We start from the raw sequence: 54,835 nt of genomic DNA on the forward strand, positions 1-54,835 counted from the left end.
ACCCACCGAGGCATCCAACCTATAGTTATTCACAGTTGGCTCCTAGCGGAACCAGCTCCAGCCCCTGGTCAATGTTCGATTGGCACCGCTGATCACGATTGCACTGGCGCTAACACGTGAAGGCGTCGAAGCTGTTCTGGTCGAGCTTGTCAGCCGGAATACACCGCGCAGCCGTACTCGATGGCGGTCTGCTGGTCGACCGCATCGCACTGCGCCTGCGTGAGCCGTTCACCCACGGGCTGCGGCGGCTGCGTGCGCCCGCTGCAGTAGGTCGGCAGACCGCTCCGCACTTCGCGCAGCAGTATTCGTGGCGCATGGCAACTCGCTCCCGGGTCGCCATCCATGCTCGGCCACACTGGCGCTCCACGGTGCCTGTTTTAACCTGGAGCACCGCGGTGCGAGTCAGATTGACCGTAGTGAGCCTGGACTTGAGCGTAATGAGTGCCATGAGCTCCAAGTAAAACGAGTCCCAGCACCAAGAAGGAGTCTCGAAAGAAGAAAACCCGCATTCAACAAGCAAGACTCGTTCTTCAATGAACAAGAAGACAGCTTGGAGATACGATACCGTCTCAACTAACTAGGAGAGATCAGTGGCAATGGGAACAGGCGACGCAACAAAGCTGGCAGCAGAAATAGTTCAAGCAGCTCTTTCGTCAAGAAGCATTGAGTTGAAAGGCCCCTCCGCGGGAACAGCAACCACAACAGCAGCCTCAAACGGCGAAAGAGATGCCTCCTACCTGAGCGCATTGCTTCAAGGGCTGGTCAAAACGCTCACGAAAATCTGATACGAGAAATCAGCCTCTGCGGGCGGCTTGTAGAGCTAGTTTGAGACAGGACCTTAGCCCTACCAAAGTCCCATTCTCCAAAAATTCGCATTCGCACGAGTGCGGAGTTTTGGCAGCAGCTCATCGGATCTAGTGAAAGCGGACCATAACGACTGCAGGCCCTCCCACCACTGCGCTCACTGAATTCAAGGTCGCTCATCGGCACAAAGCACCTCCAACCCATTGCGAAATGCTCGGATGTTGGTGTAAACGAACACAATGTCCTCGACTAAATCGACGCCGAGCAAGCCGAGCTTTCCGACGCTCTCTTCATAGAACAGATCCTTTGGTCGCTCGAAGGGGCGCAAGAATGCGGCAGCACCGTCTCGTTGCTGTCCCTTCGCCCACTTATCGAAGTGATCAATGAGGATCTTCTTGGTATGCGCTTGAGTGGTCAGTTCGCCAGCGAGACCGGAGGCAAGCGCGGATCCGTCCTTGAATCGGCGGTACTTCTCGGCAAGAAATTGAGTTAAGACGAGCGCAATGAGAGCGCCAGACGCCCCAATCCACGCTGAAGCCGTGCTATCTGCCATGTAACTCCTCCTCGTTTTGAGGCAGTCAGCATAGGCGATCAGTCGGGCCGCCTACATGGCGCCCAATTCAAAGGGAAAGCGCGCGGTGTATCGAAGTGCCGTTGTACGAGGCACAACAAGCGCAGCGGCCTGTGTAAATCCCAGATAGGGCGTCGATTGCATAATGGAGTTTCGATACGTCAAGAAGGCGGAGCGAAGCGGCTCAGCCGTTGCGGATCTCCGTGCCAGCCTCGACCTCTTCGCCGAACTTCGAGGCTATGTAAGCGCGCATAGCTGCGGCCAATACGGTTTCACCTTCATAAGAATCAGCCGTGCCGCTTTTTGAAGGCGCCGATGCCCGAACTACTTGTCTTTCAGATAGGCATCGATGCGGTGAATCACGTCGCGCTTACGTAGCGCGCGGTCGATCGCACCTTCGAACTGGAACCAACTTGCCTGATTCCCCAGATGCGAAACCGCCGCACCTCCTAGTGCAATGCCACCAGAAATGAATGGATCGTGTAGAGGTCGAAAAATTGACCCCAGCCAATTGAGAAATCCACTCGTCATTTTTGAGATGGCTTCGGTCTCTATTGCATCACGCATTAAACGGGCCACCTCGACTTCGGTAACTCCCTGCGAAGATCCATCAATAGTCCTGGCAACACTCAAAAACGACCGGCAGTACCCTCGGAGATCCGAGTTGCTCTTGACGTCCAACAGGTCGTCAATCGTTTTCGATGTGAACGCCAAGCCAGTAACTTTGTTGTATGAAGAAACGAATTCAATCTCTTGAACATCCAAGAAACTTGTGTGCAAAGAGGCCTTTTAAATGGCCAGCATCCGCTCTATGAGCATGCGATGCTGCGAGGAGCAGAGAATTGCGCAGTTCTCATTTTTTGCGACCGCCATTTCGAACATAGCGCTCGCAACGACCGAATTCCAAGCTTCAAACGCGTAGCCCGTGTTTTGAAGAATCTTCATGACACCTTGATCCTGACGAAAGATCGTCAGCCAGGGATCACCATGCTCCTTCATCGCATGGAAGCGCTCCCAGTTGGCATTCAATGCCAGTTCATGTATGTAGCCTGCGTTCGACCGCTCGGTTCGAGGGTGCGGCCAGAAGGTGTCCGCAGGGCACAGCCACACTTCGTCATAGAGAAGAAGAAATGTGATTGAAATGTCAATCAGCGAACGATAGTTTGGACCATAGAGTGCTTGATAGTACGGATGATTTTTCAATCGGGTATGGGTAGACTCTTTTCCAATTTGATCCGAAAAAAAACCAAGAAGCGCTCCTGCATAGGGTTGGCCCAGAACGATGGTGTTCACAACTTTCCTCAATCGCGTTGTTGAGGAAACGACTTTACATGTAAAAACCCGCCGAGCTTGCGCTGAGGCGGGTCATCAGCCTGAAGAAATAGCTCCGCCATCAATGGGCTGAGCTGCTCTTATTGTTCCCGGCTCACCCGAGATTTGTACAGGCGAAGCGCTTTTGAGCCAAAAGCACCGATTCCGCAAAGACTTTTTACTTTACTGCTTCTGCGACGGCAATCTTCAGATCCAGATACCAAGCGATCTGCTTCATCGCCTCCGGTCCCGCCATCGCTTGGTGCTTCTCCATGTGGGCCACGAGCCAGTCGGCAACCTCGGCGTGCCCCTTGAAGACCGTGCTCAACGACGTGCGACCAGTGCCCTTGCAGGGCTTGCACTTCACGCCCAAAGTCGTGCTGCCGGGGATGACCGTGGCTCCATGACCACCGCAGTTGTCGCAAGTCGGATTCCGATGCCATGCGACGCAGCCCTGAGCAAGGTCGTAGGCCCGCACGCGGTTGAGTTTGACCTTCATCGCCCTCGCCTGCCTCCAAGCGTCGTCGGCCGGGATCTCGACCAGTTCACGCGCAGCATTGCTGTCAGCCGGGAAGAGCCGCTGCAGCGCCACGGCCAGCGGGAATTGCCGCGAAGCCAGCCCCATCGCTCCAAGCACGTCCGAGTCTGAGCGAGTCGTGCGCTCGTTGATCTCCAGGTTCGTCGATCGAACCGCACTGGCGTAGCGCTCGATGACATTCATGCGCGGCCTTTCACGGTGTCTTCGATACGTGCCGCAAGGACGCGGCGACTGCCATCCACCGAAGGGCGCCCAGTGGCATCGGCGAGCCGGCGAAGCAGCCGGTCAAGCTGTGCGTCGGCGACCTTGCCGTCCTGCTTCAGCAACAGCGCAAAACTCGCAATCACCTCGGCCGTCGCAATGCGGTGGGTGTTCATGGCATCGTGGAAAAAGTCCGACGCCTTCAAGTACCGCTCGAATTCACGCATGCTCATTGGGGAGCCTTCTGGTTTGTGGTTTGAAAACTTCGATTGCTCACCCGCGCGTCCGGGCATAGGGTCCAGTGCTCTCGACGTAGTTGCCGGTCAACCGCAGGTATTGCAGCTTCACCAAGCCCACGCGACCAACCGACTTCTTCCGAATCTTCTGGACGTGGATCTCGACGAAGTCGGTTTGGGTCGTCTGGTCGCGCCAGACAGTGACGCAGTTGTCCGCCTTGTTGCGCCAGTGAGCCGAGCCGGCCACGTCGTAGGGGGTGGGCACTGGATAGCCGCCATCGGTCTTCTTTTCCAACTTGGTCGGGTGCGCCACGATCCACAGGTGAACGCCATGCGAGCGTGCGAACGCTCGGAACTTCGACAAACTCTGGCTGATGTATTCCGTCTCGCTCATGCCACCAGGGCGGGTGTGATCGATCTCGTTCACGGGTCCACCAGGACGCCCTGCACTCCACCAGCAGCGCGGCGTGGACTGCCTGTATGCCTTTCCGACCCGAGACAACAATGCCTACACGGCGCGCGGATTTAAAACGCTTTGGCAGCGGTGCGTCATTCTCGCAATTGAAAAGAAGGTGTTGGTCGAAAGCGACAGATTCACATTCCACGACCTGCGCGCTTACTACGCGACGATGTACAAACAGGTACACGGGCTGTTGCCCGATTTGCACACCAATCCGGCCACCACCGCTAAGGTGTACGACCGCAACAAGGAGGTGCGCCGCACATCGCTATGACTCCCCACAGCGTCGAAAGCATCATGGCCGGCGCGGCCGAGTCACCGTTCTGGTCCCAGGTCGATATGTCCAGCGGCCCTGAAGCCTGCTGGCCGTGGAAAGGCCCAGTAGATTCGGGCGGCTACGGCTATGTGGGCCGGGAGCGCGCACCGGACAGCCTGGGAGCGCTTCAATCGCGAATCACTGAAACCTGGCGAGGTGGTGATGCACACGTGCGACAACCCGCCGTGCTGCCACCCCTGGCCACGTAATTGCAGCTCGCCAGCGCGACAACAATGCGGACCGTGCTACGAAGGATCGCGGCGCAAAAGGTGGGGGAAATGGACGGGCCGTTCTGACGGAAAAGGGGGTCCTAGAAATATTCAACTCAATTGGCTCGTATGCGGCAATTGGAGAGAAATTCAATGTCAGCAAATGGAGCGTTCGCGACATTAAGAGCGGAAAGAACTGGGCTTGGCTGACATCCTCATATTCCCACGGTGGGAATAAAGAGACAGGGCAGTAGCGCAGTCGCTATCTTTGCGATAGCAGCACAGCGAGGCTGTGAAAGGGAAATTTTGGGGTGGCTGATGGGACTCGAACCCACGACGACCAGAATCACAATCTGGGACTCTACCAGCTGAGCTACAGCCACCGCAGAGCCTTTGATTGTAGCGTTAAAAAACACGCTTTTGGCGACCTCGATCCATCAAGAGGCCTGAAAGTCACATTTTTTCAACCTGCCACCAGCGGTCCCGGCGCGGTGGCGCCGTCCCGAGCCTTGATCGAACCGTCCGCCCTTTCGCAAGTTCCGATCAACAGCCCGCTGGCAATGGCATGTTCGCGCAGCGCATCGAAGATCTCGTCGCGACCGGGCGCCTCGGAAAACTCTGGTGCACTGTCCAGTGCAAATAGTTGGAACGCGTAGCGATGCACCCCGTGACCGGGAGGCGGGTCGGGCGGCAGCCAGGAAGCCTGCAATGCGGAATTGCGCCCGACATGCAAGCCAAGGCCCTCGTTGCCCTGGCTCGGAATCGCCCCCTCGGCCAGCGAATCGCTCTTCGCGATCAAGCCCACCACGATGGCGTGCACCAGCGGGTTCGGCGTCGGCGAGTCGGCGTCTTCAACAATCAGCAGCAACGACACCGTGCCGCCAGGCAATCCAGCCCACTGCAGCGGCGGCGAAAGGCCCTCGCCATCGGCGGTGTAGCGCGAGGGCATCGGCGCATGGTCTGCAAAAGCCACGCTGGTGAGTGCGATCGAAGCCATGCCCTGGCGCATGCCGAGGGTGTTGAAAACGATGTGATCCAGACCGGCACGCACGCCCTGCAGTGCATGGCCGATGACTTCAGGCAGTTTTTCGAGCATGCGCCGGTATACCCCTGCGTTGCACGCCATCCTGTAGGACGCCATGCGCCCTCTTCGTCACGATGCCGGGCAAAAATTCCCGGTCACATCTTCGATCTGCTTCAGTGACGCTTGTGTCTATATAGCTCCGCTATCATGGCCGCGGCCCGCGCAGACGGGCTTGGCACTTCGCCACTTCCACTTCTTCACCAAAGGAATTTCTTCATGAGCATCGTCTGGACTATTCTGATCGGTTTCGTCGTGGGTCTGGTGGCGCGCGCCGTCAAGCCGGGCGACGACTCCGCAGGCTTTATCGTGACCACCGTGATCGGCATTGCAGGTTCGCTGATCGTGACCTACATCGGCCAAGCACTGGGCTGGTACACCGCCGGCCAGGGCGCTGGTTTCATCGCATCCGTGCTGGGCGCGATCGTGCTGCTGATCCTCTACGGCCTCATCAAACGCAAGAGCTGATGCGCCCCATGTGGTCGCCCGCCACGCACGGGCGGCCACGGTTTGATTTGCCATGCATGACCTGAAGCGCCGTGCCATGAGGCAGAGAAGCTGATGCCCCGCAAACCGCGCGCCAGGCATCATGTCTATGTGGTCGAACTCGACGACCGCGTCTGGAACAACGGCCGCTTCAGGCGCGCCAATCCCGACTACCAGCTTGGCAAGCCCTTCGTCTACGTCGGCATGACTGGGTTGGACCCCGATATCCGTTTCGACAAGCACAAGGCCGGCATCCAGGCCAACAGCTTCGTACAGGAATTCGGCTTGCGGCTGCTGCCCGCTCTCTACGATCGATATAACCCCATGCCCTACGAGGATGCGCGCTCGATGGAAGTCGAGCTCGGCATCATGCTGCGCAAGGCCGGCTACGGCGTCTGGCAGGCCTGAGCCGCGACGCGCCGCTCAGGAGTAGGTGATCCAGTCTTCATACGCCGGACCGTCCAGGTGCGGCAGCGTGTTGTAGGTCACCAGCATGTGCCGCTTGGGCGTGAAAGCGAACTCCGTCACCGACGTGTTGCGGATGCGCAGGTTCAGTTCGATCGTCGTCTCGGCGCTCGTTCCCAACACGTGGCCGACCGCCGTGCTGATCGGGCCGCCACTCGACACCACCAGCACCTTCGCGCCGTGATGCCGATCGCGCACGTGGTCGAGCGCGGTCGTCACGCCCGCCAGAAAGTCGACATAACTCGGCATCTCGACCGGCTGGGTCTTGCCCTGCATCCAGGCACCCAGCCCTTCGCGCAGCAGGCGAAAGTGATGGCGATACAGCTCGGGCGAATCGGGTTTCTCGAGCTTGCCTTGGTGGATCGTGGCAATGACGGCTTCGGCGTCGTACTCGTTGAGGCCAGGCCACGGCAGCACATCGTCGCGCTCGAGCCCCAGGCCCTTGGCGATGCCCTCCCAGGTCTGGCGATGGCGCTTCAGGGTGCCGGTGATGACGGCGTCGAATTTCATGCCGCGCTCGCGCCAGTATTCGCCAAGGCGAACAGACTGCCGGTGTCCGAGTTCGCTCAGGTTGTCATAGTCGGCAGCACCAAAACTGGCCTGCCCGTGGCGCACGAGGTAGAGGGTTCCCATGCCCTGGATTCTGGCAAGAAGCGTGGGCACCGCTTGTCCCTCGTGCGACCAACCCGATCCACGCCGCGCCGCGCATAAAAAAGCCCGAGCCATCGGCTCGGGCTGTGACTCGCGAAGAGCTTTCTATCAGCGGCCTGGTGCGGCCGGCAGCGTGTCCGCTGGCTTGGGCACCAGGATCTCTGCCTTGAAACGATCCTTCAGCATGGTGTAGTAAGCGGCATCCTCGGCCGCAGCCACGGACTGGCCGACCTGCATGTTCTCTTGTTGCGCGACTTCAGGCGTCGGCGGCGTGCGCGGAACGACCTTGAGCACACGCACCACGGCATAACCCTGCGCGCCCAGATCCACGCCCACGACCGCGGGCAGCTTGGCGGCGTCGGCACGCAGCGCGGCGTCGATCACCGGCAGCGGCTGGGACTGCGCTTCGCGACGCGAGACCGTGATCGGCGCACCGAAGGTCGCGCCATCGGCCTTGGCAGTCCATGCCGCGAGCTTGGCTTCACCCTCGGTCTTGGCCAGCACCGCTGCGCGCTCGTTGACGAGCTGCGCGCGAATCTTGTCCTTGACCTCGGCCAGTGGCACCGGATGCGCTGGCGTGTACTGGGTCACGCGGCCCGATGCGAGCTGGCTGGAGCCGACTTCGATGGCTTCGGTGTTCTGCTTGCGATCGAGCGAGTCGGAGGCGAACAGCGCACTCAAGAAGTTGCGGCTGGCCAGCGGGCCCGTGGCGCCAGGCGCAGGCGTGCGCGCCACGTTGCTGGCCGTCTGGATCGTGAGCTTCAGCTTGTCAGCCGCAGGCTTGAGACTGTCAGGCGACTGATACACCGCATCGGTGAAGATTTCGGCGGCCTTCGCGAATTCCTGCGTGGCCTGTTGGCCGCGGACTTCGTTCTCGATGGTGGCGCGCACCTGTTCGAAGGGCGGCACCACCGCCGGCTTGATGTCGATCAGATGAATGATGTGATAGCCGAACTCGGTTTCGACGATGCCGCTGATCTCGCCCTTCTTGAGCGCGAACATCGCGTCTTCGAAAGGCTTGACCATCGCGCCGCGGGTGACGAAGTCAAGATCACCGCCCTTCTCCGCCGAACCCGGGTCCTGCGAATTCTTGCGTGCCACATCGGCAAAAGTGTTCGGCGCCTTCTTCACTTCGGCCAGCAGTTCCTCCGCCTTGGCCTTGGCCTTTGCGCGGTCGCCGGCGGACATGCTCGTCGGCGCGGTGATCAGGATGTGGCTCGCGCGCCGCTCTTCCTTGGTGCCGAAGCGCGAAGTGTTCTGCTCGTAGTAGGACTTGAGATCGGCCTCGCTCACGACGATGTTCTTCTTGGCCGCTTCCAGGTCGAGCACGAGGTACTCGATGCTGGCCTGCTCCGGAGCCTGGAACTGCGCCACGTGGTCCTTGTAGTAAGTCTCGATGTCCGCATCGCTCACCGTGACCTTCGACGCAAAGCTGTCGGGGCTGAAGCGGGCCACCTGGATCTGGCGGCTGTCGTAGAAGGCGTTGATCGTGGTCGCAGCCAGCGCCGGCGGCGTGAAGGTCGTGCCCGAAATGCCCAGCAGCACCTGCTGCGTTGCCATGTCCGAACGCACCGCAGCTTCGTACTGCTGGGGCGTGCGGCCCGTCACGCGCTGGAAGGTCTCGGTGTCGAAACTGCCATCCGGCTTGCGAAACGCGGCCAGACCCGGGTCTTGCGCGAAGATGCGCGACAGGCGCTCTTCGGACACCGTCATGTTCGCCTTGGCGGCCGCAGCGGCCAGCACGCGGTCGCGCACCATGCGCTCCAGCGTGGCATAGCGCAGAGCGTCGGATTCAAGCACCGTCGGATCGACGTTCGGCGATTGCTGGCGAATGCGGTCGGTCTCGATGCGATGCTGCGCATCCCACTCGGGCTTCGTGATGTCGTGGCCTTCGATGCGGGCCACCTTCTCGTCGCGGCCGGACCCCTGGTAGCGCTCGACACCGAAGAGCACGAACGAGGGAATGATCAGCAAGAACAAGAAAATCATGACGATCTTGTTGTACTTGCGGAAGAAATCAAACATGCTTGAACACTCTTTTTCGACGGATGTCGGACGGCAATAAAAAAGGCGAACTGGTGTTCGCCTTTGCATCTGGTGGTGGTGGGTGCTGAGGGGCTCGAACCCCCGACCTACGCCTTGTAAGGGCGCCGCTCTACCAACTGAGCTAAGCACCCCACCGGAAATACTCTCCGAGTCTAACGTCTTAGTTCAGCGCGTCTTTCAGCGCCTTGCCTGGACGGAACTTCGGGATCTTGGCGGCCTTGATTTTAATCGCCTCGCCGGTGCGCGGATTCCGGCCGGTGCGGGCGGCGCGTTTACCTACTGCGAAAGTACCGAAACCGACGAGCGAAACGGAGCCGCCCTTTTTGAGCGTGGTGCGAATGGCGCCAATGGTGGACTCGAGCGCGCGGGTCGCTGCAGCTTTGGAAATATCGGCGTTTTTTGCGATGTGCTCAATCAGTTCGGTCTTGTTCACAAGGGCCCCTTGTAGAAAAAAAGTTGGTCGGCTTCCGTCAGCTGCGACCTGGCCGCAAACGGTGCGACTCAAGAGCGTGGCAGGCCTGACGCCTCGGCAGCGCGCTGCCAGCGAGGATTACAACCACTGGTCTGCAGGGTGTCAATAAGACACGAGGCCATGCAGATCAGCGGAGCGCGCGATTTTAGGGGCGTTTGACGAAGGACCTTTTCAAAGCGCCTCGGCGATCGCTTTGCCCAGGTCGCTGGTGCTTGCGTTCCCACCGATGTCCGGGGTGCGCGGTGCGCCGCTTTGGGGCGCGAGCACCTTCTCGATGGTGGAAAGGATGGCGTCATGCGCCTGTTTGTGGCCCAGGAACTCCAGCATCATCGCGCCGCACCAGATCTGCCCGATCGGGTTCGCGATGCCCTTGCCGGCGATGTCGGGGGCCGAGCCGTGCACCGGCTCGAACAGCGAAGGCGTGGTGCGCTCGGGGTTGAGGTTGGCGCTGGGCGCGATGCCGATGGTGCCGGTGCAGGCCGGGCCCAGGTCGGACAGGATGTCGCCGAACAGGTTGCTGGCCACCACCACGTCGAAGAAGTCGGGCCGCTGCACGAAGTGCGCGGTGAGGATGTCGATGTGGAACTTGTCGAGCTTCACGCCCGGGTAGTTCTTGCCCATCTCGGCCACGCGCTCGTCCCAGTAGGGCATGGTGATCGAGATGCCGTTCGACTTGGTGGCGCTGGTCAGATGCTTCTTCGGCCGCGACTGCGCCAGCTCGAAAGCGAACTTCAGCACACGGTCGACGCCCACGCGCGACATCACCGTTTCCTGCACCACGATCTCGCGCGGCGTGCCTTCATACATGCGCCCGCCGATGCTCGAGTACTCGCCTTCGGTGTTCTCGCGCACGATGTACATGTCGATCTCGCCGGGCTCGCGCGGGGTTCCGTCGCGCCGCACCACGGGCGCGATGATGCCGGGCATCAGGCGCGCGGGACGCAGGTTGATGTACTGGTCGAACTCGCGGCGAAACAACAGCAGCGAGCCCCACAGCGAGATGTGATCCGGAATTTTCTCGGGCCAGCCGACCGCGCCGAAGAAGATGGCGTCATGGCCGCCGATCTGGTCCTTCCAGTTGTCGGGCAGCATCTTGCCGTGCTTCTCGCAGTAGTCCCAGCTCGAAAAATCGAAGTGATCGAACTTCAGGTCAATACCGAATTTGCGCGAGGCAGCCTCCAGCACGCGCAGGCCCTCGGGCATGGTTTCCTTGCCGATGCCGTCGCCGGCGATGACTGCAATTCTCTGGGTGCTCATGGTGTGGCTCCTGGGTGACCTGGGTGTGTGGGAGAAGATGAAAAGAATGCGAGCGCCTCGGCGAGCAGTTCGCCCGGGGCTTCTTCGGGAACATAGTGGCCGCAGGGCAAGGCCTGGCCCGACACGTCAGCAGCGCGCTCGCGCCACAGCGCCAGCACATCGAAAGCCTTGCCGACCGCGCCGTGCTCGCCCCACAGCACGCGCAGCGGCTGCGCAAGACGTTGACCGGCGGCAATGTCGATACGGTCGTGCGCCAGATCGATGGTGGCGGAGGCACGGTAGTCCTCGCAGATCGATTCGGCCGTGCCCGCAATGGCGGCGCAGCGCTCGTACTCGGCCAGCACTTCGGTCGCGAAAGGCGCCAGGCCCGCATGCCGCCCGCCCATCACGCTGCGCACATAGCGCACCGGGTCCGAAGCAATCAGCGCCTCGGGCAACGGCGGCGGCTGGATCAAGAAGAACCAGTGCCAATAAGCCTTGGCAAATGCCTCCGACGTGTTCTCGTACATCGCGAGCGTGGGCGCGATGTCGAGCAGCAGCATCCGCTCGACGGCAGCGGGGTGGTCCGCCGCCAGCCGGTGCGCCACGCGCGCGCCACGGTCATGGGCCAGCACGCCGAAGCGCTCGAAGCCGTGGTGCCGCATCGCGGCGAGCGCATCGAGCGCCATTTCACGCTTGCTGTAGACGAGGTGATCCGCATCGGCAGCCGGCCGACCCGAATCTCCATAGCCACGCAGATCCACCGCAACCACGGTGAACCGTTCGGCCAGCGCCGGCGCCACGCGGTGCCAGATCGCATGCGTTTGCGGATGCCCATGCAACAGCAGCAAGGGCGCACCGCGACCGCCGATGCGACCGTGTATGCGCACGCCGTTGCGCTCGATGTCGAAGGTCGGAAAGGTGAGAAAGGAAGCAGTCACGCGGCGATTGTGCGTTGCACCCCTGCGATCATCAAGCAACAATCAGCCAATTCATACTTTCCAATCCGGCATGAATTCTCCGTCGATGGACCGTGGCGATCTGGCGCTGGTGCTGGCCATTCGCGACCAGGGCAGCCTTGCGGGCGCGGCCGCCACGCTCGATGTCGTGCCCTCGGTCATCACCAAGCGCCTGGGCGCACTCGAAGCGCGCCTGGGGCAGCGCCTGTTCGATCGCACCACGCGGCGGCTCAGCGTCACCGCCGAGGGCGAGGCGGTCTGCCTGCATGCCCGCACGCTGCTCGACGGCTTTGCCGCGCTCGAAAGCGAACTCGGCGAACGCCAGAACGCACTGGTCGGCACGATCCGCCTGGCGGCCACTTTCGGCTTCGGCCGACGCTGGCTCGGGCCGGCGCTCGCGGCGTTCCAGTCGCACCATCCTGCCCTGCAGATCGAACTGGTGCTGACCGAGCAGTTGCCCGATCTCGGCGCCGAAGGCTACGACGGTGCGCTGTGGCTCTGGGCGGTGCAGCAGCACCGTGCGGCCGACTGGGTCACTCGGCGCATCGCGCGCAACCAGCGCGTGCTGGCCGCCGCGCCGGACTACCTGGAGCGACGCGGCACGCCGGCCACGGTCGATGCACTGGCTTCGCACGATTGCCTCGTCGCGCGCGAGAACGGCGATGCCAGCCAGCACCAGTACGCGCTGTGGACGCTCCGCCACGCGCGCGACGGCAGCACGGCACGCGTGCGGGTCCAAGGTCCGCTGACCAGCAATTCAGGAGAGATGGTGCGCGACTGGTGCCTGGCGGGCCACGGGATCATGCTGCGCAGCCTGTGGGACATCGCCCCGCAACTGGCCAGCGGCGAACTGGTGCGCGTGCTGCCGCAGTACGCGATGCCCGACGCCGACATCCATTGGGTCGCGCCCTGGCGCCCGAGAACGCCGCGCCGCGTGCGGCTGCTGGTCGATCACCTGGCGGAGCAGTTTCGCGGCGAGCCCTGGAAGCCGGGCAAGGCCGCCTCGCGCTGAAGAGCGCGGGCCCGCTCAGCGCTCGCCGCGCACCACGAGGCTCACACCAGCGGCGGTCAGCGCAATGCCCAGCACCGTCGTGAGCGTGATCGGCTCAGCGAACAGCAGCCACGCCATGACCGCCGTGCAGGGCGGCACCAGGTACAGCAGGCTGGTGACGGCGGTAGCGGTGCCCCGCTGGATCAACATATAGAGCAGCGAACTGCCGCCCAGCGACAGCGCCAGCACCGACCAGGCCATCGCGCCGCCCGAATGCAGGTTCCACTCGATGCCTTGCGATTCCATCGCCGCGAAGGGCAAGGTGACGAGCAGCGCCGCCGCCATCTGCACCGCGCTCGCGCTGCGCACGTCGCAAGGCGCGACGAAGCGCTTCTGGTACAGCGTGCCTGCCGTGATCGAAAGAAGCGCCATCACCGCGAGCCCCATGGTCAGCACATTGACCTCGGTGCCCTGCCCCAGCTTGCGCGACACCACGAGAACCAGCCCCGCGAAGCCCAGCGCCAGCCCGATCCACTGCCGCCTCGAGATGCGCCCGCCGTTGAAAGACAGCCAGACGGCAGTGAGCACCGGCTGCACCCCGACCAGCAGCGCCACGAGCCCGGCGCCCATGCCCGCGTGCACCGCCGCCCAAACACCACCCAGATAACCGGCCTGCATCAGCATGCCGGTGACGGCCAGGTGCCCCCACTGCGCGCGCTCCTTCGGCCAGGCGACCCGCGCCAGCACGACCCACACGCCGAAGCAGGCGAGCGACAGCGCGTAACGAACAGCCAGGAACTTGAGGGGCGGCGCATAGGGCATGCCATAGCGCGCAACGATGAAACCCGTGCTCCAGATCAGCACGAAGACGCCCGGCATCGCCCGCAGCCAGCCCGTGGTGCGGGCCGAGGCGGCCACGGTCATTTGGTCCGGGCCCGGATCTCGGGAATGGCTTTCTGCAGGTAATAGACCATCGACCAGATCGTCAGCACGGCCGAGATCCAGATCAGCCACTGGCCCCAAAGCCCGGTATCGATCACCTTGAAGAGGAATCCGTCATAGAGCAGGAAGGGAATGGCGACCATCTGCACGGTCGTCTTGACCTTGCCGATCATGTGGACCGCCACGCTCTTGCTGGCGCCGATCTGCGCCATCCATTCGCGCAGTGCAGAAATGGCGATCTCTCGGCCGATGATGATCAGCGCCACGAACACGTCGGCGCGCTGCAGGTGCACCAGCACCAGCAGCGAGGCGCACACCAGGAACTTGTCGGCCACCGGATCGAGGAAGGCGCCGAAGGCAGAAGTCTGGTTGAGCTTGCGCGCCAGGTAGCCGTCGAGCCAGTCGGTGGCAGCGAAGACGATGAACATGACCGTGGCGATCAGGTTGCGCATCGGCTCGGCAATGGGCAGGTAGAACACGCCGACGATCAAAGGGATCGCGACGATGCGCGTCCAGGTCATGATGGTCGGTAAGGTCCAGAACATCGCTTGATTGTGTCACGGCAGGAGTACCCCCCAGGCTTGCTCATTTCGAGCAGCCACGGGGATTCCCCTCAGTGCAGGGCCTTGTAGATTTCTTCCGCCAGATCGGTGGCGATGCCTTCCACCGAAGCGATGTCGTCCACGCTCGCCGCCGCCACGCCGCGAATTCCGCCGAAGCGCTGAAGCAGCCGCGCGCGGCGCTTCGGCCCGATGCCCGGAATGTCTTCGAGCTGGCTGCCGCCCACACGCACCTTGGCGCGCTTGGCGCGCATGCCGGTGATGGCGAAGCGGTGCGCCTCGTCGCGGATCTGCGCGACCAGCATCAGCGCGGCCGAGTCCTTGCCCAGGTAGACCTTCTCGCGGCCGTCGGCAAACACCAGTTCTTCGAGTCCGACCTTGCGGCCCTCGCCCTTTTCGACGCCGACGATCAGCGACAGCGACAGGCCCAGTTCGCTGAACACCTCGCGTGCCATCGACACCTGCCCCTTGCCGCCGTCCACCAGCACCAGGTCGGGCATGCGCGCGGCCTTGGTCTTGGGTGGCGCGTCGCTGCCGATGCCTTCGGCGTCGCCTGCGGGCGGCGCATCGGTCTCGGTGGCCATGACCTCGGCCAGCTTGCCGTAGCGGCGCAGCAGCACCTGGCGCATGGCCGCGTAGTCGTCGCCGGGCGTGATGCCCTCGATGTTGTAGCGGCGGTATTCGCGGTTCTGCATCGCGTGGTGTTCGAACACCACGCACGAAGCCTGCGTCGCCTCGCCCGCAGTGTGCGAAATGTCGAAGCACTCCACGCGAAAGTTGTCGAGGTCATCGGGTGCCAGTTCGAGCGCATCGGCCAGTGCACGGGTGCGCGCCTGCTGCGAGCCTTCTTCGGCCAGCAAGCGGGCCAGTTGCAGGGCCGCATTCGTCTCTGCCATTTCGAGCCAGTGGCGGCGCTGCTCGTGCGGCTGGAACACGGCCGTCACGCGCGAACCGGCCTGCAGGGAAATCGCCTCGATCAGCTCGCGGCTCACCAGATGGCTCAGCACCAGCGTGGACGGCACCGGCACGTCGATGTAGTGCTGGGCGATAAAGGCTTCTAGCACCTGCACCTCGATCGGGTCGGCCACGGCGGGACTGGCGCCCTCTTCCTCCTCGTCGTCCAGCTCGCCATGATGGATCTGCGCCGCGTCGTCCACATGCACGGGAAAGTACGGGCGGTCGCCCAGGTGCCGCCCGCCGCGCACCATCGCCAGGTTCACGCACGCCTTGCCGCCCTGCACCTTGACCGCGAGGATGTCGACGTCCTTGTCCGAGGCAATCTCGATCGACTGCTGGTGCAGCACGCGCGAGATGGCCGACATCTGGTTGCGCAGCTCGGCCGCCTGCTCGAACTCGAGTTTTTCGGCGTGCGTGGTCATGCGCTGTTCCAGCTTCGACAGCACGAGCTGCGTGTCGCCCATCAGGAAGGCTTCGGCGCTGGCCACGTCCTGCGCATACGCCTCGGGCTCGATGTAGCCGACGCACGGCCCGCTGCAGCGCTTGATCTGATAGAGCAGGCAGGGCCGCGTGCGATTGGCATACACCGTGTCTTCGCAGGTGCGCAGGCGAAACACTTTCTGCAGCAGCAGGATCGATTCCTTGACCGCCCACGCGCTCGGGTACGGACCGAAGTAGCGGTGCTTCTTGTCGACCGCGCCACGGTAGTAAGCCAGGCGCGGAAATGCGTGCGAGGCGATCTTCAGGTAGGGGTAGCTCTTGTCGTCGCGAAACAGGATGTTGTAGCGCGGCTTGAGCGTCTTGATCAGGTTGTTTTCAAGCAGCAGCGCCTCGGCCTCGGAGCGCACCACGGTGGTTTCCATGCGCACGATCTTCGAGATCATGTGGCCGATGCGGGTGCCTCCGTGGCTCTTCTGGAAATAGTTGGCCACCCGCTTCTTGAGGTTGCGCGCCTTGCCCACGTAGAGCACCGCGCCGGCTGCGTCGAAATAGCGGTAGACGCCCGGCAGTTGCGGCAGGGCCGCGACTTCGCTGAGCAGTTGATCGGAATGCACGTCTGACATGGCGGCTATTGTGGCGCGCGGCGCGAGCCGCGGCCGCGACACCAGCGCAAACCCCGACGGCGCATGGAACGAAATGTGCTGAAGATGGCAGCGGGCGCGAGGAGCGCCCGTTGTCTTTCAAACACAGCTATTCGGGAAAACTCTCCATGAAGAAAAACTCCGCACGCGTGTGGTGGGCGCTGACGCCCCTTGCGCTCTCGTTGACCGTGGCCGGCTGCGGCGGCGGCGCCAACACCAGCGCGCAGGACACCGCGGCGCTGCTCGCGACCGTCGCCGCAATCAACGCGGCCAATCAGCCCCCGCCGCCCGTCGCCGACAACGGTTGCCAGATCCCCTCCGCCAGCGCGTCGGTGGTCGTCGGCTCCGGCGATCCGGGCGATCCGGCAGCGCCGGAACCGGCCTCGGGCTACGTGCCGGGCCACAAGCTGGTCTACGCCAAGAACTACATGGTGGTGGCCAACCACCCGCTGGCCACGCGCGCCGGCTGCGATGTGCTCAAGGCCGGTGGCAGCGCGGTCGATGCAGCGGTGGCGGTGCAAGCGGTGCTCGGCCTGGTCGAGCCCCAGTCGAGTGGACTGGGCGGTGGCGCCTTCATGCTCCATTACGACGCCGCGACCAGGAAGGTGCAGGCTTACGACGGCCGCGAGACCGCGCCCGCCGCAGCCACCGAGAACTACCTGCTCTACGTGGACGATGTCAGCGACAAGACGGCCCCGAAGCCGACGTCGATGCTGCGAGCCAGCGGCCGCTCCATCGGCACGCCGGGCGCGGTGCGCATGCTCGACCTGGCCTACCAGGACCACGGCAAGCTGCCCTGGAAAGACCTGTTCGGCTACGGCATCACGCTGGCCTCCGACGGCTTCCTGATCGGCGGTCGCATGGCAGCAGCCATTGCCACCTCCAAGACCGACCTGATGCGCGACGCCGAAGCCACGGCCTATTTCTTCAACGCCGACGGCACGCCCAAGGCGCTGGGCACCCGGCTCAAGAACCCGGCCTATGCCAAGACGCTGAACACCATCGCCACCCAGGGCGCCAACGCGTTCTACACAGGCGACATCGCCAAGGCCATGGTCGACAAGATCGGCGTCAGCACGGCAGTCGACGGCTCGGCCATCACCCCCGGCAAGACCACGCTGGCCGACATCGCCAACTACAAGGCCAAGCGCCGTGATCCGGTGTGCGGCACCTACCGCGACTACTACGTGTGCAGCATGTCGCCACCGTCCTCGGGCGGCATCGCGGTGGTGGCGACCCTGGGCATCCTGGAGACCTTCAACCTGGGCCTGTACAAGCCGACCGCCATCGACCTCGAAGGCGGCAAGCCGACCGTGATGGGCGTGCACCTGGTGAGCGAAGCCGAACGCCTGGCCTACGCCGACCGCGACAAGTACGTGGCCGACACCGACTTCATTCCCCTGCCCGGCGGAAGCCCCGACTCGCTGATCAACAAGCCCTACCTGCAAGGCCGCGCCAGCCTGATCAGCCTGACGAAGAGCATGGGCCTGGCCAAGGCCGGCGACCGCGGCGACGTGCCGCTGGGCATCGACAAGACCGAAGAGCACGGCACCACGCACGTCACCATCGTCGACAAGCAGGGCAACGTGGTCGTGCTGACCACCACGGTGGAAAGCACGCTGGGTTCGTTCCACATGACGCAAGGCTTCGTGCTGAACAACCAGTTGACCGACTTTGCGGCCAACCCCATCGACACCTCCGTGACCCCTAACGTCAAGTTCGCCAACCGCGTCGCCCCAGGCAAGCGCCCGCGCAGCACGATGGCGCCGACGCTGGTGTTCAAGAAGAATGCCGATGGCAGCATGGGCGAGTTCGTGATGGGCACCGGCTCACCGGGCGGCGGCACGATCATCCAGTACGTGGTGAAGACATTGGTTGGCGCGCTCGACTGGGGACTCGATGCGCAACAAGCCACGTCACTGGTCGACTTCGGTGCCACCAACACCGCACCACCCAAGCCCACCGGCGCCACCTACAGCCTCACCAACGTGGGCGGCGAGCATCCCAACGTCAACATCACCAACGACGGCAAGAACGACCCGCTGATCGAGGGGCTCCGCGCCATGGGCCACACAGTGAACTTCGGCGCTCAGTCCAGCGGCGTGAGCACCGTCATCCGCACCAACGTCGGCGGCAAGCCGGTGTTGACCGGCGGCGCAGACCCGCGCCGTGAAGGCATCGTGCTGGGCGACACCTTCACGCCTTGAGATCCGCAGGGCCGGCGCCGGCCCTGCTTTTCTCCTTCAGTGCTGCGCGAGCACGTCGGCGGCCGGGCTGACAAAAGCCCGGATCCGCCGGCTCACGTCCTCGCCCTCTTCGTGCAGCACCCAGTGCCCCGCGCCTTCAATGCGCTGCAGCTCGCCCTGGTCGCACAGCTCGATGCTGGGCCGGGCCATCGCCAGGCCGAGCGCCTGGTCCTGCACGCCCCAGAGCAGCAATGTGGGCATCGGTATGCGCCCGTCGGCACGAATGCGCGGGCGATCACGCATCAGTGCGCGATACCAGTTGAGCATCGCGGTCAGCGCGCCCGGCTGGGCCCAGGCCTCGCGGTACAGCGCCAGTTCCGCATCGGGAAAGGCACCGGGCCGGCTGCTCTGCGTCAGCACCTTGCCGAGCCCGCGAAAGCCGTTGCGGCTCAACAGCCGTTCGGGCAGGCGCGGGATGCGGAAGAAATGCATGTACCAACTGCGCAGGCGCTGCCGCCCGGTGGCCATGTGCACGAGCATCACGGCCGGCTGCGGCGCGTTGACGATCACGAGGCGGCTCACCAGAGCCGGCTCGCGCGCGGCCACGCGCCAGGCCACGACGCCGCCCCAGTCGTGGCCCATCAGCGTCACCGCTTCGCGGCCGGTGCTGCGGATCAGGGCGCAGATATCGTCCACCAGCGTTTCGAGTCCGTAGGCTTCGATGCCCGCGGGCTTGTCGCTTTCCCCATAGCCGCGCTGGTCGGGCACCCAGACGCGGTAGCCGGCAGCGGCCAGCGCGTCGATCTGGCTGACCCAGGCGCGCCAGAACTCCGGAAAGCCATGCAGCAACAAGGCCACCGGCCCATCGACCGGGCCGGCCTGCACCACATGAAGACGGATGCCGTTGACCTGGACGAAATGATGCTCGTAGGCTTCGCCCATGAGCGCGCTTACTTCACCAGCTCCGACACCAGCCGGTAGAGAAACTCGCGGCCGTCGTACAGGCGCTGGATCTCGATGCGCTCGTCCAGGCCATGGGCACGCGCATCCGCCGGCTCCAGGAACATGCCGGTCACGCCGTACATCGGAATGCCTGCGTTGCGCATGAAGCGGCTGTCGGTCGCGCCGGTGCTCATCGCGGGCACCACGGGCACGCCGGGCCACATCTGCTGCGTGAGCGACTCCACCGTCTTCACGAGGTCGCCGTTCAGTGGCGACGCCGGGCTGCGCAGCGGCCGGCCGACATTGCGCACCACGATCTTGTCGTTGCCGACCGCCTGGGTCAGCAGGCGCTCGACCTCGTCCGGGTCGTCATGCGGCAGGATGCGGCAGTTGACCGTGGCCTTGGCCGATTGCGGCAGTGCGTTCTCGGCATGGCCGGCCTGCACCATCGTCGCCACGCAGGTGGTGCGGAACTGTGCGTTGTAGGCCGGGTTGGCCGACATGCGCTCGATCACCGAGGGGTCGGGGTTGCCGGTGCCGATGGCGCGCATGTCGTCGGCCAGTTGGCCGGTGGCAAAAGGCGCGCTGCGTGCGAAGTAGGTCTTGGTGACATCGGCCAGCTTGACCGGGAAGGCGTAGTTGCCCAGGCGCTCCAGCCCGGCCGACAGCGCATAGATCGGGTTGTTCTTGGTCGGCACCGAGCTGTGGCCGCCCACGTCGCGCGCTTCGAGCATGTAGGTCGTGTACATCTTCTCGGCCACCTGCATGCGGTGCAGGTTCGGCTTGCCGCCGCGCAGCTCGCCACCGCCACCCTCGTTGATGCCGAACTCGGCCTGCAGCAGCTCGGGCTTGTTGCTGATGAGCCAGAAGGCACCGTTGCTGAGCGCATCGCCGCGCTCTTCGTCGGCGGTCAGCGCCAGGATGATGTCGCGCTTGGGCTTGAAGCCTTCCTGCTTCAGTTGCCCCACCACCGAGACCAGTGCCGAGGCCATCGCCTTGTCGTCGATGGAGCCGCGCGCCGTGAAGTAGCCGCCGGTTTCCTGCAGCTTGAAGGGGTCGGTCTTCCAGTCTTCGCGCCGGGCCTCGACCACGTCGATGTGGGCCAGCAACAGCAGCGGCTTCTTGCTGCCGTCGCCCTTGAAGCGCAGCACCAGGTTGCCCTTCTTGGGGAAGGGCTCGAAGATCTGGATATCGCCGGGCGCAAAGCCCGACTCGATCAGGCGTTTTTCCATGGCGCGCGCGGCCACGGTGTTGTCGCCCACCGAATGGGTGGTGTTGATCTCGACCAGTTCCTTGTAGATGTCGTGAAAGCGCTGCTGCTGCGGTGTCAGCGAGGGAGGTGATGTTTGCTGGGCCAACGCACCGGTCATGCCGGCCATGCCGCCAAGGGCCAGCGACAGGGCGAGCACGGTTCTCGCGGAACGAAAGGAAAACGGCGAACGGGGGCGGGTCTGCATCCTCATGGGCTCTCTCTCCGGTGGTTGTTGTGCCGTCCAGCATAGCAAGCGCACCGGTCTACAGGGTGCCGAAGACGGGCACACTCGCGGCCATGCAATGGGACATCTTCTGCAAGGTCATCGACAACCACGGCGACCTCGGCGTCTGCTGGCGGCTGGCTTGCCAACTGGCCACAAGCGGCGAGCGCGTGCGCCTGTGGATCGACGACGCGACCGCATTGAACTGGATGGCGCCCTCGGGCTGCGATGGCGTGCGCGTGATCGACTGGCTCGACGGCGCCGCAGTGCAAGCCGCTGCCGCTGAGCCGGCGCCCGATGTGCTGATCGAGGCCTTCGGCTGCGAGCCGGCGCCGGAACTGATCGCGAGGTTCGCCGAAGCCCCGGTTCCCCAAGCGCCACAGCGGGCCTGGATCAATCTTGAATACCTTTCGGCCGAGCCTTACGTCGAGCGACTGCACCGGCTGCCATCGCCGGTGTTCAAGGGGCCGGGCGCCGGATTGACCAAGCGGTTTTTCTATCCCGGCTTCACGCCCGCCACCGGCGGCCTTCTGCGGGAACCCGACCTGATCGAGCGGCAAGCGCGCTTCGACCGTGCGCAGTGGCTTCAGGCGCAGCAGATTCCATGGCAGGACGGCGAACGCCTTGTCTCGCTCTTTTGCTACGAGCCTTTCGCGCTGGCGGCGCTGCTCGAACAACTCGCAGCCGGCCCGACACCGACGCGGCTGCTGGTGACGGCAGGCCGGGCTGCGCGGGCCGTCGAAGCCTGCGTTTCAAGTCGAAAAGGCCTGACACCAACGTCCAGTAGCCACAGCGCGCTATCAATTTCATACCTGCCCTACCTCACCCAACCGGATTACGACCACCTGCTCTGGGCCTGCGACCTGAATTTCGTGCGCGGCGAAGACTCGCTGGTGCGCGCCCACTGGGCCGGCGCGCCGCTGGTCTGGCAGATCTATCCGCAGGACGACGACGCGCACCACACCAAGCTCGACGCCTGGCTCGACTGGCTCGGCGCCCCGCCCTCGCTGCGGCTTTTTCACCACGCCTGGAACGGCTTCGGCAACAGCCCCCTGCCCCTGCTCGAAACACAAGGCCCGTGGCGCGAAACCGCCCTTGCCGCCCGCGAGCGGCTGCGTGCGCAAGACGATCTGCTCACGCAACTGCGGCATCTGGTCGCCGGAAAAAGCTAAAATAGCGGGCTTTGCGGATTTCGCCCGGGTCTTCACGACCCGAGATGCTCTCCGCCAAACCTGCAAAACCGCCGCGGGACATGTACAGCGGGGCCAGAAACGCCGGCACAAACGTTCAGAACGTTGCCGATGGCCCCGTGCACCGAGCGGCCAACATCCAGAGAACCTGTTATGAAAATCGCTCAAGAAATCCGCGCCGGCAACGTCATCATGCACGGCAAGGACCCGATGGTCGTCCTGAAGACCGAATACAGCCGCGGCGGCCGCAACTCCGCCACCGTGCGCATGAAGCTCAAGAGCCTGATCGCCAACTTCAACACCGAAGTGGTGTTCAAGGCCGACGACAAGATCGACCAGATCGTGCTCGACAAGAAGGAGTGCACCTACTCCTATTTCGCCGACCCGATGTACGTCTGCATGGACACCGAGTACAACCAGTACGAAGTCGAAGCCGAAAACATGGGCGACGCCCTGAACTACCTCGAAGACGGCATGGCCGTCGAAGTGGTGTTCTACGACGGCAAGGCCATCTCGGTCGAACTGCCGACCAGCGTCGAACGCGAAATCACCTGGACCGAGCCGGCCGTCAAGGGCGACACCTCGGGCAAGGTCATGAAGCCCGCCAAGATCGCCACCGGCTTCGAAGTGCCCGTGCCGCTGTTCGTTGCACAAGGCGACAAGATCGAAATCGACACGCGCACCGGCGAATACCGCAAGCGCGTCTGAGCCTTCACCGGCTTGCCGGTTGACCGCTCGACCACCACCCCGAAAGAGGCTCCGCAAGGAGCCTTTTTTGTTTGCCGGTCGCGTCGTTGGCGACGCTGCACAATCCAACAAGTCCTTCTGTCTGGTTTTCTCATGAACAACACGCACGACCTTCACGACAAACGCCTGGCCGACGCCTGGGCCACGCTCCAGTCCCACGCGGATCACGGCCTGCCGCTCGATCCCGATCCGTCACGCATCGCCTTCGCCGACCCCGAGTTTTTGCTGCGCCGCGAAACCCGCGGCATCCGCATGCAGCTCGAGCTGATGAAGCCCGACCTCGAGCAGCGCGAGCACGGCATCGAGAACACGGTGGTGGTCTTCGGCAGCGCCCGCTTTCGCAGCGAGGAAGACGCCGCCGAGCTGATCGTGCAGGCCGAAGCCAAAGGTGATGCAGTGGCGGCCGAGCGCTGGCGCCGCCTTGCGCGCAGCTCGCACTACTACGAGAAGGCGCGCGCCTTCGGCAAGCTGGTCGCGCAGTACAGCAGCGGCAAGGATCCGCAAGACAAGCTCTTCATCTGCACCGGCGGCGGCCCCGGCATCATGCAGGCCGCCAACCGCGGCGCGCATGAAGGCGGCGGCATCTCGGTCGGCCTGGCGATCGCGCTGCCGATGGAAGAAGAAGCCAACCCGTATGTCACGCCCGCGCTGAGCTTCAAGTTCCACTACTTCGCGATTCGCAAGATGCATTTCATGATGCGTGCGAAGGCGCTGGTGGCGTTCCCGGGCGGCTTCGGCACGCTCGACGAACTGTTCGAGGTGATCACGCTGGTGCAGACGAAGAAGTCCAAGCCGGTGCCGATCGTGCTGTTCGGCTCGGACTACTGGAAGCGAATGATCGACTTCGATTTCCTGGTCGAGGAAGGCGTGATCTCGCCCGGCGACGTGAAGCTGTTCGAGTACGTCGACGCGCCCGAAGACGCCTGGAGCGCAATCAAGCGCTTCTACAAGCTCTGAGCCCGATCAGTCAGTCGTCGCTGTCGTCCACGTCGGGGCGCAGCGCCTGCTCGAAGAAGCGCGTGAGCGCGCGGGCACGGCGGCGGCGGTCGGCCACCGGGTCCGCGGCCGGGCCCATGGCCACCGCATCGTCGGCCACGCCGTGCAGCGCGTTGAAGAGGATCACGGCCGTCAGGGTCGCGTCTTCCACTTCCCAGATGCCCGCGGCGTCGCCCTGCTTGAGCAGTCCGACGAGCTGCGTGATGACCGCGTTGTCGTTGCGCATGCGCCGGTCTTCGGGCCGGTATTCATGGAAGACCACGTCGTGCAAGGCGACGTTGTCCAGGTAGGTTTCCAGCCCTGTCTCCACCCAGGCCTTCAGGCGCGCGCGGTATTTGTCGGCGCGGTGCTTGTCCATCGCGTCCTGCAGGCGGGTGCAGAAGGTGTCGACAAAGCGCTGCTGCAGCGCGCCGAGCATCGCCTCTTTCGAGGGGAAGTACAGATAGAAGGTGCCCTTGGCCACCTGCGCACCGGCGGCGATGTCGTCGATGCTGGTGGTGGCGATGCCCTTCGAGATGAAGAGCCGCTCGGCGGCATCCATCAGCGCGGCTGCGCGTGTCTCGGGGGCCTTGGTGCGGCGGCGCGGCGCGGCCTCGCCATCGGGAAGGGAAATCGGGATGGTGACTGTGCCGCTCTTCGCCATGGGCAACCTCAGGCTACTGCTGCTGCAGCAGCCGCCGTGCGAGCGGCACCGATGGCCGAACGCACAGATGCCAGATCGAACGGCAGGCCGCGCGGGACCATCACGCGTTCGCTGAGCCACGCCAGCGCATCGTCGGCATCGGCAAAGGTGCTGGCGGGCACGCCGAAGAGTTTTTCGACATTCATCTTGCGGATTTTCTCGTACTGGTCGGCGGGCACCACGCTCGCCATGCCCATCATATGGCGGCGAATGTCGGCGCCCCGCTCCTGCAGCCACTGTTTGGCGCTATGGGCGCTGCCTTCGGGGTGGACCAGCGCATCGGCATCGGCGAACACGCGCAGGGACGCAAAAGGTTCGCCGCGGTCGAGCCAGCGGTTCCAGTCCTCGGTGAAGGCCTGCATGCTTTCGAGCGTCTGCAATCCGGCCGAGACGCTGATGACGAGGGGCCACTGACTGAGTTCGTGATGGATCATGGAAAGCTCCTTGGTAAAAATCGAACGAAGCCGAGCGCTGAGGCGCATCGGTACAAATGCAGCGGGCATGGGAAGACGGACTCAGGCGCGAACGGGCAAGGCCGCGGCGCGCGGCCTGACGCTCAGGAGCAGCCCCGCTGCCAGCAAGCCCGCCAACCCGGCGCAGGCCATCGCAACATGGAAGCCGCCGGCGAGCGCGCCGGTCACAAGCTCGTGTGCCGTGCCCGCGTCGAGCGAAGCCAGCACGCCCAGGTCGTGCCGCGAGATGGCCGCCACGGCCGCGCGTTGCGCATCGCGCAGCCCGGCATGCTCCAGCGCATCGGCGAGCAGCGAAGTGGCGCGCGTGCTCATCAGCGTGCCGAGCAGTGCAATGCCGATCAGCATGCCGGCCTGGCGCAGCGCATTCATGGTGGCCGAGGCCATGCCCGAGCGCTGCGCGGGCACGGAGGCCATCACGGCCGTGCTCGTGGCCGGCACCGCAAGGCCCGCGCCCGCACCGAGAAACACGAACAGGATCGCGAGCGGTGCGTAGGGCGTGTCTGCCGAGAACAGGGCCAGCAGCAGCATCGAGGTGCCGATGAGCCCGTAGCCCGCCACCATCAGCGTGTGCACCTCGTAGCGCCGCGCGAGGCGACCGAACTGCGAGGCCACGATGCCGGTTGCAACGAACTGCGGCACCAGGCGCCAGCCGGTGTCGCTGGCCGACCAGCCCTGCACCTGCTGCAGGAACAGCGAGAAGAAGAACAGGCTCGCGTACGTCGAGAACCCGAGCACGAACGACGCGAAGTTGGTCACCGAGAAGCGGGCATCGCGGAACAGCGCGAGCGGCAGCAGGGGCCGCTCGACGCGCGCTTCCACCATCAGGAACAGCGCGAGTCCGATGACGGCGGCGACCAGCGCGCTTGCAGCGGGTGTCGAGCCCCAGCCGTACTCGCCCGCCGCGATCAGGCCGTAGGTCAATGCGCCGAGCCACAGCACGCTGAGCACCTGCCCCACCGGATCGAGCGCCGCATGTTCGGGGTGCGAGGTTTCCCGGATGCCCCAGAGCCCGAGCCCCACGGTCAGCAGGCCGATCGGCAGGTTGATGAGGAAGATGCTCTGCCAGCCCGCGTGGTCCACCAGCAGCCCGCCCAGCATCGGCCCCAGGATCAGCGACAACGCGGTGAACGACGACCAGCCGCCGATCACCCGCGCCCGGCTCGCGGGCTCCGGAAACGCATGCGCCAGCAGCGACAGCGCGCCCGGAATCATCAAGGCGCCGGCCGCGCCCTGCACTGCCCGCCCGACCAGCAAGGTGAACAGGCTGCCGGCCATCGCGCACATCGCGGAGCCGATGGTGAACACCACCACGCCCGTCAGCCAGGCGCGCTTGCGGCCATAGCGGTCACCGAGCGGCCCGGCCGAGAGCATGAAAGCCGAGAGGCACAGCGCGTAGATGTCGATCACCCACTGCAGCCCGGCCAGGTCGGTGGACAGCGCGCGCTGCAGCGTGGGCAGCGCGACGTTGACGATGCTCACGTCGAGCGTGGCGATGAAGCTGCCGAGATACACCGCCGCCACGAGCGCGAGGCGACGGCGCGGGTCGGCCGCCGCCTGAATGTGGGAGTCCATGGACGCCTTCAAGTCATTGAGGAAGGCGCCAATACTGACTTCGAGTCAGTTAATTGTCAATCAAATGAGAATTGATCTTATTTGCCGCATGGATTTCACGCGCTCGTCATGTCAGACCTTCAAACCCCAGGTAGCGCGCGCGCCCAAGGCGAGTACACCGCCCACCACCCAGAACACGCCGGCTATGCCGATCAGCGCGCCGAGCGAGCCGAACAGCATCGGCATCGCGACGCTCGATGCGTTGATGGTCATGAGCCGCAGGCCCAGCGCCTCGCCGTGCCGCGTGTGCGGCGTGATCTGGTGGAGCATGCTCATCACCATCGGCTGCACCGCGCCCAGCGCGAAGCCGAGCATCACCGAGCACAGGCCCATGGTCCAGGCCGAATCGAGCAGCGGATAGATCGCGAACATCAGCGCGGTGACGATCGTTGAACTCAGGATCACGCTGCGCTCCGATGCACGCGATGCGATCAAGGGCAGCACCACGCGAATGACCGCCGCCGCGACGGCGAAGGCGCCGAGGATCGAGCCGATCACCGACGCGCTGATGCCCCGCTCGTGCCCCAGCACAGGCAGCACGAAGGCATGCACGTCCCAGCTCGACGACTGCAGCCAGTTCACGAACAGCAGGCGCCGGAACATGGGCTCGCGCAGCAGGTCCCAGGCACGCGTCTGCACAGCCCCCACGACGGGCGGAGCGCGCGGCGGCTCATCGGCACCGCGCGCCAGCATCCAGCAAACGAGCGGCAGCGCTGCCATCACCACGAAGCAGATGCGAAAGGCCAGCATGTCCGCCGGTGCGCGGCCGGCGTGGTCGATCAGCATGCCGGCCAGGAAGGGGCCGACGAAGTTGGCCGCGGCCGGCGCGATGGCGAGCCAACTGAACACGCGCTTGAGCTGCGTCGCGTCATGGGCGGACCGGCCCACATGCCGCTGCAAAGCGATCACGGTCGCGCCAGTGGCGCCCCCGGTCAGCAGCGCCGAGAGGCACATCACCGGAAACACGGGGAACACCGCCACCAGTCCCGCGCCAACGACTGCCGCAATCACCGACAGCCACAGCGGCCGCTTGAATCCATGCCGATCGGCGAAGCGCCCCGCGGGCAACGCCAGGAACACCTGGGTCAGCGCGAACAGCGAGATCAGCACACCGACCGCCGCTGCGCTGTAGCCTTGTTGCAGCGCCAGCAGCGGCGTTGCGAGTCGCATGCCCGCCATGGTGGCATGCAGGCAAACCTGGGCGCCGATGACGCGCAGCAGTTCGGAACCTTTCACGGGATGTCGTCGCCCTCGCTGTCGGCTGTTGGAGGCAGCAGCACCTGCGCCTGTGCTTCGGGCAATGCCTCGACCTTGCGCAGCGCCAGGCGCATCTGCTTGGCGCGCGTGTCGGCCTTGTCGAGCGTGTCGGAGGCCTTGGCCACCTGCTCCTTGATGCGCGCAACCCATTCGCCATAGCGCTCGAACTCGGTCTTGACCGCGCCCAGCACCTTCCACACCTCGGAGGCCTGCTGCTCCAGCGCCAACGTGCGAAAGCCCATGTGCAGGCTGTTGAGCATGGCGAGCAAGGTGGTCGGGCCGGCCAGCGTCACGCGGTGCTGGCGCTGGATGGCGTCCATCAGGCCGGGGCGGCGCAGCACCTCGGCGTAGAGACTTTCGACGGGCAGGAACAGGATCGCGAAGTCGGTGGTGTGCGGCGCCGCGAGGTAGTTGTCGGCGATGGACTTGGCTTCGGTGCGAATGCGTGCCTCGAGCGCCTTGGCCGCCAGTTCGGCGCCGGCGGCATCGGCGCGCTCGTGGGCGTCGATCAGGCGCTCGTAGTCGTCGCGCGGGAACTTGGCGTCGATGGGCAGCCACACGGGTGCCCCTTCTTCGCCGCGCCCCGGAAAGCGGATCGCGAAGTCGACACGCTGGCCGCTGCGCGGCTTGGTCTCGATCTGCTTGGCGTACTGGTCGGGCGTGAGCACCTGTTCGAGCAAGGCTTCGAGCTGCACTTCGCCGAACACGCCGCGCGTCTTCACGTTGGTCAGCACGCGCTGCAGGCTGCCGACACCGACTGCCAGCGTCTGCATCTCGCCCAGGCCCTTGTGCACCTGTTCGAGCCGGTCGGCCACCTGCTTGAAGCTCTCGCCAAGGCGCGTCTCCAGCGTGCTCTGCAGCTTCTCGTCGACGGTCTTGCGCATCTCGTCGAGCTTGGCGGCATTGGTCTGCTGCAACTGCGCGAGCTGGGTTTCCATGGTCGCGCGCACTTCGGACAGGCGCCGCGCGTTCGACTCGCTCAGGCCCTGCAGTTGGGTGTTGAGCGTGTCTGCCAGCGTTTTCTGTAGCGAGGCCAATTGCAGCGCGAAGGCATCAAGCTGCGCATTCTGGGTGCGCGTGGCCTCGGCGCCCTGCTGCACCAGCGACTGCTGGAAGGTGGCGAAGGCCTGCGCGGTTTCTTGCCGCGCGCCGCGCGAGTTGTCCCCGATTTCGCGGCGCAGCTCGCGCTCGGTGCGCTCGTTGGCCGAGCCCATGGCGGCCAGCACACGCAGCATGTCGCTGTGGTCGGGCTGGGGCTGTCGGCGTGCGAGCAGCCAGATCACCAGCACCAGCTGCACGGCTGCGAGTGCAGCCAGCAAGAGAAGAATCAGGGAGGAGTCCAAGGTCGCAGTGTCGGTGCCTGTTTTACTTGTGGGCTGGCGGCACGGGCGTGACGGGCGTCAGCGGGCCCTTGCCGCTGAACCAGGCGATCAGGTTGTCGGCCGCAAGGTCGGCCATGGCGCGGCGCGTGGGCACGGTGGCGCTGGCGATGTGCGGCGTCAGCACCACGTTCGGCACGGTCAGCAGGTCGGGGTGCACCTTGGGCTCGCCCTCGAACACGTCCAGGCCCGCCGCGGCGATGCGCTTCTCGCGCAATGCCACAGCCAATGCCGCGTCGTCGACGATGCCGCCGCGCGCGATGTTGATCAGCGTGGCGGTCGGCTTCATCAGCGCGATTTCGGCCGCGCCGATGGTGTGGTGCGAAGCCGGCGAGTACGGCACGACAAGCACCACATGGTCGGCGGTCTTGAGCAGCTCCTCCTTGCTCACGTAGGCGGCCTTGCATTCGGCCTCCAGCGTCGCATCGAGCCGCGAACGGTTGTGATAGACCACCTTCATGCCGAAGCCATGCGCACCACGCTTGGCAATGCCCTGCCCGATTCGGCCCATGCCGATGATGCCGAGCGTCGAGCCGTGGATGTCGGAGCCCGCGAACATGTCAAAGCTCCACTTCTGCCACTTGCCCGCGCGCAGGAAGTGTTCGCTCTCGGTGATGCGGCGCGCCGTGGCCATGAGCAGCGCAAAGCCGAAGTCGGCCGTGGTCTCGGTCAGCACATCAGGCGCATTGGTGCCGAGCACGCCGTGCGCGGCCATGGCATCGACGTCGAAGTTGTTGTAGCCCACCGCCATGTTGGCGCAGATCTTCAGGTCGGGGCAGGCGTCGAGTAGCGCGGCATCGATGCGCTCGCTGCCGGTGGTGAAGGCGCCCTGCTTGCCCTGCAGCTTTGCGATCAGTTGTTCCTTGCTCCAGCTTTCATCGGCCTGGTTCGACTCGATCTCGAAATGCTGCGAGAGACGCTCGATGGTCTCGGGAAAGATCGCGCGTGCGATCAGGATCTTGGGCTTGCTCATGATGTTGTCTCTGCGCTCAACGGAAAAAGATGAAGGTGGAAATGACGAACAGCGGAACCAGGATGGCCACGGACCACACCATGTAGCCGAAGAAGCTGGGCATGCGAACGCCGCGGCTCTCTGCAATGGCCTTGACCATGAGGTTGGGCGCGTTGCCGATGTAGGTGTTCGCGCCCATGAACACGGCGCCCGCCGAGATGGCGGCCAGCGTGCTGGCGTAGGTGGTCATCAGCGCGACCGGGTCGCCGCCCGCCGTGTTGAAGAACACCAGGTAGGTCGGCGCGTTGTCCAGGAACGAACTGAGCACGCCCGTGACCCAGAAGTACATCACCGGGTCGGGCTGGCCGTCGGCGCGCGTCACAGCCGAGACGATGGCACCGAACGGGCCCTGCGTGCCGGCCTTGAGCATCGCGATCACCGGGATGATGGTCAGGAAGATGCCCGCGAACAGCTTGGCCACTTCGGCCATCGGGCCCCACTCGAACTGGTTGTCGGCGTGCACCTTGGGCGAGGTGAGCTTGAAGGAAATGACCGCGATCAGCGCCAGCCCCACGTCGCGCACCAGCCCGGGCAGGCCGACCTCGGTGCCGAACACGTTGAACTGCACCGGCGATTTCCAGAAACCGCTGAGCAGCACCAGCGCCACCACGGCGCCCAGCAGCCAGAAGTTGGCGGCGCCGTCGAAGCCAAGGCGCCGGGTATCGGGCGTCGGATCGACCGGCAACACGCCGTCCTTCAGATAGAAGTGGCGGTCGATGACATAGAACAGCGCGAGCAGCACCGCGAGGATGAAGAGCGTTTCAAACAGGATGTTCTGCGCGGTCCAGAAGAAGCCCACGCCCTTCAGGAAGCCCAGGAACAGCGGCGGGTCGCCCAGCGGCGTGAGCGCACCGCCCGCGTTCGAGACGATGAAGATGAAGAAGACGACGACATGCACCTTGCGCAGGCGGTTGTCGTTGGCGCGAATCAGCGGGCGGATCAGCAGCATCGAGGCACCCGTGGTGCCCATGAAGCTCGCGAGCACCGCGCCGATCGCCAGGATCGCCGTGTTGAGGCCGGGCGCGCCACGCAGGTTGCCGCGGATATGGATACCGCCCGCAACCGTGAACAGCGCCGTCAGAAGGATGATGAACGGGATGTACTCGGCCAGCAGCGCATGCACGAGCTGCACGCCCGCCAGCCCCACACCATAGGTCGCCGCGAAGGGCACCAGGAAGGCCAGTGCCCAGGCCGCCGATATCTTGCCGTAGTGGTGATGCCAGAACGCCGGCGTGAGCAGCGGCATCAGCGCGATCGACAGCAGGATGCCGGCGAAGGGCACGCCCCACAGCGGCGAGAGTCGGGCACCGTCGAAGTCGGCCGCGGAGGCCAGGGCGGGAAAGAGCATGGGCAGCACCGCGGCTGCCGTCAGTCGAAAGGTCTTGTTCATGGGTGCCGTACCGTACCAGACCGAGGTCAGGCGGCCGGCTGTTCGATCTCGAACACCTGGCGCAGGTAGGCCAGGTATTTTTCGTCGTCGCACATGTTCTTGGACGGCGTGTCCGACAGCTTGGCCACCGGCTGGTCGTTGCAGTGGATCATCTTGATGACGATCTGCAGCGGCTCGTATCCCAGGTCGTTGGTGAGGTTGGTGCCGATGCCGAACGCCAGCTGGCAACGGCCACGGAACTGCTGGTACAGCTCGATGGTGCGCGGCACCGTCAGGCCGTCGCTGAAGATCAGCGTCTTGGTGAGCGGATCGACCCGGTTGGCGATGTAGTGCGCCAGCATGCGTTCGCCCCACTGGAAGGGGTCGCCGCTGTCGTGACGGGCTCCGTCGAAGAGCTTGCAGAAATACAGGTCGAAGTCGCGCAGGAAGGCGCTCATGCCGTACACGTCGGACAGCGCGATGCCCAGGTCGCCGCGGTATTCGCGCGCCCAGCTCTCGAAGCCGAAGATCTGACTGTCGCGCAACCGCGGGCCGAGCGCCTGGCAGGCCTGCAGATATTCGTGGGCCATGGTGCCCAGTGGGATCAGGCCCAGCTTCATGGCGTACAGCACGTTGCTGGTGCCCGCAAGCTGCGGCAGACGCGCGCCGGGCGAGGACTGCGCCGGCGGCGAGGTCACGGCACCCAGCCGGGCGTTCAGGGTGCGCAGGACCTCTTCGTGCCAGTCCTTGGAGAAGCGGCGACGCGTGCCGTAGTCGGCGATCTTCAGGTCGGACAGGCCGGCATCCTGCAACTGCGCGATCTTGGTTTCGAGCCGGCGGCGGCCCTCCTCGAAATCGGGCTTCTTCTGCGTGTTGCGGAAGTAGACCTCGTTGACGATGGCCAGCACCGGGATCTCGAACAGGATGGTGTGCAGCCACGGACCCTTGATGCGGATCTCGAGCTCGCCCGAGGGCTGGGGAATGATGTTGATGTACTTCTCGTTGAGCCTGAAGAGCCCGAGGAAGTCGACGAAGTCGCTCTTGATGAAGCGCATCGACCGCAGGTAGGCCAGCTCGGCATCGCGGAACTGCAGCGAGCACAGGCTGCGCACCTCGTCGCGGATCTGGCCCGCGAACTGCGCCAGGTCGACGCCGGGGTTGCGGCACTTGAAGCGGTACTCGACCCGGGCGCCCGGGAAGTGATGCAGAACGACCTGCATCATCGTGAACTTGTAGAGGTCGGTGTCGAGCAGGCTGTGAATGATCATGGTGCTGTACGCGATGCAGTGCGATGCGGTGTCTCAAACTTTCGGCGTCGCATCGATTATCACGGGACGCGTCGGCCTCTGCCTACGGGGCCTGCCCAGCACGTCCTACCGTGAGGGTGAATCTGGCTTGCGACATTGATTTCACGGCGGCAGATACAGCCGCCGAATCAACCGCTCAAAGGAGATTCGCATGAACAAGGACACCATTGAAGGCAACTGGAAGCAGCTCAAGGGCAAGGTCAAGGAGCAATGGGGCAAGCTGACGGACGACGACTTCGACGTCATCGCCGGCAAGCGCGACCAGTTGCTCGGCCGCATCCAGGAACGCCACGGCATCAGCCGCGACGAAGCCGAAAAGCAGGTCAAGGACTGGGAAGGCCGCGACGGCCGCACGCCCGACGCACTCTGGTTCGAAAAGTCCTGATCCAGGTCGGTCGCCTCGACCGCCTCGTACCCCCAATTTCAATCACCTCGAAGGAAAAACTCCAATGAAGAAACATCTGCTCATGCTCGCCCTCGCCTCCACCTGCTTCGTCGCCACGCAAGCCAGCGCGATGACCAAGGACGAATACAAGGTGGCCAAGGAAAAGATCGAGGCCGACTACAAGGTCGCGAAGGCGCAGTGCGACACGCTGAAGGACAACGCCAAGGACGTCTGCCAGAAGGACGCCAAGGGCAAGGAAGACGTCGCCAAGGCAGAGCTGGAGCAGCAATACCAGTCGAGCGACAGCCATGCCCGCAAGGTGGCTGAAGAAAAGGTGAAGGCCAACTACGAAGTCGCGAAGGAAAAGTGCGACGACCAGAGCGGCGCTGCCAAGGACGCTTGCGTGAAGCAGGCCAAGGCTGATGAAGCACAAGGCAAGGCCGACATCAAGGCAATGAAGAAGTAATCGCCTCGGCTTGGCCCGATGACAAAAGACAGCGGCGCCCTCGGGCGCCGCTTTTACTGGGTCAGACCTTCAAAGAGTCGATGACTTGCTGCAAGGCCTCGGGCAACTGCACCGGCCGATGCGTGACGCGGTCCACATAGACGTGCACGAAGTGGCCCTGCGCGGCTGCGGTCTCGGCCCCTTCAGCGAAGAGCGCGATTTCATAGCGCACGCTCGACCGCCCGGCCTGGGCCACGCGAATGCCCGCTTCCACCGTCTGCGGGAAGGCGATCGGCGCGAAGTAGTTGCACTGCGTCTCGACCACGAAGCCGATGGTCTGTCCCTCGTGAATGTCGAGCGCGCCGCGCTCGATGAGCAGGGCATTCACCGCCGTGTCGAACCAGCTGTAGTAGACGACGTTGTTGACATGGCCGTACATGTCGTTGTCGGCCCAGCGCGTCGGGATGCTTCGGAACGCGCGGTAGCTGTTTCGGTGGTGCGGCGTGGGTTTGGTGGCGGTGCTCATCGCGCGGCATTTTGCCAGCGGTGCCAGTACTCGAAGGCCACCTTGAAGGTGCCGACCTGTACCTGCACGGTCTCGGCGATGTCGCTGGCGTAGCCACCGGCCATGGCAAAGGCGAGCGGCAGGCGGCGCTGCCAGGCCCAGTCGAACACGCGGCGGTCGCGCGCCTCCAGGCCATCGAAGCTCAGCTTGAGGCGGCCGAGCCGGTCGCGCTCGAAGGGGTCAGCGCCTGCGAGGTAGATCACGAGGCCGGGGGAAAAGCGGCGGTCCAGCTCGTCGAGGGCGTGTTCGAGTGCGGCGAGGTAGTCGGCATCGCCGCAGCCGTCGGGCAACTCGACGTCGAGGTCGCTCGCCTCCTTGCGGAAGGGAAAGTTCTTCTGGCCGTGCATCGACAGCGTGAACACGCTGGGGTCGTCGCGAAAGATGCTGGCCGTGCCGTTGCCCTGGTGCACGTCGAGGTCGATCACGGCAACCTTGAGCGGCTCACCCGTGTGGCCGCGCTCCGCCTGCATCAGGCGCGCGGCCACCGCGGCGTCGTTGAAGACACAGAATCCGCTGCCCTTGTCGGCGTAGGCATGGTGGGTGCCGCCCGCCATGTTGGCGGACACGCCGCCGGAGAAGGCCGCGCGGCAGGCCGCGATGGTGGCGCCGGTGGAGCGGCGCGAGCGCTCGACCATCGCCTCACTCCAAGGGAAGCCGATCTCGCGCATCGCCTGCGGGCTGACGCTGCCGTCGCTGATGGAAGCGATCCACTGGGGCGTGTGCACCAGTGCGAGTTCGCCGTCGGTGGCTCGCGGCGCCTGATCGATGTCGATGGCCGGCAACTGTTCAAGCAGGCGATCGCGCAGCAAGGCATAGCGCGACATGGGGAAGCGGTGACCGGGCGGCAGGGGCAGCACGAACTGGCCGGAATAGAAGGCACGCATGCCCGCATTCTGCGATGCGGGTCCGATTTAGAAAGCGGCCTCTAGATTGCTGCAGAGCAACAAAAACCCCTTGCTCGCCAAACTCAGCTGCCTATACTTGAGGCCATGCTGCACCGCAACATGAACGACGAGGCAGCGCAACGTGAACCGACCACTCAATCATCCCTTCTGGAGATCTCACATGGCCCTGACCGCTGACCAAATCCTCGCCGCTCAAAAAGCAAACCTCGAAACCCTGTTCGGCCTGACCACCAAGGCTTTCGAAGGCGTCGAGAAGCTCGTCGAACTGAACGTGACCGCTTCCAAGGCCGCCCTGGCTGAAGCCGCTGGCACCGCCCAGGCTGCCCTGAGCGTCAAGGACGCGCAAGAACTGCTGACGCTGCAAGCCAGCCTGTTCCAGCCCCTGGCCGAAAAGACCGCTGCCTACAGCCGTCACCTGTACGACATCGCCCAAGGCACCGGCGCCGAGTTCTCCAAGGCTTTCGAAGCCAAGGCCTCTGAAGCCCAGCAAGCCTTCGTCGGCCTCGTCGACAGCGCTTCCAAGAACGCACCCGCCGGTTCGGAAACCGCCGTTGCCGTCCTGAAGAGCGCCGTGGCTGCCGCCAACAACGCTTTCGAATCGGTTCAAAAGGCCGTCAAGCAAGCATCGGACGTCGCCGAAGCCAACTTCAATGCCGTGTCGACGCAAGCCGTTGCCGCCGCAAAGACCGCGACCGCTTCGCGCAAGCGCTAAGCTGCCGACCACCACCAGTTGTCTCCTTGGGTCCTCACGGATCCAATTCAGGGCCTCATCTTCGGATGAGGCCTTTTTTTTGCTCACTTGTTGCTCACCCCCAGGCTGCGCGCACTTCGTGTCGCTTCTCCAACCCCCTACCGGGGGCAACACCAGAGGCCCGGCAAAGCCGGTTCCTCGGTGTTCCTGGCCTTTGCCTCGCGTCTTCGATAATGCGGGGCTCATCTAGGAGACTTTCAATGCAGATCGACGGCAAGGTTTTTATCGTGACCGGTGGCGCTTCGGGCCTCGGCGAAGGCGCGGCGCGCATGCTGGCCGCGAACGGCGGCAAGGTGGTGATCGCCGACATGCAGGCTGAAAAGGGCGAAGCCGTTGCCCGCGACATCGGCGGCGTGTTCGTCAAGTGCGACGTGAGTCAGGAGGCCGATGGCCAGGCGGCAGTCGCCGCCGCGCAGAAGCTCGGCAAGCTCGCGGGCCTGATCAACTGCGCCGGCATCGCCCCGGCCGAGAAGACCGTGGGCAAGAACGGCCCGCACGCACTGGCCGTGTTCAGCAAGACCGTCACGGTCAACCTGATCGGCAGCTTCAACATGATCCGCCTCGCCGCCGACGCGATGAGCAAGAACGAGCCCGAAGCCACCGGCGAACGCGGCGTGCTGATCTCGACCGCCTCGGTCGCGGCCTACGACGGCCAGATCGGCCAGGCCGCCTACAGCGCCTCGAAGGGCGGCGTGGTCGGCATGACGCTGCCCATCGCCCGCGACCTCGCGCGCAATGGCATCCGCAACATGACCATCGCCCCCGGCATCTTCGGCACGCCCATGCTTTTCGGCATGCCACAGGAAGTGCAGGACGCGCTGGCCGCCAGCGTGCCCTTCCCTTCGCGCCTGGGCACGCCCGAGGATTACGCCAAGCTCGCCAAGCACATCATCGAGAACGACATGCTCAACGGCGAAGTCATCCGTCTCGACGGAGCGATCCGGCTGCCTCCCCGCTGACAGCGGGTTGCTGCGGCGGCTTGGTGCTGCCGGTGCGGTCCAGGCGCTCGTACTGCGCGATCACCTGGGCCCCGAGCAGCACGAGCGTGGCGGCGATCTCCAGGCTCAGCAGCACCACGATGGCCGTGGTGAGCGAGCCGTAGACCACGTTGACCTGCGACAGCGTCGAGAAATACCAGATCAGCACGCGCCGCGTGGCCTCCCACAGCAGCGCGGCCGTGATGCCGCCCAGCAATGCGTGGCGCAGTGACATCCGGCCCGCCGGCATCACGAGGTAGAGCGAGGTCAGCATGAAGATCTCGCCACCCAGCCCCAGCAGGTAGAGCAACAGACCCGAAATGCCCGACAGCGACCAGCTTCGGCCCAGCAGGTCGACACTCTCCCGCCCCACCAGTTGCAGCGCGCCCGACACCAGCGTGACCAGCAGCAGCCCCACGCACAGGCACAGGATGTAGATGTAGGGCATGGCCACCGACACCAGGAAGTGGCGTTTGTGATCCGCCTTGCGGTGATGAAAGATCACCGCCATCGCACTTTCGAGCACGCTGAAGGCCAGCGAGCTGAAAAAGATCATCGTCACCAGCAGCACCGGCCCCAGCACGTCGCGATGGTCCAGAAAGCTCGACAACTCGGCCACGATGGCCTTCGATTGTCCCGGCAGCAGCCATTCGAGATACCGGCCGATGGTGCGCAGCAGCTCGGCCTGCTCGATGACGTGCGACAGCGCGATCACGCTCACGATCAGCAGCGGCACGATCGACAGCAGCGCGTAGTACGCCACCGCTCCCGCGAGCAGCAGCCCCTGGTTGGCGCGAAATTCCTTGAGCGCATCCCAGGCAAATCGGAGCGGGTGGCGCAGCATCGGCGCGGCGTGTTGCAGGGGTTTGGGCGTCTTCATTCGTGAATTCCGGTCACGGCCAGTATGCCGTCGGGCCATGGGCGTTCCGCCGCTTGCGTATGATTTGCCGCTCTTCGCCTACATGACCATCCCCGCTTCATTCATCCAGGAACTCATCGCGCGCGCCGATGTGGTCGAAATCGTCGGCCGCTATGTGCCGCTCAAGAAGGCCGGCGCCAACTTCATGGGCCTGTGCCCGTTCCACGGCGAGAAATCGCCTTCCTTCTCCGTCAGCCCGACGAAGCAGTTCTATCACTGCTTCGGCTGCGGGGTGCATGGCAACGCCATCGGCTTTCTGATGGAGCACGCGGGCATGGGCTTCGTCGAGGCGGTGCACGACCTCGCCGGCCAGTACGGCCTGCAGGTGCCCGAGGACGACGCCTCGCCCGCCGAACGCGCCCGCGCCGCCAGCCAGCGCCAGAAGCAGGCCACGCTGAGCGACGTGCTCGAAAAGGCCGGCGACGCCTACCGCAAGCATCTGCGGCAGGCGCCCGGCGCCATCGAATACCTGAAGGGCCGCGGCGTCTCGGGCGAAGTGGCCAAGCAGTTCGGCATCGGCTATGCGCCGGCCGGCTGGCGCGCGCTGGCCAGCGTGTTCCCCGACTACGACGATCCGCTGCTCGCCGAAAGCGGGCTGGTGATCGTCAACAACGAGGAAGGCCAGCTCAGCGAGAGCGAAGCCAAGCGCTACGACCGCTTCCGCGACCGTGTGATGTTCCCGATCCGCAACGTCAAGGGCGAATGCATCGGCTTCGGCGGGCGCGTGCTCGGCGACGAGAAGCCCAAGTACCTGAATTCGCCCGAAACGCCCGTGTTCAGCAAGGGCCGGGAGCTTTACGGCTTGTACGAAGCCCGTTCCGCTTTCCGCGACCGTGGCTATGCGCTGGTGACCGAGGGCTACATGGACGTGGTCGCCCTCGCCCAGCTCGGCTTTCCGAACGCGGTGGCCACGCTCGGCACGGCCTGCACGACGGAGCATGTGCAAAAGCTCTTCCGCTTCACTGAATCGGTGGTGTTCAGCTTCGACGGCGACGCCGCCGGCCGTCGCGCTGCCCGCAAGGCGCTCGATGGCGCCCTGCCCTATGCGACCGACGTGCGCAGCATCAAGTTCCTGTTCCTGCCCGCCGAGCACGACCCCGACAGCTTCATCCGCGAACACGGCGCCGAGGCCTTCGCGCGTTTCGTGACCGAGGCCACGCCGCTGTCGCGCTTCATGCTCGAAGCCGCCCGCGAAGGCTGCGACCTGACCACCGCTGAAGGCCGCGCGCACATGACCAGCAACGTGCGCCCGCTCTGGGGCGCCATGCCCGACGGCGCGCTCAAGCGCCAGTTGCTGAGCGAGATCGCGACCATGGTGCAGCTCGATGCGCCGGCGCTGTCGGAACTCTGGGCCTCCACGCCCGGCCCGCGCAAGGTGGCGGCACCCGCACAACAGCAGCCGCGCCACAGCGAACCCAGCCAGGGCGGTGGCGACGACTACTACCCGGACATGCCTCCGCCGCAGGAGTACGAGCCCCCGAGCTACGAAAGCAACAGCGCGCCGCGCAAGTTCGTCAAAGGCAAGGGCAAGCGCTGGGGCGGAAAGTTCGAAGAACCCATCGAACCGCTGCGCGGCCGTGGCAAGCCGCCGAGCCGGCCCGACGTGGCGGTGCGACTGCTGCTGTCGAACATGGCGCAATGGGATGCGCTCTCGCACGAACTCCATCTGATGCTGTGCGACCTGCCCGGCTCGCACGGCGCGCTGTTCACCTGGCTCGACAGCCAGTTGCACGAGCATGGCATCCAGCCCTGGGCGGCGCTGCGCGAAGGCATGCGCGGGCTGGATTTCGAGGCGCTGGCCGAGCGGCTGATGAACATCTCCGAAGCCGGCCCCGTTCCCGAAGGCGAGGAAGAGCAGCATCTGGCCGATGCCGCCAAGGAGCTCACCAGCGTGCTCGATTTCATGCTGGACGACCGCCTCAAGGCCCAGCAGAGCGAGGCCATCGCCGCCGTTGGTAAAGACCCCAAGGCCCTGGAGCGCTACAAGGCGCTCGAGGCGCGGCGGCTCGAATTGCGTAACCGCTTGCGTCCGTCCGGTACAGAAACTGCTTGAAATTTCCGCAACACGCTATAATGTAGGGCTTTGCAACTGGCGAAATCCAGGCAAGAGCGACAGCAGCACCTCCGGGCCGACCCCTAGCGCAACGCACTCCAACGGTAAATTCCGGCGGAAAGGGTCAATAACCGCAAGGACTGCATACCAAATGTTCGCCCGACATCTTGCCTGTTGAGGAATTACTTCCTCTTTCCCAATTGTTTTGTCCGTGCCTGTGCACGGGCTGTGGTGGCGTTGTCCAAAGGATGACGCGCCTGTGATCCCGCTTGTCTTTTCTTGCCGTAACGAGGTCGTATGCCCAGTTCAAAGAAGCCTGCCATTTCACTTGCCAAAAGCGTCGCCACCAAGCCCGCAACAGAAAAACCGTTGAAAGCCGGCGTGAAGCCAGCAACTAAGACGGGTGCCGCCGCGTCCAAAGCGGCAGCCGCAACGAAAGTGAAAACCGTGCCCACGAAATCGACCTCTCTCGACGATCCCAAAAAAGCTGCCGCCAAGACGGTTGCTGCCGCCCCCGCCGCCAAGAAAGTCGGCCGCCCGCCCAAGGCCGCCGGCGCAGCCGCGCCCGCCACCGGCGCCAAGCGCGGCCGCAAGCCCAAGGCCGGCAATGACGCTCCCGAGAGCGACGTCGATCTGTCGGACATCGAAGAAGACCTGGCCGGCGACGAGCCGGCGGCTGCAACGACCACCGAAGAGAAGGTCAAGCCGCTGCGCATGAAGATCAGCAAGGCGAAGGAACGCGCCTTGATGAAGGAGTTCGGCCTCGACGAGACCGTGCTCTCCGAAGAAGACCTGGCCAAGCGCCGCTCGCGCCTGAAGACCCTGATCACGCTGGGCAAGACCCGCGGCTACCTCACGCACGGCGAAATCTCCGACCACTTGCCCGACAAGCTGGTCGACGCCGAGACCATGGAAGTCGTGGTCACCATGCTCAACGACATGGGCGTGGCGGTGTACGAGCAGACGCCCGACGCCGAAACCCTGTTGCTGAACAACACCGCGCCCACCGCCACCACGGTGGAAGAAGCCGAGGAAGAAGCCGAAGCAGCCCTGTCCACGGTGGACAGCGAATTCGGCCGCACCACCGACCCCGTGCGCATGTACATGCGCGAAATGGGCACGGTCGAGCTGCTGACCCGCGAAGGCGAAATTGAAATCGCCAAGCGCATCGAAGGCGGCCTGATGGCCATGATGGAAGCCATTTCGGCCTCCCCCGCCACCATCGCCGCGATCCTCGAGATGGCCGCAACGATTCGTGAGGGCAAGGTCGTCATCTCGACCATCGTCGACGGCTTCTCGAACCCCAACGAGGCCGACGACTACGTGGCCGAAGAAGACTTCGACGAATTCGACGAAGAAGACGACGACGACGGCAAGGGCGGCTCCAAGGCCCTGACCAAGAAGCTCGAAGAACTCAAGCGCGAAGCGCTCGAGCGTTTCGACCGCATCGCCGGCATGTTCGAGAAGGTCCACAAGATCTACGACAAGGAAGGCTACGGCACGCCCGCGTACACCAAGACCCAGGAGTCCCTGTCCGAAGAGCTGATGACCATCCGCTTCACGGCCAAGACCATCGAGAAGCTGTGCGACCTGGTGCGCACGCAGGTCGACGACGTTCGCAAGAAAGAGCGCGAACTGCGCCGCATCATCGTGGACAAGTGCGGCTTCCCGCAGGACGAGTTCATCCGCGACTTCAGCGGCTACGACAAGAACGGCAACCGCATCGCGTCGAACCTGCTGAACCTGAAGTGGGTCGAAAAGCAGGCCGCCGCCGGCAAGCCCTGGAGCGCCGTGCTCGCGCGCAACATTCCGCCAGTGCAGGAACTGCAGCAGCGCCTCACCGACATCCAGTCGCGCGTGGTGGTGCCGCTGACCCAGCTCAAGGACATCAACAAGCGCATGAACGAAGGCGAATCGTCTTCGCGTGACGCCAAGAAGGAAATGATCGAGGCCAACCTGCGCCTCGTGATCTCCATCGCAAAGAAGTACACCAACCGCGGCCTGCAGTTCCTGGACCTGATCCAGGAAGGCAACATCGGCCTGATGAAGGCGGTCGACAAGTTCGAATACCGTCGCGGCTACAAGTTCTCGACCTACGCCACGTGGTGGATCCGCCAGGCCATCACGCGCTCGATCGCCGACCAGGCGCGCACCATCCGCATCCCGGTGCACATGATCGAAACCATCAACAAGATGAACCGCATTTCGCGCCAGCATCTGCAGGAGTTCGGCTTCGAGCCCGACGCCGGCATCCTGGCCGCGAAGATGGAGATTCCTGAAGACAAGATCCGCAAGATCATGAAGATCGCGAAAGAGCCGATCTCCATGGAAACGCCGATCGGCGACGACGACGATTCGCACCTGGGCGACTTCATCGAGGACAGCAGCAACACGGCGCCTATCGAAGCCGCGATGCAGGCTGGCCTGCGTGACGTGGTCAAGGACATCCTGGACTCGCTCACCCCGCGCGAAGCCAAGGTGCTGCGCATGCGCTTCGGCATCGAAATGTCGACCGACCACACGCTGGAAGAAGTCGGCAAGCAGTTCGACGTGACCCGCGAACGCATCCGCCAGATCGAAGCAAAGGCGCTGCGCAAGCTCAAGCATCCGTCGCGTTCGGACAAACTGCGCAGCTTTATTGATACGCTCTAAGCCGGTCTCCCGGTATTTCTCTGACGAGGAGGCGCCCGCAAGGGCGCTTTCTTTTTGGGCCTCGAAGATAAAAACAATGGAGCGCAAGACCTCATGAATCCCGATGCAGACAAGCTCTGGCAAGCCCCGCGCTGGGCGCTTGCCGTGTTGCTCGCGGTGCTGGGCATGCTCGGGCCCTTTTCCATCGACACCTACATCCCGGCGTTCTCGGGCATCGCGCGCTCCATCGGCGCGACGCCGGCCGAGATGCAGCAGACGCTGTCGGCCTACCTGTTCGGCTTCGCGTTCATGAACCTGTTCCACGGCGCGCTGTCGGACAGCTTCGGCCGCCGGCCGGTGGTGCTGTGGGGGCTGGCGGTGTTCACGCTGGCCTCGCTGGGCTGTGCGCTGTCGCAGAACATCACGCAACTGGTGCTGTTCCGTGGCCTGCAGGGCCTGTCGACCGGCGCCGGCATCGTGGTCTCGCGCGCAGTGATCCGCGACATGTTCCCGCCGGCCGAAGCGCAACGCGTGATGAGCCAGGTCACGATCTATTTCGGCGTTGCACCGGCCATCGCGCCCATCGTGGGCGGCTTCCTGTTCGTGCATGCGGGCTGGCATGCGATTTTCTGGTTCCTGGTGGCGGTGGGCGTGGTGCTGTTCGTTGCCAACTACAAGCTGCTGCCGGAGACGCTGCACAAGGACCATCGCCAGCCGTTCCAGGTGGGCCACCTGATGCGCGGCTACCGCGAGCTGTGCTCCGACCCGCGCTTCCTGCTGCTGGCCTTCGCCAGCGGCGTGCCCTTCAACGGCATGTTTCTCTACGTGCTGGCCGCACCGGCCTTCCTGGGCGACCACCTCGCGCTGCAACCCCAACAGTTCTTCTGGTTCTTCCTGCTGACCATCGGCGGCATCATGCTCGGCGCGCGCGCCAGCGGGCGCATGGCCGGCAAGGTGGCGCCCAAGCGGCAGATACGCGACGGCTTTCTCATCATGCTGGTGACCTCGGTGGTCAACGTGGTGGCCAACACCTTCTTCCACGCGCACGTGGCGTGGGCGCTGTGGCCGCTCGCGGTGTTCGCCTTCGGCTGGGCGCTGATGGTGCCGGTGGTCACGCTGCTGGTGCTCGACCTGCACCCCGAGCGGCGCGGCATGGCCTCGTCGCTGCAGGCCGTGATCGGCTCCACCGCCAACGGCGTGGTGGCCGGCGCGATCGCGCCGCTGGTGATGCATTCGACGCTCGCGCTCGCGCTGACTTCCATGGGCATGCTCGTCATCGGCCTGGTCGCCTGGGTCTGGCTGCACGGTCGCTGGCCCGACATCGGGCGCCGGGTGGCCACAGAAGGCTGAAGCGGCGGAAGGCACGGGTTCGATGCGCCGCCTCGGTTCCTCATTCCTGAACTACGCGCGTGCCTGGCTGCCGGGCCGCACGACCGTCGATGCCCGCGAGCGCCTGCGCGCCGTGGGCGGCGCGGCACTCGGCCTGCTGGTCACCGCGCTGCTGTGCCGCTGGATCGCCGGTGCGATGGGTCACAACGCCGTCTGGCTGATCGCACCGCTGGGCGCCAGCGCCGTGCTGGTGTTCGCGGTGCCCGCCAGCCCGCTGGCCCAGCCCTGGTCGGTCATCGGTGGCAACACGCTGTCGGCGCTGGTCGGCATTGCCTGCGCAAATTGGATACCTGACCCGGCCTGGGCCGCCGCCGTTGCGGTCGGCGGCGCCATCGGCCTGATGTTCGCGGCGCGCTGCCTGCATCCGCCCGGCGGCGCGGCGGCGCTGCTCGCGGTGCTGACGCACACGACGCATTTCTCGTCGGCGCTGTTCCCCTTCCTCACGAACTCGGTGTTGCTGGTGCTCGTGGGCGTGGCCTACAACTCACTCACCGGCCGGCGCTATCCGCATGTGCAGGTGGCGCGCCCGCCAGCCGCCGACGCCCGCTTCAGCCAGGCCGACATCGACGCGGTGCTGAGCCGCTACAACCAGGTGCTGGACATCAGCCGCGACGACCTCGAATCGCTGATCCGGGAGACCGAACTCGAGTCGTACAAGCGGCGCCTGGGCACGCTGAGCTGCGCGGACATCATGTCGCCCACGCCGATCTCCGTGGAGTTCGGCACGCCGCTGCAGGAGGCGTGGGCGCTCATGCACGAACGCCGCATCAAGGCCCTGCCCGTCACCGACCGCACGCGCCGCGTGGTCGGCATCGTCACGCAGGCCGACTTCTTCCGGCAGCTCGACCTGCAGCACCACGAAGGCATCGCCGGCAAGCTGCGCGACCTGATCCGCGCCACCCGCACGGTGATGTCGAACAAGCCCGAAGTGGTCGGCCAGATCATGACGCGCCAGGTGCGCGTGGCCAGCGCCGACCGGCCGGTGGTCGACCTGGTGCCGCTGTTCTCCGAGGGTGGGCATCACCATATTCCGATCATCGACAGCGAGAAGCGCCTCGCCGGGATGATCACGCAGTCGGATTTCGTGCGGGCGCTCTACCGCGCCGTTGGGCCGGCGTAGGCATTCAGGCCCTTCGTGCATTTCCCCACCCCTTCCGGGGAAGGGGTGAGGGGCACGACAACCTGCACGACGACACAGCGCCTTATCGAAGGCCGCTTGCCCCCATCCCCGCCTTCCCCCGGAAGGGGAAGGAGCAAAGCGCTTCATTCCAGAACGACGTTCGCCTTCTTCACCAGCGCCGCATACCGCGCCGCCTCGCTGCGGAAATACGCCGCCGCCTGCTCGGGCGACGTGGGCTTGATGATGTTGCCCTGCCTGTCCATCGCCTCGCGCACGTCGGCACTGGTGAAGGCCGCGACCACCGCGTCGTGGACGCGCTGCACGTCGGCTGCCTGCATCTTCGGCGGCCCGATCACCGCGAACCAGCCTTCGACCGCATAGTTCGGCAGCCCCTGCTCCGCGATGGTCGGGATGTCCGGCACGGCCGGCGAGCGCACCGCACCGCACAGGCCGATGGCGCGCAGCGCCCCGCTCTTGATGTGCTGCTGCACCGCCGGCAGCGCGATCACCCCCATCTCGACCTGCCCGCCGATCATGTCGGTCATCATCGGCCCGGTGCCCTTGTACGGAATGTGCCGCGCCTTCACACCGGCCTCGTCCATGAACATCTCGTCGGCCAGGTGCAGGATGGTGCCGTTGCCCGACGAGGCGTAGTTGTAGGCACCCGGCTTCGCGCGCAGCAGCGCGATCAGCTCCTGCACGTTCTTCGCGGGCAGCTTCGGGTTGGCCACCAGCACCAGCGGCGTCGCGCCCACCACGCTGATCGGCGTGATGTCGTTGATGGCGTCGAAGGGCATCTTCTTGAACACGCTCGGGTTGATGACATGGTTGTTCGACACCATGCCCAGCGTGAGCCCGTCCGGTGCCGCCTTGACGACGACAGAAGCGCCGGTGATGCCGCCCGCGCCGGGCAGGTTCTCGATGACCACCGGCTGGCCGAAGGATTTGCCGAGTGCGACGGATGCGGCGCGCACGATGGTGTCGACACCCGAGCCTGCGCTGATCGGCAGGATGAATCGGATGGGTTTGTCGGAGCCCTGCGCAAGCGCGGGACATGCCGCCAGCGCGGCGGCTACTGCGCCGAAACCCAGGGCGGCACGGCGGTTCATCATGGGAAGAATCCGGGTCATGGTGTTGTCTCTCTTTATGGTTTTGAAGAATCTCTGCGCTCAGCCCACGGCCGCATCGACGTGCAGCGCGTCCACCTGCGCGTCGCCATAGCCAAGCTCGGCCAGCAGCTCGCGGGTGTGCTCGCCCAGCGTCGGCGGATTCAGGCGCACGCCAAGGCGCTGCCCGTCGAGCGTGATCGGGAACAGGGTCGTCTGCGCCATCTGGCCGGCGCGCTCGCCGTCCGGCAGGCGGATGTCCGCCAGCCCGCCGGTGGCCTTCAGGTGCGGATCGTCGTACAGGTCCTCGGGCCGGGTGATCGGCGCAAAGGGCAAGCCGTGCGCCTCGAAGATGGCGGACAGCTCTGCCGCCGAGCGGTCGGCCAGCCGCAGCCGCAGGTCCGCCAGCAGCGTGGGCCGCAGGCGCACCCGGTCGTTGTTGGTGCTCAGGGCTGCATCGGTCTTCAGATCATTGAAGCCCAGCGCGTCGCAGAACACCTTCCACTGCGCGTCGCTCACCGCAGCCAGGAAAATCTGCTCGCCGTCTTTCACGGTGAACACGTCGTACAGCGCCCAGGCCGAGATGCGCTCGGGCATCGGCGCCGCCGCCTGCCCGGTGATGGCGTACTGCATCATGTGCTGGCCGACCAGGAACACGTTGTTCTCGAACAGCGCCGATTGCACCTCCTGCCCCCTGCCCGTCTCGGCGCGCTGCATCAGCGCGGCAATGGCGCCGATGGCGCCGAACATGCCGCCCATGATGTCGTTCACGCTGGTGCCCGCGCGCAGCGGATCGCCCGGGCGGCCGGTCATGTAGGCCAAGCCCCCCATCATCTGCACCACCTCGTCGAGCGCGGTGCGATGCTCATACGGGCCGGGCAGGAAGCCCGTGTGGTTCACGTACACCAGGCGCGGGTTGAGCTTGCCGAGCGCGGCATAGCCCAGGCCGTACTTGTCCATGGTGCCGGGCCGGAAGTTCTGCGCCACCACGTCGGCGGTGGCGCACAGGCGAAGCGCCGCTTCGAGCCCCTGCGGGTTGCGCAGGTCGAGTGCAATGCTCTTCTTGTTGCGGTTGAACATCGGAAAGAAACCCGCGCCCGCGCCCAGCAGGTGCCGCGTGCGGTCGCCCTCGATCGGCTCGACCTTGATGACTTCCGCCCCCAGGTCCGCCAGCACCATGCCGCAGGTCGGGCCCATGACCATGTGGGTGAACTCGACCACGCGGATGCCGGTGAGCGGCAGGCGTCTTTCTTCGGTCGGCGCCGCGCTCATGCCGACACTCCGGCCGTGGGCACGAAGGTCTTCGGGAAGCCCGCTCGCCACACGGTGCCCTGCAGGGTTTCGCCGTCCAGCCAACCGGCCACGCGCTGGCGCAACTCGAGCAGCCGGGGCAAGTCGACGCCGGTCGCGACGCCCATGCTTTCGAGCATGAAGACCAGGTCTTCCGTGTCGACATTGCCGCTGGCACCGGGCGCATGCGGGCAGCCGCCGATGCCGGCCAGGCAGGCATCGAAGCGCGTGATGCCGACCTCCAGCGCGGCATAGACATTGGCGAGCCCCAGCCCGCGCGTGTCGTGGAAATGGCCGCACCAGAGCCGGTCGCCCGCGATGCGCAACGCGCGCTCGAACAGGCTGCGAACCATCGCGGGATCGGCATAGCCGACGGTGTCGGCAAGGCTGACACGATCGGCGCCCGCATCGAGCAGCGCCTGCATCAGCCGCAACGCCTCGTCGAACGCGACATGGCCCTGGATCGTGCAGCCGAAGGCGGTGCCGACGCCGCCTTCGATCAACGTCTTCGAGCCCGCCGCATCGCGCGCGGCCCGGATGCGGCCGACCTCGGCCACCACCTCGTCGGGCGTCTTGCGCAGGTTGGCAAGGCTGTGCGCGTGGCTAGCCGACAGCGGCACGACCATCAGGTCGGCCTCGCCCTCGATGGCCCGCAATGCGCCCTTCAGGTTGGGCACCAGCACCGACGCGAAAAGCCCCGGCAGCGTCTTCGCATACGCCAGCAATTCGGCCGTGTCCGCCAGTTGAGGCAGCAGGTGGGCGGGCACGAAGGAGCCGACTTCGATCTCGCGCTGCCCCGCCGCATGCGCGGCGCGAATCCATTCGCGCTTGTGCGCCGTGGGCAGCACGCGCGCAATGCTCTGGAGGCCATCGCGCAGCCCCACTTCACGAACAACCGCGCGCGGCGGCAAGAAGGCATGCGTGGCAGGCGCCCCAAAAGCTTCGATCAAAAGACTGTCTCCGTGGGTGATTTGCCGCCGATATTAGGATTTCCCATCAGATTCAGAAGGTAGATTTTGGAAGCCGATCAGTTCCAAAATGGAACACCACATCCACCCACCGGACGCGCATGAGAGACCTCGACCTGATCACCCTTCGCCTGTTCGTCTCCGTCTGCGAAACGCGCAGCATCGCGCGCGCCGGCGAGCAGGCCAGCATCGTCGGCTCGGCGATCAGCAAGCGTCTGGCGCTGCTCGAAGAAACGGTCGGCACGCCCCTGCTGCTGCGCAGGCGCCGCGGCGTGGTGCCGACGCCGGCCGGCGAAACACTGCTGGAGCACGCCCGCGCCATGCTCGGCAGCGCCAACCGCATCGAGCGCGACATGGCGGCCTATGCCGGCGGCGCGCGCGGGCATGTGCGCATCCTGGCCTCGGCCTCGGTGATGGCCGAGTCGCTGGCCGAAGACGTTGCCGACTTCCTGCAGGACCCGGCGCACCGCAACATCCGCGTCGACATGGAAGAGCGCGTGAGCCCGGAGATCGTGCGCGGCATCCGCGAAGGCAGCGCGTCGATCGGCCTGTGCTGGGACGCCGCCGACCTCGACGGGCTGGAGTCGCGCGGCTACCGCACCGACCACCTGGCCATCGTCGCGCACCCCTCGCACCCGGTGGCGCAACACGGCCACGTGCGCTTCGAGCAGGTGCTCGACCATGAATTCGTCGGCATGCCCGCGCTGAGCGCCGTGCAACTGATGCTGGCGCGCGAGGCGGCGGTGGCAGGCAAGCCGATGGTGCACCGCGTGCTGGTGTCCAACTTCGACGCGGCACTGCGCGTGGTGCGGGCCGGGCTGGCGATCAGCGTGGTGCCGGCGGAAGTGGCGCGGCCCTTCACCGACGCCTACGGCCTGCGGCTGATGCCGCTCACCGATGCCTGGGCGCGGCGCCGGTTCGCGATCTGCTTTCGCGATGAAGCAACGCTTTCGCCCTCGGCGCGGTTGCTGGTCGCGCACCTCGAACGTCGCGCGACCGATGCACCTTTGGCTCCCTGATTCGTCCGAAAAGAGAAACTATCCGTTGCGATGAAGCGGGTTTTTATTTCGTTTCCCGCAACCTAACATTCGGGACTCATCGACGCTGTCACGCATTCCACCTTCCAACGAAAGACCATCATGTTGTTCCGCAGAGCCCTTCTTTCCGCCGCTGCCCTCGCCGCCACGCTGAGCCTCGCCCCGCTGGCCGCCCAGGCCGCCGAGCCGCTCAAGCTCGACGTGTACAACCCCGGCGCCAAGTCGATGTTCCCGGTGTCGTCCGAGCTGGTCACCGGCCAGACCGACGCCGTGCTGATCGACGCGCAGTTCCAGCGCAACGACGCCGAGGCGCTGGTGCAGAAGATCAAGGCCAGCGGCAAGAAGCTGACCACGGTCTACATCAGCCACAGCGACCCCGACTACTACTTCGGCCTCGACGTGATCCAGGCCGCCTTCCCCGACGCGAAGATCGTCGCCACGCCGCAGACCGTGGCCGCCATTCAAGCCTCGAAGGACGGCAAGCTCGCGCACTGGGGCCCGATCCTCAAGGACAACGCACCCAAGGCGTTGGTCGTGCCAGAGCCGCTGGCCGGCGACAGCCTGACGCTGGAAGGCCGCAAGATCCAGATCGTCGGGCTCGACGGCCCCACGCCCGAACGCAGCTTCGCGTGGATTCCCTCGCTCAAGGCGGTGGTCGGCGGCATTCCGGTGTCGGCCAACATCCATGTGTGGGTGGCCGACACGCAAACGCCCCAATCGCGCCGCGACTGGATCAAGACGCTGAACCGCATCGAAACCCTGCACCCCAAGACCGTGGTGCCCGGCCACTACCTGCCGAACGCCAACGGCTCGGCGCCGTACACCGTCGCTTCGGTGAAGTTCACGCGCGACTACCTGAAGGCCTTCGAGGTGGAAGCGAACAAGGCCAAGGACTCGGCCGCGCTCATCGCCGCGATGAAGAAGCGCTACCCGAAGCTGGAAGACGCCTCGTCGCTCGAGTTGGGCGCCAAGGTCATCAAGGGAGAAATGAAATGGCCGCAGTGAACGACGCCGCGAACGCCGTCACGCTGCACTACATCTTCGATCCGCTGTGCGGCTGGTGCTATGCCGCCGCGCCGCTGGTCGAAGCGGCGCGCGGCGTGCCGGGCCTGAAGGTCGAGTTCCACGGCGGCGGCATGATGACCGGCGCCAACCGGCGCCCGATCACGCCGCAATGGCGCGACTACGTGATGCCGCACGACCGGCGCATCGCCGAACTCACCGGCCAGCCGTTCGGCGAAGGCTACTTCGAAGGGCTGCTGCGCGACACGGGCGCGGTGATGGACTCCGAACCGCCGACCACTGCGGTCCTCGCAGCCGAGGAGCTGCGCGCGGGTGGCGGGCTGGACATGGCGCATCGCCTGCAGCACGCGCACTATGTCGAAGGCCGCCGCATCGCCGATGCGGATGTGATCGCGGCGCTGGCCGTCGAACTCGGCTTCGATGCCGATGCTTTCGCTGCTTCGTTCAAACAGCTTTCGGGCGAAGCGACCGCGAAGCACATCGCCGAGAGCCGCCAGTTGCTGCAACGCGCGGGCGGCCAAGGCTTTCCGACTTTCGTGCTGACGCAGGCCGATGGCAATGCGGGGCGCGTCGACATCGGCCCCTGGCTGGGCCGCGCGGAGGAGTGGGAAGCGAAGCTGGCCGAGTTCGTCGGGCCATCGCAGGCGCCGCCCACGGCAAGCGCCGATGCGACGCCGCCGATGTGCGGCCCTGACGGCTGCGCGATCTGAAGGCTTCGTCCTAGCGCGCCACGCCCAGCAGCCGATCAAGCACCTCGGGCTGCGTGCGCAGCACCGCCGCCTTGTCGGTGTGCACGATGGTCCCGTGGTCGAGCACCACCGCTTCGTCGGAGATCGCAAGAATCGCCTGCGGGTGCTGCTCCACGATGATCGCGGCCAGCCCTTCGTCCTGCGTGATGCGACGGATGGCGCGCAGCAACTCTTCCACGATGATCGGCGCCAGCCCTTCGAGCGGTTCGTCGAGCAACAGCAACTTGGGGTTCAGCACCAGCGCGCGACCCACGGCCAGCATCTGCTGCTCGCCGCCCGAGAGCTGCGTGCCCAGGTTGGTCTTGCGTTCGGCCAGGCGCGGGAACATCTCGTAGACGCGCTGCGGATTCCATTTGCCGGGCCGCTCCACCGCCGTCAGGTTTTCGTGCACCGTGAGCGACTTGAAGATGTTGCGCTCCTGCGGCACCCAGCCGATGCCGGCCGTGGCGCGCTGGTGCGGTGCCAGCTTGTGCAAGGCCAGCCCGCCGAGCGTGATGCTTCCGCCATGCTGGCGCGTCGCGCCCGCCAGCGTGTTGATCAGCGTGGTCTTGCCCGTGCCGTTGCGGCCCAGCAGCGCCAGCGTCTGGCCCTCGCCGAGCGTGAAGGCCACGTCGTGCAGCACCACGGCCTCGCCGTAGCCGGCACTCAGGTTTTCTATGCGCAGCAGTTCAGACATGGGCGCTTTCTCCGTGGCCCAGATAGACCTCTTTGACCTTCGGATCGTTGGCGATGGTTTCGGGGTCGCCCTCGGTCAGCAACGTGCCGTTGACCAGCACCGTCATGCGCGTGGCGAAACTGAATACCAGGTCCATGTCGTGTTCGATCAACAGCACCGACACATCGGCCGGCAACGCGGCCACGGTCTGCAGCAGCTCTTCGCGCTCGCCGGCGGGCACGCCCGCAACGGGTTCGTCGAGCAGCAGCACGCGGGGCTCGCAGGCCAATGCAATGGCGATCTCCAGCAAGCGGCGCTTGCCATAGGCCAGATGCTTGACCTGCTGCTTCGCCACATCGCTCAGATGGAACTGTTCGAGCAGTTGCGTCGCACGCTCGGCCACTGCCGTGCTGGCGCCGAGCGGCCGCCACCACTGCGCACCGATGCCCTGGTGTTGCGACACCACGAGCGCCAGCGTTTCGAGCGGCGTCATCGAGTCGAACAACTGGTTGATCTGGAAGGTGCGCACCAGCCCGCGCGCCACACGCTTGTGCGGCGCGAGGTTCGTGATGTCTTCGCCGAGCAGCGTGATGCGACCTTCGCTCGGCGTGAGCACGCCCGTCAGCTGGTTGATGAGCGTGGTCTTGCCTGCGCCATTGGGGCCGATCAGCGCATGGCGTGCGCCGCGCTTGAGGTCCATCGTCACGTTGTTGGTGGCCGTGATGCCGCCGAAGCGCATCACCAGTCCGTGGGTCGAGAGCACGGTATCGCTCATGCCGCACCGCCCTTCTTCTTGCCGCCGCCGAACCACGTCCACGGCTTGAACAGCCGTTCGCGCCCCACGAGCACCAGCAGCACCAGGATCAGGCCGATCCAGAACATCCAGTACTGCGGCGTCACGGCCGACAGCCAGGTCTGCAGCAGCTTGAACACGATGGCACCGGCCACGCCGCCATAGAGCCAGCCCACGCCACCGATGACCAGCATCAGCAGCACGTCGGCCGAGCGGTCGAAGGCCAGCACGTCGAGCGAGGCAAAACCGGTGGTCTGCGCCAGCAACGCGCCAGCGGCACCGGCCACACCGGCGGCGATGGTGTAGACCGTCGCAAGCCGCGACACCACCGGGATGCCGATGGCCATGGCGCGCAGCCGGTTGTCGCGAATCGCCTTGAGCGTCGCGCCGAACGGCGAATGCACCAGCCGGCGCATCAGCAGGAACAGCACCAGCATCACGGCCAGCGAATACCAGGCGGCCGTGCGGCCGTACAGGTCGAAGTCGAACAGGCCGAGCACCGGCCCCATCACCACGCCCTGCAGACCATCGGCCCCACCGGTGAGCCAGTCGAGCTTGTTGGCCAGTTCGAGCAGCAGCAGCGCGGTGCCGAGTGTGACCATCAGCCGCGTGAGGTCGCTGCCGCGCAGGATCGTCACGCTCGCCACGAGGCCCAGCACAGCCGAGAGCACGGTCGCCACCACGAGGCCGACGGTCGGGTCGGGCATGACGAGCTTGGCGAACAACGCCGCCGCGTAGGCGCCGAAACCGAAGAAGGCGGCATGGCCCAGCGACACGATGCCGGTGTAGCCGAGGATCAGGTCGAGCGACATCGCGAACAGCGCGACGATGGCGATTTCATTGACCAGCAGCGAATGCGAAGGCATGACGAGCGGCAGCGCAAAGGCCGCGGCCCACACCACGAATTCGATCGGGCGCCAGCGCGCCTTGCGCAGCAGCGCCGACTGGAAATCCACAGAAGAGGAAGAAGAGGGCGCGCTCATTCAACGCCCCCCTTTGCGCGTGAACAGGCCTTGCGGCCGCCACATCAAGATCAGGATCATCAGCAGGTAGACGGTGAACGCCCCCATCTTCGGAATGAAGTACTTGCCGGCCACGTCGGCAATGCCGAGCAGCAGCGCGGCCGCGAGGGGCCCGGTGATCGACGAGGTGCCGCCGACCGAGACCACGATCAGAAAATAGATCATGTACTTGAGCGGGAAGGTCGGATCGAGCCCGAGAATTTCCGCGCCCAGCGCACCGCCCAGCCCCGCGAGGCCGGAGCCCACGGCGAAGGTCAGCAGGAACACGATGTTGACGTTGATGCCCAGCCCCGCTGCCACGCGCGGGTCATCGACCGCGGCGCGCAGCCGGCTGCCGAAGCGCGTCTTCGAGAGGATGAGCTGCAGCACCACCGTGAGCACCGCGCACACGCCGATGATGAACAGGCGGTAGTGCCCCATGCCCAGCATGAAAGCGCCATCGCCGATTTCGGTACGCCCGCGCAGCCATTCGGGCAGTTGCACGTTCTGCTGCGACGAGCCGACGAAGTAGTCGATGGCGGCCACCGCCATGAAGGCCAGGCCGATGGAAAAGAGCACCTGGTCCAGGTGCGACTTGCCGTACATCGGCCGGTAGAGCGTGCGTTCGAGCAGCGCCCCGGCCAACCCGACGACGATGAAAGCGAGCGGCAGGCAGGCCAGGAACGGCAGGCCCAGTTTCTGCATCGCGAACACCGTGAGATACCCGCCGGCCATGGCGAAGGCGCCGTGCGCGAGGTTGATGAAGTTCATCAACCCGAGCGTCACGGCGAGCCCCACGGCGAGCACGAAGAGCAGCATGCCGTAGGCGATGCCGTCGAAAAGGATGGTCAACATATCAGTGGTTTTTCACGC

Annotated in this window: 56 protein-coding genes, 2 tRNA genes and 1 pseudogene; 20 read left to right on the forward strand and 39 right to left on the reverse strand. The window is 65.1% G+C overall.

Annotation, left to right across the window (positions count from 1 at the left end; genetic code table 11):
* Positions 1-149: 149 nt before the first annotated feature.
* Entirely contained in the window at positions 150-356 is a 207-nt protein-coding gene (locus ACSFB7_RS36625; RefSeq protein WP_435477247.1) for a lysozyme family protein, read from the reverse strand.
* A gap of 234 nt (positions 357-590) precedes the next feature.
* On the opposite strand from ACSFB7_RS36625, the gene ACSFB7_RS36630 reads away from it, so the two are divergent.
* A complete protein-coding gene (locus ACSFB7_RS36630) occupies positions 591-785 on the forward strand; it encodes a hypothetical protein (RefSeq protein WP_435477248.1) in 195 nt (64 codons plus the stop codon).
* A 185-nt stretch (positions 786-970) separates the two neighbouring features.
* Here the strand turns inward: ACSFB7_RS36630 and ACSFB7_RS36635 are convergent, their stop codons facing one another.
* From ACSFB7_RS36635 to ACSFB7_RS36660, 6 genes are all read right to left on the reverse strand, one after another.
* Positions 971-1,357 (reverse strand): hypothetical protein, encoded by a 387-nt coding sequence (locus tag ACSFB7_RS36635; RefSeq protein ID WP_435477249.1) that lies wholly within the window; start codon positions 1,355-1,357, stop codon positions 971-973.
* A gap of 342 nt (positions 1,358-1,699) precedes the next feature.
* Positions 1,700-2,140: a hypothetical protein gene (locus ACSFB7_RS36640; protein ID WP_435477250.1), complete on the reverse strand. Its 441-nt coding sequence runs from the start codon at positions 2,138-2,140 to the stop codon at positions 1,700-1,702.
* A 24-nt stretch (positions 2,141-2,164) separates the two neighbouring features.
* Positions 2,165-2,668 carry a hypothetical protein gene (locus tag ACSFB7_RS36645; protein WP_435477251.1) on the reverse strand — a complete coding sequence of 168 codons (504 nt, stop codon included), beginning with the start codon at positions 2,666-2,668 and terminating at the stop codon, positions 2,165-2,167.
* Between the two features lie 196 nt (positions 2,669-2,864).
* A complete protein-coding gene (locus tag ACSFB7_RS36650; protein WP_435477252.1) occupies positions 2,865-3,407 on the reverse strand; it encodes a hypothetical protein in 543 nt (180 codons plus the stop codon).
* Positions 3,404-3,658: a hypothetical protein gene (locus ACSFB7_RS36655; protein WP_435477253.1), complete on the reverse strand. Its 255-nt coding sequence runs from the start codon at positions 3,656-3,658 to the stop codon at positions 3,404-3,406. Before ACSFB7_RS36655 ends, ACSFB7_RS36650 begins: the two co-directional genes overlap by 4 nt.
* Positions 3,659-3,698: 40 nt before the next feature.
* The gene (locus ACSFB7_RS36660) at positions 3,699-4,088 is read right to left on the reverse strand and encodes a P-loop NTPase family protein (protein ID WP_435477254.1); all 390 of its coding nucleotides are present in this window, start codon (positions 4,086-4,088) and stop codon (positions 3,699-3,701) included.
* Positions 4,089-4,128: 40 nt separating this feature from the next.
* On the opposite strand from ACSFB7_RS36660, the gene ACSFB7_RS36665 reads away from it, so the two are divergent.
* Complete coding sequence (locus tag ACSFB7_RS36665; protein ID WP_435477255.1) at positions 4,129-4,395, forward strand: site-specific integrase; 267 nt, start codon at positions 4,129-4,131, stop codon at positions 4,393-4,395.
* Between the two features lie 558 nt (positions 4,396-4,953).
* Here ACSFB7_RS36665 and ACSFB7_RS36670 read toward each other — a convergent pair.
* Positions 4,954-5,029 (reverse strand) — tRNA-His (locus ACSFB7_RS36670).
* A gap of 80 nt (positions 5,030-5,109) precedes the next feature.
* Positions 5,110-5,742, reverse strand: a complete 633-nt coding sequence (locus tag ACSFB7_RS36675) for a YbhB/YbcL family Raf kinase inhibitor-like protein (RefSeq protein ID WP_435477256.1) — start codon at positions 5,740-5,742, stop codon at positions 5,110-5,112.
* Positions 5,743-5,946: 204 nt separating this feature from the next.
* Here ACSFB7_RS36675 and ACSFB7_RS36680 point away from each other — a divergent pair, with 204 nt between their 5' ends.
* A complete protein-coding gene (locus tag ACSFB7_RS36680) occupies positions 5,947-6,195 on the forward strand; it encodes a GlsB/YeaQ/YmgE family stress response membrane protein (protein WP_435477257.1) in 249 nt (82 codons plus the stop codon).
* A 93-nt stretch (positions 6,196-6,288) separates the two neighbouring features.
* On the forward strand, positions 6,289-6,621 hold the full coding sequence (locus ACSFB7_RS36685) for a hypothetical protein (protein WP_435477258.1): 333 nt from the start codon (positions 6,289-6,291) through the stop codon (positions 6,619-6,621).
* Between the two features lie 15 nt (positions 6,622-6,636).
* On the opposite strand, the gene ACSFB7_RS36690 is transcribed toward ACSFB7_RS36685, so the two are convergent.
* From ACSFB7_RS36690 to ACSFB7_RS36715, 6 genes are all read right to left on the reverse strand, one after another.
* The gene (locus tag ACSFB7_RS36690) at positions 6,637-7,311 is read right to left on the reverse strand and encodes a histidine phosphatase family protein (protein WP_435477259.1); all 675 of its coding nucleotides are present in this window, start codon (positions 7,309-7,311) and stop codon (positions 6,637-6,639) included.
* 126 nt (positions 7,312-7,437) lie between these two features.
* Entirely contained in the window at positions 7,438-9,354 is a 1,917-nt protein-coding gene (locus tag ACSFB7_RS36695) for a peptidyl-prolyl cis-trans isomerase (RefSeq protein ID WP_435477260.1), read from the reverse strand.
* Between the two features lie 76 nt (positions 9,355-9,430).
* Positions 9,431-9,506, reverse strand: a tRNA-Val gene (locus ACSFB7_RS36700).
* A 29-nt stretch (positions 9,507-9,535) separates the two neighbouring features.
* Positions 9,536-9,808 carry an HU family DNA-binding protein gene (locus ACSFB7_RS36705; protein ID WP_099796196.1) on the reverse strand — a complete coding sequence of 91 codons (273 nt, stop codon included), beginning with the start codon at positions 9,806-9,808 and terminating at the stop codon, positions 9,536-9,538.
* A gap of 210 nt (positions 9,809-10,018) precedes the next feature.
* A complete protein-coding gene (locus ACSFB7_RS36710) occupies positions 10,019-11,104 on the reverse strand; it encodes a tartrate dehydrogenase (RefSeq protein ID WP_435477261.1) in 1,086 nt (361 codons plus the stop codon).
* Positions 11,101-12,024 (reverse strand): alpha/beta fold hydrolase, encoded by a 924-nt coding sequence (locus ACSFB7_RS36715; RefSeq protein ID WP_435477262.1) that lies wholly within the window; start codon positions 12,022-12,024, stop codon positions 11,101-11,103. The genes ACSFB7_RS36710 and ACSFB7_RS36715 overlap by 4 nt, the downstream gene beginning before the upstream one ends.
* A gap of 70 nt (positions 12,025-12,094) precedes the next feature.
* Here ACSFB7_RS36715 and ACSFB7_RS36720 point away from each other — a divergent pair, with 70 nt between their 5' ends.
* Complete coding sequence (locus tag ACSFB7_RS36720) at positions 12,095-13,054, forward strand: LysR family transcriptional regulator (protein ID WP_435477263.1); 960 nt, start codon at positions 12,095-12,097, stop codon at positions 13,052-13,054.
* 15 nt (positions 13,055-13,069) lie between these two features.
* Here ACSFB7_RS36720 and ACSFB7_RS36725 read toward each other — a convergent pair whose 3' ends face one another.
* From ACSFB7_RS36725 to uvrC, 3 genes are all read right to left on the reverse strand, one after another.
* Entirely contained in the window at positions 13,070-13,957 is an 888-nt protein-coding gene (locus ACSFB7_RS36725) for a DMT family transporter (RefSeq protein ID WP_435477264.1), read from the reverse strand.
* On the reverse strand, positions 13,954-14,520 hold the full coding sequence (gene pgsA, locus ACSFB7_RS36730) for a CDP-diacylglycerol--glycerol-3-phosphate 3-phosphatidyltransferase (RefSeq protein ID WP_435477265.1): 567 nt from the start codon (positions 14,518-14,520) through the stop codon (positions 13,954-13,956). The genes ACSFB7_RS36725 and pgsA overlap by 4 nt, the downstream gene beginning before the upstream one ends.
* A gap of 68 nt (positions 14,521-14,588) precedes the next feature.
* The gene (uvrC, locus tag ACSFB7_RS36735) at positions 14,589-16,556 is read right to left on the reverse strand and encodes an excinuclease ABC subunit UvrC (protein WP_435477266.1); all 1,968 of its coding nucleotides are present in this window, start codon (positions 16,554-16,556) and stop codon (positions 14,589-14,591) included.
* Positions 16,557-16,702: 146 nt separating this feature from the next.
* On the opposite strand from uvrC, the gene ACSFB7_RS36740 reads away from it, so the two are divergent.
* Positions 16,703-18,781, forward strand: coding sequence for a gamma-glutamyltransferase family protein (locus ACSFB7_RS36740; protein WP_435477267.1), 2,079 nt, complete (start codon positions 16,703-16,705; stop codon positions 18,779-18,781).
* Between the two features lie 36 nt (positions 18,782-18,817).
* On the opposite strand, the gene ACSFB7_RS36745 is transcribed toward ACSFB7_RS36740, so the two are convergent.
* Both ACSFB7_RS36745 and ACSFB7_RS36750 read right to left on the reverse strand, forming a co-directional pair.
* Positions 18,818-19,702, reverse strand: coding sequence for an alpha/beta fold hydrolase (locus tag ACSFB7_RS36745; protein WP_435477268.1), 885 nt, complete (start codon positions 19,700-19,702; stop codon positions 18,818-18,820).
* Between the two features lie 8 nt (positions 19,703-19,710).
* Positions 19,711-21,165: a M20/M25/M40 family metallo-hydrolase gene (locus ACSFB7_RS36750; protein ID WP_435477269.1), complete on the reverse strand. Its 1,455-nt coding sequence runs from the start codon at positions 21,163-21,165 to the stop codon at positions 19,711-19,713.
* Between the two features lie 86 nt (positions 21,166-21,251).
* Here ACSFB7_RS36750 and earP point away from each other — a divergent pair, with 86 nt between their 5' ends.
* From earP to ACSFB7_RS36765, 3 genes are all read left to right on the forward strand, one after another.
* On the forward strand, positions 21,252-22,349 hold the full coding sequence (gene earP, locus ACSFB7_RS36755; protein WP_435477270.1) for an elongation factor P maturation arginine rhamnosyltransferase EarP: 1,098 nt from the start codon (positions 21,252-21,254) through the stop codon (positions 22,347-22,349).
* A 171-nt stretch (positions 22,350-22,520) separates the two neighbouring features.
* Entirely contained in the window at positions 22,521-23,075 is a 555-nt protein-coding gene (gene efp / locus ACSFB7_RS36760; RefSeq protein ID WP_028258883.1) for an elongation factor P, read from the forward strand.
* A 132-nt stretch (positions 23,076-23,207) separates the two neighbouring features.
* Positions 23,208-24,071, forward strand: coding sequence for an LOG family protein (locus ACSFB7_RS36765; RefSeq protein ID WP_435477271.1), 864 nt, complete (start codon positions 23,208-23,210; stop codon positions 24,069-24,071).
* 10 nt (positions 24,072-24,081) lie between these two features.
* Here ACSFB7_RS36765 and ACSFB7_RS36770 read toward each other — a convergent pair whose 3' ends face one another.
* From ACSFB7_RS36770 to pncB, 8 genes are all read right to left on the reverse strand, one after another.
* Entirely contained in the window at positions 24,082-24,753 is a 672-nt protein-coding gene (locus tag ACSFB7_RS36770; protein WP_435477272.1) for a TetR/AcrR family transcriptional regulator, read from the reverse strand.
* 8 nt (positions 24,754-24,761) lie between these two features.
* The gene (locus ACSFB7_RS36775) at positions 24,762-25,226 is read right to left on the reverse strand and encodes a hypothetical protein (protein WP_435477273.1); all 465 of its coding nucleotides are present in this window, start codon (positions 25,224-25,226) and stop codon (positions 24,762-24,764) included.
* Between the two features lie 81 nt (positions 25,227-25,307).
* Positions 25,308-26,837, reverse strand: coding sequence for a DHA2 family efflux MFS transporter permease subunit (locus ACSFB7_RS36780; RefSeq protein ID WP_435477274.1), 1,530 nt, complete (start codon positions 26,835-26,837; stop codon positions 25,308-25,310).
* Between the two features lie 111 nt (positions 26,838-26,948).
* Entirely contained in the window at positions 26,949-28,112 is a 1,164-nt protein-coding gene (locus tag ACSFB7_RS36785; protein WP_435477275.1) for an MFS transporter, read from the reverse strand.
* Positions 28,109-29,476, reverse strand: a complete 1,368-nt coding sequence (locus ACSFB7_RS36790) for a DNA recombination protein RmuC (protein WP_435477276.1) — start codon at positions 29,474-29,476, stop codon at positions 28,109-28,111. The genes ACSFB7_RS36785 and ACSFB7_RS36790 overlap by 4 nt, the downstream gene beginning before the upstream one ends.
* Before the next feature lie 22 nt (positions 29,477-29,498).
* Entirely contained in the window at positions 29,499-30,485 is a 987-nt protein-coding gene (locus ACSFB7_RS36795) for a 2-hydroxyacid dehydrogenase (RefSeq protein WP_435477277.1), read from the reverse strand.
* A 16-nt stretch (positions 30,486-30,501) separates the two neighbouring features.
* Entirely contained in the window at positions 30,502-31,914 is a 1,413-nt protein-coding gene (locus ACSFB7_RS36800) for a sodium:proton antiporter (RefSeq protein ID WP_435477278.1), read from the reverse strand.
* A gap of 26 nt (positions 31,915-31,940) precedes the next feature.
* Positions 31,941-33,161 (reverse strand): nicotinate phosphoribosyltransferase, encoded by a 1,221-nt coding sequence (pncB, locus tag ACSFB7_RS36805; protein WP_435477279.1) that lies wholly within the window; start codon positions 33,159-33,161, stop codon positions 31,941-31,943.
* Between the two features lie 190 nt (positions 33,162-33,351).
* Between pncB and ACSFB7_RS36810 the strand changes: the two genes are divergently transcribed.
* Together ACSFB7_RS36810 and ACSFB7_RS36815 are read left to right on the forward strand one after the other, a co-directional pair.
* Complete coding sequence (locus ACSFB7_RS36810) at positions 33,352-33,585, forward strand: CsbD family protein (protein WP_187108863.1); 234 nt, start codon at positions 33,352-33,354, stop codon at positions 33,583-33,585.
* A 64-nt stretch (positions 33,586-33,649) separates the two neighbouring features.
* Entirely contained in the window at positions 33,650-34,051 is a 402-nt protein-coding gene (locus ACSFB7_RS36815; protein ID WP_435477280.1) for a hypothetical protein, read from the forward strand.
* A gap of 61 nt (positions 34,052-34,112) precedes the next feature.
* On the opposite strand, the gene ACSFB7_RS36820 is transcribed toward ACSFB7_RS36815, so the two are convergent.
* Together ACSFB7_RS36820 and ACSFB7_RS36825 are read right to left on the reverse strand one after the other, a co-directional pair.
* The gene (locus ACSFB7_RS36820; RefSeq protein WP_435477281.1) at positions 34,113-34,556 is read right to left on the reverse strand and encodes an acyl-CoA thioesterase; all 444 of its coding nucleotides are present in this window, start codon (positions 34,554-34,556) and stop codon (positions 34,113-34,115) included.
* Positions 34,553-35,479, reverse strand: coding sequence for a histone deacetylase family protein (locus ACSFB7_RS36825; protein ID WP_435477282.1), 927 nt, complete (start codon positions 35,477-35,479; stop codon positions 34,553-34,555). Before ACSFB7_RS36825 ends, ACSFB7_RS36820 begins: the two co-directional genes overlap by 4 nt.
* 181 nt (positions 35,480-35,660) lie before the next feature.
* Here ACSFB7_RS36825 and ACSFB7_RS36830 point away from each other — a divergent pair, with 181 nt between their 5' ends.
* Together ACSFB7_RS36830 and ACSFB7_RS36835 are read left to right on the forward strand one after the other, a co-directional pair.
* The gene (locus ACSFB7_RS36830; protein WP_124463945.1) at positions 35,661-36,212 is read left to right on the forward strand and encodes a phasin family protein; all 552 of its coding nucleotides are present in this window, start codon (positions 35,661-35,663) and stop codon (positions 36,210-36,212) included.
* A gap of 239 nt (positions 36,213-36,451) precedes the next feature.
* Positions 36,452-37,210 carry a 3-hydroxyacyl-CoA dehydrogenase gene (locus tag ACSFB7_RS36835; RefSeq protein ID WP_187108859.1) on the forward strand — a complete coding sequence of 253 codons (759 nt, stop codon included), beginning with the start codon at positions 36,452-36,454 and terminating at the stop codon, positions 37,208-37,210.
* On the opposite strand, the gene ACSFB7_RS36840 is transcribed toward ACSFB7_RS36835, so the two are convergent.
* Entirely contained in the window at positions 37,170-38,108 is a 939-nt protein-coding gene (locus ACSFB7_RS36840) for a YihY/virulence factor BrkB family protein (protein ID WP_435477283.1), read from the reverse strand. The two genes, ACSFB7_RS36835 and ACSFB7_RS36840, sit on opposite strands and share 41 nt — an antisense overlap.
* Positions 38,109-38,190: 82 nt before the next feature.
* On the opposite strand from ACSFB7_RS36840, the gene dnaG reads away from it, so the two are divergent.
* Positions 38,191-40,200, forward strand: a complete 2,010-nt coding sequence (dnaG, locus tag ACSFB7_RS36845; RefSeq protein WP_435477284.1) for a DNA primase — start codon at positions 38,191-38,193, stop codon at positions 40,198-40,200.
* A gap of 182 nt (positions 40,201-40,382) precedes the next feature.
* Here dnaG and ACSFB7_RS36850 read toward each other — a convergent pair whose 3' ends face one another.
* Entirely contained in the window at positions 40,383-40,655 is a 273-nt protein-coding gene (locus tag ACSFB7_RS36850) for a hypothetical protein (RefSeq protein ID WP_435477285.1), read from the reverse strand.
* Here ACSFB7_RS36850 and rpoD point away from each other — a divergent pair.
* The 3 genes from rpoD (at position 40,648) to ACSFB7_RS36865 (ending at position 45,340) form a co-directional block, all read left to right on the forward strand.
* Positions 40,648-42,852, forward strand: coding sequence for an RNA polymerase sigma factor RpoD (rpoD, locus tag ACSFB7_RS36855; protein ID WP_435477286.1), 2,205 nt, complete (start codon positions 40,648-40,650; stop codon positions 42,850-42,852). The two genes, ACSFB7_RS36850 and rpoD, sit on opposite strands and share 8 nt — an antisense overlap.
* A gap of 93 nt (positions 42,853-42,945) precedes the next feature.
* Positions 42,946-44,181 (forward strand): multidrug effflux MFS transporter, encoded by a 1,236-nt coding sequence (locus tag ACSFB7_RS36860; RefSeq protein ID WP_435477287.1) that lies wholly within the window; start codon positions 42,946-42,948, stop codon positions 44,179-44,181.
* A 22-nt stretch (positions 44,182-44,203) separates the two neighbouring features.
* A complete protein-coding gene (locus ACSFB7_RS36865) occupies positions 44,204-45,340 on the forward strand; it encodes an HPP family protein (protein WP_435477288.1) in 1,137 nt (378 codons plus the stop codon).
* 143 nt (positions 45,341-45,483) lie between these two features.
* Here the strand turns inward: ACSFB7_RS36865 and ACSFB7_RS36870 are convergent, their stop codons facing one another.
* The 3 genes from ACSFB7_RS36870 to ACSFB7_RS36880 are packed head-to-tail and all read right to left on the reverse strand — an operon-like array spanning position 45,484 to position 48,683.
* Positions 45,484-46,470, reverse strand: a complete 987-nt coding sequence (locus ACSFB7_RS36870; protein WP_435477289.1) for a tripartite tricarboxylate transporter substrate binding protein — start codon at positions 46,468-46,470, stop codon at positions 45,484-45,486.
* Between the two features lie 39 nt (positions 46,471-46,509).
* Complete coding sequence (locus tag ACSFB7_RS36875; protein ID WP_435477290.1) at positions 46,510-47,718, reverse strand: CaiB/BaiF CoA transferase family protein; 1,209 nt, start codon at positions 47,716-47,718, stop codon at positions 46,510-46,512.
* Positions 47,715-48,683: a hydroxymethylglutaryl-CoA lyase gene (locus ACSFB7_RS36880; RefSeq protein ID WP_435477305.1), complete on the reverse strand. Its 969-nt coding sequence runs from the start codon at positions 48,681-48,683 to the stop codon at positions 47,715-47,717. The genes ACSFB7_RS36875 and ACSFB7_RS36880 overlap by 4 nt, the downstream gene beginning before the upstream one ends.
* A gap of 122 nt (positions 48,684-48,805) precedes the next feature.
* Here ACSFB7_RS36880 and ACSFB7_RS36885 point away from each other — a divergent pair, with 122 nt between their 5' ends.
* The 3 genes and pseudogenes from ACSFB7_RS36885 (at position 48,806) to ACSFB7_RS36895 (ending at position 51,474) form a co-directional block, all read left to right on the forward strand.
* Entirely contained in the window at positions 48,806-49,723 is a 918-nt protein-coding gene (locus ACSFB7_RS36885) for a LysR substrate-binding domain-containing protein (RefSeq protein ID WP_435477291.1), read from the forward strand.
* Between the two features lie 123 nt (positions 49,724-49,846).
* Positions 49,847-50,740, forward strand: a pseudogene (locus tag ACSFB7_RS36890) (MBL fold metallo-hydrolase); the annotation flags it as partial.
* On the forward strand, positions 50,734-51,474 hold the full coding sequence (locus tag ACSFB7_RS36895) for a DsbA family protein (protein WP_435477292.1): 741 nt from the start codon (positions 50,734-50,736) through the stop codon (positions 51,472-51,474). The pseudogene ACSFB7_RS36890 and the gene ACSFB7_RS36895, both read left to right, overlap by 7 nt.
* A gap of 10 nt (positions 51,475-51,484) precedes the next feature.
* Here the strand turns inward: ACSFB7_RS36895 and ACSFB7_RS36900 are convergent, their stop codons facing one another.
* Genes ACSFB7_RS36900 through ACSFB7_RS36915 form a run of 4 tightly spaced genes read right to left on the reverse strand, consistent with a single transcriptional unit; the run spans position 51,485 to position 54,817 of the window.
* The gene (locus ACSFB7_RS36900; RefSeq protein ID WP_435477293.1) at positions 51,485-52,189 is read right to left on the reverse strand and encodes an ABC transporter ATP-binding protein; all 705 of its coding nucleotides are present in this window, start codon (positions 52,187-52,189) and stop codon (positions 51,485-51,487) included.
* Positions 52,182-52,943 (reverse strand): ABC transporter ATP-binding protein, encoded by a 762-nt coding sequence (locus ACSFB7_RS36905; protein WP_435477294.1) that lies wholly within the window; start codon positions 52,941-52,943, stop codon positions 52,182-52,184. The genes ACSFB7_RS36900 and ACSFB7_RS36905 overlap by 8 nt, the downstream gene beginning before the upstream one ends.
* Positions 52,940-53,944, reverse strand: coding sequence for a branched-chain amino acid ABC transporter permease (locus ACSFB7_RS36910; protein WP_435477295.1), 1,005 nt, complete (start codon positions 53,942-53,944; stop codon positions 52,940-52,942). The genes ACSFB7_RS36905 and ACSFB7_RS36910 overlap by 4 nt, the downstream gene beginning before the upstream one ends.
* Positions 53,945-54,817, reverse strand: a complete 873-nt coding sequence (locus tag ACSFB7_RS36915) for a branched-chain amino acid ABC transporter permease (protein WP_116907984.1) — start codon at positions 54,815-54,817, stop codon at positions 53,945-53,947.
* Between the last annotated feature and the right edge of the window lie 18 nt (positions 54,818-54,835).

The organism is Variovorax raffinosi, assembly GCF_051216615.1.
GTDB lineage: Bacteria > Pseudomonadota > Gammaproteobacteria > Burkholderiales > Burkholderiaceae_C > Variovorax.

Bases quoted from the DNA above. Each gene is read 5' to 3' on its own strand.
- ACSFB7_RS36635 (WP_435477249.1), bottom strand. From the start codon at position 1,357: ATGGCAGATAGCACGGCTTCAGCGTGGATTGGGGCGTCTGGCGCTCTC.
- ACSFB7_RS36650 (WP_435477252.1), bottom strand. From the start codon at position 3,407: ATGAATGTCATCGAGCGCTACGCCAGTGCGGTTCGATCGACGAACCTG.
- ACSFB7_RS36655 (WP_435477253.1), bottom strand. From the start codon at position 3,658: ATGAGCATGCGTGAATTCGAGCGGTACTTGAAGGCGTCGGACTTTTTC.
- ACSFB7_RS36675 (WP_435477256.1), bottom strand. From the start codon at position 5,742: ATGCTCGAAAAACTGCCTGAAGTCATCGGCCATGCACTGCAGGGCGTG.
- ACSFB7_RS36680 (WP_435477257.1), top strand. From the start codon at position 5,947: ATGAGCATCGTCTGGACTATTCTGATCGGTTTCGTCGTGGGTCTGGTG.
- ACSFB7_RS36685 (WP_435477258.1), top strand. From the start codon at position 6,289: ATGCCCCGCAAACCGCGCGCCAGGCATCATGTCTATGTGGTCGAACTC.
- ACSFB7_RS36690 (WP_435477259.1), bottom strand. From the start codon at position 7,311: ATGGGAACCCTCTACCTCGTGCGCCACGGGCAGGCCAGTTTTGGTGCT.
- ACSFB7_RS36695 (WP_435477260.1), bottom strand. From the start codon at position 9,354: ATGTTTGATTTCTTCCGCAAGTACAACAAGATCGTCATGATTTTCTTG.
- ACSFB7_RS36710 (WP_435477261.1), bottom strand. From the start codon at position 11,104: ATGAGCACCCAGAGAATTGCAGTCATCGCCGGCGACGGCATCGGCAAG.
- ACSFB7_RS36720 (WP_435477263.1), top strand. From the start codon at position 12,095: ATGAATTCTCCGTCGATGGACCGTGGCGATCTGGCGCTGGTGCTGGCC.
- ACSFB7_RS36725 (WP_435477264.1), bottom strand. From the start codon at position 13,957: ATGACCGTGGCCGCCTCGGCCCGCACCACGGGCTGGCTGCGGGCGATG.
- pgsA (WP_435477265.1), bottom strand. From the start codon at position 14,520: ATGTTCTGGACCTTACCGACCATCATGACCTGGACGCGCATCGTCGCG.
- uvrC (WP_435477266.1), bottom strand. From the start codon at position 16,556: ATGTCAGACGTGCATTCCGATCAACTGCTCAGCGAAGTCGCGGCCCTG.
- ACSFB7_RS36740 (WP_435477267.1), top strand. From the start codon at position 16,703: ATGAAGAAAAACTCCGCACGCGTGTGGTGGGCGCTGACGCCCCTTGCG.
- ACSFB7_RS36745 (WP_435477268.1), bottom strand. From the start codon at position 19,702: ATGGGCGAAGCCTACGAGCATCATTTCGTCCAGGTCAACGGCATCCGT.
- ACSFB7_RS36750 (WP_435477269.1), bottom strand. From the start codon at position 21,165: ATGAGGATGCAGACCCGCCCCCGTTCGCCGTTTTCCTTTCGTTCCGCG.
- earP (WP_435477270.1), top strand. From the start codon at position 21,252: ATGCAATGGGACATCTTCTGCAAGGTCATCGACAACCACGGCGACCTC.
- efp (WP_028258883.1), top strand. From the start codon at position 22,521: ATGAAAATCGCTCAAGAAATCCGCGCCGGCAACGTCATCATGCACGGC.
- ACSFB7_RS36765 (WP_435477271.1), top strand. From the start codon at position 23,208: ATGAACAACACGCACGACCTTCACGACAAACGCCTGGCCGACGCCTGG.
- ACSFB7_RS36770 (WP_435477272.1), bottom strand. From the start codon at position 24,753: ATGGCGAAGAGCGGCACAGTCACCATCCCGATTTCCCTTCCCGATGGC.
- ACSFB7_RS36775 (WP_435477273.1), bottom strand. From the start codon at position 25,226: ATGATCCATCACGAACTCAGTCAGTGGCCCCTCGTCATCAGCGTCTCG.
- ACSFB7_RS36780 (WP_435477274.1), bottom strand. From the start codon at position 26,837: ATGGACTCCCACATTCAGGCGGCGGCCGACCCGCGCCGTCGCCTCGCG.
- ACSFB7_RS36795 (WP_435477277.1), bottom strand. From the start codon at position 30,485: ATGAGCAAGCCCAAGATCCTGATCGCACGCGCGATCTTTCCCGAGACC.
- ACSFB7_RS36800 (WP_435477278.1), bottom strand. From the start codon at position 31,914: ATGAACAAGACCTTTCGACTGACGGCAGCCGCGGTGCTGCCCATGCTC.
- pncB (WP_435477279.1), bottom strand. From the start codon at position 33,161: ATGATCATTCACAGCCTGCTCGACACCGACCTCTACAAGTTCACGATG.
- ACSFB7_RS36810 (WP_187108863.1), top strand. From the start codon at position 33,352: ATGAACAAGGACACCATTGAAGGCAACTGGAAGCAGCTCAAGGGCAAG.
- ACSFB7_RS36815 (WP_435477280.1), top strand. From the start codon at position 33,650: ATGAAGAAACATCTGCTCATGCTCGCCCTCGCCTCCACCTGCTTCGTC.
- ACSFB7_RS36820 (WP_435477281.1), bottom strand. From the start codon at position 34,556: ATGAGCACCGCCACCAAACCCACGCCGCACCACCGAAACAGCTACCGC.
- ACSFB7_RS36825 (WP_435477282.1), bottom strand. From the start codon at position 35,479: ATGCGTGCCTTCTATTCCGGCCAGTTCGTGCTGCCCCTGCCGCCCGGT.
- ACSFB7_RS36830 (WP_124463945.1), top strand. From the start codon at position 35,661: ATGGCCCTGACCGCTGACCAAATCCTCGCCGCTCAAAAAGCAAACCTC.
- ACSFB7_RS36835 (WP_187108859.1), top strand. From the start codon at position 36,452: ATGCAGATCGACGGCAAGGTTTTTATCGTGACCGGTGGCGCTTCGGGC.
- ACSFB7_RS36840 (WP_435477283.1), bottom strand. From the start codon at position 38,108: ATGAAGACGCCCAAACCCCTGCAACACGCCGCGCCGATGCTGCGCCAC.
- dnaG (WP_435477284.1), top strand. From the start codon at position 38,191: ATGACCATCCCCGCTTCATTCATCCAGGAACTCATCGCGCGCGCCGAT.
- ACSFB7_RS36860 (WP_435477287.1), top strand. From the start codon at position 42,946: ATGAATCCCGATGCAGACAAGCTCTGGCAAGCCCCGCGCTGGGCGCTT.
- ACSFB7_RS36865 (WP_435477288.1), top strand. From the start codon at position 44,204: ATGCGCCGCCTCGGTTCCTCATTCCTGAACTACGCGCGTGCCTGGCTG.
- ACSFB7_RS36870 (WP_435477289.1), bottom strand. From the start codon at position 46,470: ATGACCCGGATTCTTCCCATGATGAACCGCCGTGCCGCCCTGGGTTTC.
- ACSFB7_RS36875 (WP_435477290.1), bottom strand. From the start codon at position 47,718: ATGAGCGCGGCGCCGACCGAAGAAAGACGCCTGCCGCTCACCGGCATC.
- ACSFB7_RS36885 (WP_435477291.1), top strand. From the start codon at position 48,806: ATGAGAGACCTCGACCTGATCACCCTTCGCCTGTTCGTCTCCGTCTGC.
- ACSFB7_RS36895 (WP_435477292.1), top strand. From the start codon at position 50,734: ATGGCCGCAGTGAACGACGCCGCGAACGCCGTCACGCTGCACTACATC.
- ACSFB7_RS36900 (WP_435477293.1), bottom strand. From the start codon at position 52,189: ATGTCTGAACTGCTGCGCATAGAAAACCTGAGTGCCGGCTACGGCGAG.
- ACSFB7_RS36905 (WP_435477294.1), bottom strand. From the start codon at position 52,943: ATGAGCGATACCGTGCTCTCGACCCACGGACTGGTGATGCGCTTCGGC.
- ACSFB7_RS36910 (WP_435477295.1), bottom strand. From the start codon at position 53,944: ATGAGCGCGCCCTCTTCTTCCTCTTCTGTGGATTTCCAGTCGGCGCTG.
- ACSFB7_RS36915 (WP_116907984.1), bottom strand. From the start codon at position 54,817: ATGTTGACCATCCTTTTCGACGGCATCGCCTACGGCATGCTGCTCTTC.